This is a genomic window from Flavobacterium sp. RSP15 (assembly GCF_003968755.1).
GTDB lineage: Bacteria > Bacteroidota > Bacteroidia > Flavobacteriales > Flavobacteriaceae > Flavobacterium.
The window spans coordinates 68,269-125,939 of sequence record NZ_RYDL01000009.1; the positions used below are offsets into that span (position 1 = coordinate 68,269).

At 36.0% G+C, this 57,671-nt stretch carries 54 protein-coding genes, 5 pseudogenes and 1 riboswitch; of the genes and pseudogenes, 51 read left to right on the forward strand and 8 right to left on the reverse strand.

Annotation, left to right across the window (positions count from 1 at the left end; genetic code table 11):
• Nucleotides 1–9: 9 nt before the first annotated feature.
• From EKM00_RS10610 to metF, 22 genes and pseudogenes are all read left to right on the forward strand, one after another.
• A pseudogene (locus EKM00_RS10610) lies at nt 10–111 on the forward strand (PLP-dependent transferase); the annotation flags it as partial.
• A gap of 72 nt (nt 112–183) precedes the next feature.
• On the forward strand, nt 184–279 hold the full coding sequence (locus tag EKM00_RS10615; RefSeq protein WP_126516142.1) for a PLP-dependent transferase: 96 nt from the start codon (nt 184–186) through the stop codon (nt 277–279).
• A 72-nt stretch (nt 280–351) separates the two neighbouring features.
• Nucleotides 352–447, forward strand: coding sequence for a PLP-dependent transferase (locus EKM00_RS10620; RefSeq protein ID WP_126453017.1), 96 nt, complete (start codon nt 352–354; stop codon nt 445–447).
• 66 nt (nt 448–513) lie between these two features.
• A pseudogene (locus EKM00_RS10625) lies at nt 514–603 on the forward strand (PLP-dependent transferase); the annotation flags it as partial.
• 84 nt (nt 604–687) lie between these two features.
• Nucleotides 688–783 (forward strand): PLP-dependent transferase, encoded by a 96-nt coding sequence (locus EKM00_RS10630; RefSeq protein ID WP_126516143.1) that lies wholly within the window; start codon nt 688–690, stop codon nt 781–783.
• 66 nt (nt 784–849) lie between these two features.
• Nucleotides 850–951, forward strand: a pseudogene (locus tag EKM00_RS10635) (PLP-dependent transferase); the annotation flags it as partial.
• A gap of 72 nt (nt 952–1,023) precedes the next feature.
• Nucleotides 1,024–1,119 carry a PLP-dependent transferase gene (locus EKM00_RS10640; RefSeq protein WP_126516144.1) on the forward strand — a complete coding sequence of 32 codons (96 nt, stop codon included), beginning with the start codon at nt 1,024–1,026 and terminating at the stop codon, nt 1,117–1,119.
• A 78-nt stretch (nt 1,120–1,197) separates the two neighbouring features.
• The gene (locus EKM00_RS10645) at nt 1,198–1,287 is read left to right on the forward strand and encodes a PLP-dependent transferase (RefSeq protein WP_126457435.1); all 90 of its coding nucleotides are present in this window, start codon (nt 1,198–1,200) and stop codon (nt 1,285–1,287) included.
• A gap of 66 nt (nt 1,288–1,353) precedes the next feature.
• Nucleotides 1,354–1,455 (forward strand): annotated as a pseudogene (locus tag EKM00_RS10650) (PLP-dependent transferase); the annotation flags it as partial.
• A 72-nt stretch (nt 1,456–1,527) separates the two neighbouring features.
• The gene (locus EKM00_RS10655; protein WP_126516146.1) at nt 1,528–1,623 is read left to right on the forward strand and encodes a PLP-dependent transferase; all 96 of its coding nucleotides are present in this window, start codon (nt 1,528–1,530) and stop codon (nt 1,621–1,623) included.
• A 168-nt stretch (nt 1,624–1,791) separates the two neighbouring features.
• Nucleotides 1,792–2,202, forward strand: a complete 411-nt coding sequence (locus EKM00_RS10660) for an RrF2 family transcriptional regulator (protein WP_126516147.1) — start codon at nt 1,792–1,794, stop codon at nt 2,200–2,202.
• Between the two features lie 115 nt (nt 2,203–2,317).
• Nucleotides 2,318–3,223 carry a sulfite exporter TauE/SafE family protein gene (locus EKM00_RS10665; RefSeq protein WP_233592277.1) on the forward strand — a complete coding sequence of 302 codons (906 nt, stop codon included), beginning with the start codon at nt 2,318–2,320 and terminating at the stop codon, nt 3,221–3,223.
• Between the two features lie 15 nt (nt 3,224–3,238).
• Complete coding sequence (locus EKM00_RS10670) at nt 3,239–3,940, forward strand: phosphoadenylyl-sulfate reductase (RefSeq protein WP_126516148.1); 702 nt, start codon at nt 3,239–3,241, stop codon at nt 3,938–3,940.
• Between the two features lie 65 nt (nt 3,941–4,005).
• Nucleotides 4,006–4,905, forward strand: coding sequence for a sulfate adenylyltransferase subunit CysD (gene cysD / locus EKM00_RS10675; protein ID WP_126453028.1), 900 nt, complete (start codon nt 4,006–4,008; stop codon nt 4,903–4,905).
• 152 nt (nt 4,906–5,057) lie between these two features.
• Nucleotides 5,058–6,302, forward strand: a complete 1,245-nt coding sequence (locus EKM00_RS10680) for a sulfate adenylyltransferase subunit 1 (RefSeq protein ID WP_126516149.1) — start codon at nt 5,058–5,060, stop codon at nt 6,300–6,302.
• Nucleotides 6,303–6,489: 187 nt separating this feature from the next.
• Nucleotides 6,490–8,580 (forward strand): HEPN domain-containing protein, encoded by a 2,091-nt coding sequence (locus EKM00_RS10685; RefSeq protein ID WP_126516150.1) that lies wholly within the window; start codon nt 6,490–6,492, stop codon nt 8,578–8,580.
• Nucleotides 8,573–9,346: a uroporphyrinogen-III C-methyltransferase gene (gene cobA, locus EKM00_RS10690; RefSeq protein WP_126516151.1), complete on the forward strand. Its 774-nt coding sequence runs from the start codon at nt 8,573–8,575 to the stop codon at nt 9,344–9,346. The genes EKM00_RS10685 and cobA overlap by 8 nt, the downstream gene beginning before the upstream one ends.
• Nucleotides 9,347–9,421: 75 nt before the next feature.
• The gene (locus EKM00_RS10695; RefSeq protein ID WP_126516152.1) at nt 9,422–10,003 is read left to right on the forward strand and encodes a precorrin-2 dehydrogenase/sirohydrochlorin ferrochelatase family protein; all 582 of its coding nucleotides are present in this window, start codon (nt 9,422–9,424) and stop codon (nt 10,001–10,003) included.
• A gap of 107 nt (nt 10,004–10,110) precedes the next feature.
• Nucleotides 10,111–11,163 carry an NAD(P)/FAD-dependent oxidoreductase gene (locus EKM00_RS10700; protein WP_091204228.1) on the forward strand — a complete coding sequence of 351 codons (1,053 nt, stop codon included), beginning with the start codon at nt 10,111–10,113 and terminating at the stop codon, nt 11,161–11,163.
• A gap of 92 nt (nt 11,164–11,255) precedes the next feature.
• Nucleotides 11,256–11,375: riboswitch (SAM riboswitch) on the forward strand.
• A gap of 265 nt (nt 11,376–11,640) precedes the next feature.
• Entirely contained in the window at nt 11,641–12,642 is a 1,002-nt protein-coding gene (locus EKM00_RS10705; RefSeq protein WP_126516153.1) for a homocysteine S-methyltransferase family protein, read from the forward strand.
• 323 nt (nt 12,643–12,965) lie between these two features.
• The gene (gene metH / locus EKM00_RS10710) at nt 12,966–15,647 is read left to right on the forward strand and encodes a methionine synthase (RefSeq protein ID WP_126516154.1); all 2,682 of its coding nucleotides are present in this window, start codon (nt 12,966–12,968) and stop codon (nt 15,645–15,647) included.
• 81 nt (nt 15,648–15,728) lie between these two features.
• Nucleotides 15,729–16,685 carry a methylenetetrahydrofolate reductase [NAD(P)H] gene (gene metF / locus EKM00_RS10715; protein WP_126516155.1) on the forward strand — a complete coding sequence of 319 codons (957 nt, stop codon included), beginning with the start codon at nt 15,729–15,731 and terminating at the stop codon, nt 16,683–16,685.
• 551 nt (nt 16,686–17,236) lie between these two features.
• Here metF and gldA read toward each other — a convergent pair.
• Nucleotides 17,237–18,139: a gliding motility-associated ABC transporter ATP-binding subunit GldA gene (gene gldA / locus EKM00_RS10720; protein ID WP_126516156.1), complete on the reverse strand. Its 903-nt coding sequence runs from the start codon at nt 18,137–18,139 to the stop codon at nt 17,237–17,239.
• Nucleotides 18,140–18,284: 145 nt separating this feature from the next.
• On the opposite strand from gldA, the gene EKM00_RS10725 reads away from it, so the two are divergent.
• The 16 genes from EKM00_RS10725 to queA all read left to right on the forward strand — a co-directional run bounded on the left by EKM00_RS10725 (nt 18,285) and on the right by queA (nt 35,704).
• Nucleotides 18,285–19,538: a dicarboxylate/amino acid:cation symporter gene (locus EKM00_RS10725; protein WP_126516157.1), complete on the forward strand. Its 1,254-nt coding sequence runs from the start codon at nt 18,285–18,287 to the stop codon at nt 19,536–19,538.
• A gap of 373 nt (nt 19,539–19,911) precedes the next feature.
• Entirely contained in the window at nt 19,912–20,739 is an 828-nt protein-coding gene (locus EKM00_RS10730) for a prephenate dehydratase (protein ID WP_126453058.1), read from the forward strand.
• Between the two features lie 70 nt (nt 20,740–20,809).
• Nucleotides 20,810–21,958 carry a pyridoxal phosphate-dependent aminotransferase gene (locus tag EKM00_RS10735; protein ID WP_126516158.1) on the forward strand — a complete coding sequence of 383 codons (1,149 nt, stop codon included), beginning with the start codon at nt 20,810–20,812 and terminating at the stop codon, nt 21,956–21,958.
• A gap of 139 nt (nt 21,959–22,097) precedes the next feature.
• Entirely contained in the window at nt 22,098–22,955 is an 858-nt protein-coding gene (locus EKM00_RS10740; RefSeq protein ID WP_126516159.1) for a prephenate dehydrogenase, read from the forward strand.
• Nucleotides 22,956–23,042: 87 nt separating this feature from the next.
• The gene (locus tag EKM00_RS10745; RefSeq protein ID WP_126457419.1) at nt 23,043–24,125 is read left to right on the forward strand and encodes a bifunctional 3-deoxy-7-phosphoheptulonate synthase/chorismate mutase type II; all 1,083 of its coding nucleotides are present in this window, start codon (nt 23,043–23,045) and stop codon (nt 24,123–24,125) included.
• A gap of 96 nt (nt 24,126–24,221) precedes the next feature.
• Nucleotides 24,222–25,295 carry an NHL repeat-containing protein gene (locus EKM00_RS10750; RefSeq protein ID WP_126516160.1) on the forward strand — a complete coding sequence of 358 codons (1,074 nt, stop codon included), beginning with the start codon at nt 24,222–24,224 and terminating at the stop codon, nt 25,293–25,295.
• A gap of 194 nt (nt 25,296–25,489) precedes the next feature.
• On the forward strand, nt 25,490–26,140 hold the full coding sequence (locus EKM00_RS10755) for a hypothetical protein (protein ID WP_126516161.1): 651 nt from the start codon (nt 25,490–25,492) through the stop codon (nt 26,138–26,140).
• 216 nt (nt 26,141–26,356) lie between these two features.
• Complete coding sequence (rsgA, locus tag EKM00_RS10760) at nt 26,357–27,334, forward strand: ribosome small subunit-dependent GTPase A (protein ID WP_126516162.1); 978 nt, start codon at nt 26,357–26,359, stop codon at nt 27,332–27,334.
• A 45-nt stretch (nt 27,335–27,379) separates the two neighbouring features.
• On the forward strand, nt 27,380–27,832 hold the full coding sequence (dtd, locus tag EKM00_RS10765; protein WP_126453080.1) for a D-aminoacyl-tRNA deacylase: 453 nt from the start codon (nt 27,380–27,382) through the stop codon (nt 27,830–27,832).
• A 146-nt stretch (nt 27,833–27,978) separates the two neighbouring features.
• Nucleotides 27,979–29,892, forward strand: a complete 1,914-nt coding sequence (locus tag EKM00_RS10770) for a DUF3857 domain-containing protein (RefSeq protein ID WP_126516163.1) — start codon at nt 27,979–27,981, stop codon at nt 29,890–29,892.
• A 4-nt stretch (nt 29,893–29,896) separates the two neighbouring features.
• Entirely contained in the window at nt 29,897–31,912 is a 2,016-nt protein-coding gene (locus EKM00_RS10775) for a DUF3857 domain-containing protein (protein WP_126516164.1), read from the forward strand.
• A gap of 4 nt (nt 31,913–31,916) precedes the next feature.
• Entirely contained in the window at nt 31,917–32,468 is a 552-nt protein-coding gene (locus EKM00_RS14960) for a DUF3857 domain-containing protein (RefSeq protein ID WP_233592278.1), read from the forward strand.
• Nucleotides 32,435–32,794 carry a hypothetical protein gene (locus EKM00_RS14965; RefSeq protein ID WP_233592279.1) on the forward strand — a complete coding sequence of 120 codons (360 nt, stop codon included), beginning with the start codon at nt 32,435–32,437 and terminating at the stop codon, nt 32,792–32,794. The genes EKM00_RS14960 and EKM00_RS14965 overlap by 34 nt, the downstream gene beginning before the upstream one ends.
• Nucleotides 32,791–33,117, forward strand: a complete 327-nt coding sequence (locus EKM00_RS10785; RefSeq protein ID WP_126453086.1) for a nucleotide pyrophosphohydrolase — start codon at nt 32,791–32,793, stop codon at nt 33,115–33,117. The genes EKM00_RS14965 and EKM00_RS10785 overlap by 4 nt, the downstream gene beginning before the upstream one ends.
• A 120-nt stretch (nt 33,118–33,237) precedes the next feature.
• Nucleotides 33,238–34,455, forward strand: coding sequence for a 3-phosphoshikimate 1-carboxyvinyltransferase (gene aroA, locus EKM00_RS10790; RefSeq protein WP_126453088.1), 1,218 nt, complete (start codon nt 33,238–33,240; stop codon nt 34,453–34,455).
• Between the two features lie 199 nt (nt 34,456–34,654).
• Nucleotides 34,655–35,704, forward strand: coding sequence for a tRNA preQ1(34) S-adenosylmethionine ribosyltransferase-isomerase QueA (gene queA / locus EKM00_RS10795; protein ID WP_126453091.1), 1,050 nt, complete (start codon nt 34,655–34,657; stop codon nt 35,702–35,704).
• Nucleotides 35,705–36,227: 523 nt separating this feature from the next.
• On the opposite strand, the gene EKM00_RS10800 is transcribed toward queA, so the two are convergent.
• Nucleotides 36,228–36,440 (reverse strand): hypothetical protein, encoded by a 213-nt coding sequence (locus EKM00_RS10800; protein WP_126457414.1) that lies wholly within the window; start codon nt 36,438–36,440, stop codon nt 36,228–36,230.
• A gap of 67 nt (nt 36,441–36,507) precedes the next feature.
• Here EKM00_RS10800 and kynU point away from each other — a divergent pair, with 67 nt between their 5' ends.
• Complete coding sequence (kynU, locus tag EKM00_RS10805; protein WP_126516165.1) at nt 36,508–37,794, forward strand: kynureninase; 1,287 nt, start codon at nt 36,508–36,510, stop codon at nt 37,792–37,794.
• 101 nt (nt 37,795–37,895) lie between these two features.
• Nucleotides 37,896–38,303, forward strand: coding sequence for a glycine zipper family protein (locus EKM00_RS10810; RefSeq protein WP_126457412.1), 408 nt, complete (start codon nt 37,896–37,898; stop codon nt 38,301–38,303).
• Between the two features lie 78 nt (nt 38,304–38,381).
• Here the strand turns inward: EKM00_RS10810 and EKM00_RS10815 are convergent, their stop codons facing one another.
• Together EKM00_RS10815 and EKM00_RS10820 are read right to left on the reverse strand one after the other, a co-directional pair.
• Entirely contained in the window at nt 38,382–39,914 is a 1,533-nt protein-coding gene (locus EKM00_RS10815) for a cryptochrome/photolyase family protein (RefSeq protein WP_126516166.1), read from the reverse strand.
• Nucleotides 39,915–39,916: 2 nt separating this feature from the next.
• Nucleotides 39,917–40,558 (reverse strand): flavin reductase family protein, encoded by a 642-nt coding sequence (locus EKM00_RS10820; protein WP_126516167.1) that lies wholly within the window; start codon nt 40,556–40,558, stop codon nt 39,917–39,919.
• A 174-nt stretch (nt 40,559–40,732) separates the two neighbouring features.
• On the opposite strand from EKM00_RS10820, the gene EKM00_RS10825 reads away from it, so the two are divergent.
• Together EKM00_RS10825 and EKM00_RS10830 are read left to right on the forward strand one after the other, a co-directional pair.
• Nucleotides 40,733–43,123: a penicillin acylase family protein gene (locus tag EKM00_RS10825; RefSeq protein ID WP_126516168.1), complete on the forward strand. Its 2,391-nt coding sequence runs from the start codon at nt 40,733–40,735 to the stop codon at nt 43,121–43,123.
• 63 nt (nt 43,124–43,186) lie between these two features.
• Nucleotides 43,187–44,524, forward strand: a complete 1,338-nt coding sequence (locus tag EKM00_RS10830; protein WP_126516169.1) for an FAD-dependent oxidoreductase — start codon at nt 43,187–43,189, stop codon at nt 44,522–44,524.
• Nucleotides 44,525–44,556: 32 nt separating this feature from the next.
• On the opposite strand, the gene EKM00_RS10835 is transcribed toward EKM00_RS10830, so the two are convergent.
• Nucleotides 44,557–45,816 carry an NAD(P)/FAD-dependent oxidoreductase gene (locus EKM00_RS10835; protein ID WP_126516170.1) on the reverse strand — a complete coding sequence of 420 codons (1,260 nt, stop codon included), beginning with the start codon at nt 45,814–45,816 and terminating at the stop codon, nt 44,557–44,559.
• A gap of 213 nt (nt 45,817–46,029) precedes the next feature.
• Nucleotides 46,030–46,300 (reverse strand): annotated as a pseudogene (locus EKM00_RS14805) (helicase HerA-like domain-containing protein); the annotation flags it as partial.
• Nucleotides 46,301–46,672: 372 nt separating this feature from the next.
• Between EKM00_RS14805 and EKM00_RS10845 the strand changes: the two are divergent.
• The 7 genes from EKM00_RS10845 to EKM00_RS10880 all read left to right on the forward strand — a co-directional run bounded on the left by EKM00_RS10845 (nt 46,673) and on the right by EKM00_RS10880 (nt 53,251).
• The gene (locus EKM00_RS10845; protein WP_126516171.1) at nt 46,673–47,491 is read left to right on the forward strand and encodes a MotA/TolQ/ExbB proton channel family protein; all 819 of its coding nucleotides are present in this window, start codon (nt 46,673–46,675) and stop codon (nt 47,489–47,491) included.
• A 37-nt stretch (nt 47,492–47,528) separates the two neighbouring features.
• Nucleotides 47,529–48,140, forward strand: coding sequence for an ExbD/TolR family protein (locus tag EKM00_RS10850; protein WP_126516172.1), 612 nt, complete (start codon nt 47,529–47,531; stop codon nt 48,138–48,140).
• An 18-nt stretch (nt 48,141–48,158) separates the two neighbouring features.
• A complete protein-coding gene (locus tag EKM00_RS10855) occupies nt 48,159–48,722 on the forward strand; it encodes an ExbD/TolR family protein (protein WP_126516173.1) in 564 nt (187 codons plus the stop codon).
• 39 nt (nt 48,723–48,761) lie between these two features.
• The gene (locus tag EKM00_RS10860) at nt 48,762–49,559 is read left to right on the forward strand and encodes an energy transducer TonB (RefSeq protein ID WP_126516174.1); all 798 of its coding nucleotides are present in this window, start codon (nt 48,762–48,764) and stop codon (nt 49,557–49,559) included.
• Between the two features lie 230 nt (nt 49,560–49,789).
• Nucleotides 49,790–50,698: a PstS family phosphate ABC transporter substrate-binding protein gene (locus EKM00_RS10870; protein WP_126516176.1), complete on the forward strand. Its 909-nt coding sequence runs from the start codon at nt 49,790–49,792 to the stop codon at nt 50,696–50,698.
• 3 nt (nt 50,699–50,701) lie between these two features.
• Nucleotides 50,702–52,408 (forward strand): tetratricopeptide repeat protein, encoded by a 1,707-nt coding sequence (locus tag EKM00_RS10875; RefSeq protein WP_370453931.1) that lies wholly within the window; start codon nt 50,702–50,704, stop codon nt 52,406–52,408.
• A 210-nt stretch (nt 52,409–52,618) separates the two neighbouring features.
• Nucleotides 52,619–53,251, forward strand: a complete 633-nt coding sequence (locus EKM00_RS10880; protein ID WP_126453135.1) for a 7-carboxy-7-deazaguanine synthase QueE — start codon at nt 52,619–52,621, stop codon at nt 53,249–53,251.
• 389 nt (nt 53,252–53,640) lie between these two features.
• On the opposite strand, the gene EKM00_RS10885 is transcribed toward EKM00_RS10880, so the two are convergent.
• On the reverse strand, nt 53,641–54,348 hold the full coding sequence (locus EKM00_RS10885) for a class I SAM-dependent methyltransferase (RefSeq protein WP_126516177.1): 708 nt from the start codon (nt 54,346–54,348) through the stop codon (nt 53,641–53,643).
• Between the two features lie 74 nt (nt 54,349–54,422).
• On the opposite strand from EKM00_RS10885, the gene EKM00_RS10890 reads away from it, so the two are divergent.
• A complete protein-coding gene (locus EKM00_RS10890; RefSeq protein WP_126516178.1) occupies nt 54,423–54,917 on the forward strand; it encodes a YkgJ family cysteine cluster protein in 495 nt (164 codons plus the stop codon).
• A 76-nt stretch (nt 54,918–54,993) separates the two neighbouring features.
• Here EKM00_RS10890 and EKM00_RS10895 read toward each other — a convergent pair whose 3' ends face one another.
• A complete protein-coding gene (locus tag EKM00_RS10895; RefSeq protein WP_199734645.1) occupies nt 54,994–56,229 on the reverse strand; it encodes an exo-beta-N-acetylmuramidase NamZ family protein in 1,236 nt (411 codons plus the stop codon).
• A 78-nt stretch (nt 56,230–56,307) separates the two neighbouring features.
• Here EKM00_RS10895 and EKM00_RS10900 point away from each other — a divergent pair, with 78 nt between their 5' ends.
• Nucleotides 56,308–57,543, forward strand: a complete 1,236-nt coding sequence (locus EKM00_RS10900) for an ABC transporter permease (RefSeq protein WP_126516179.1) — start codon at nt 56,308–56,310, stop codon at nt 57,541–57,543.
• Nucleotides 57,544–57,671 lie beyond the last annotated feature (128 nt).

Below are 57,671 nucleotides of genomic sequence, written 5' to 3' on the forward strand. Positions count from 1 at the left end.
TTTATTTAAGAACGTTTGTCGGTTAGTATTACCGATGGTTTAGTGCGTGTTTCAGTAGGATTGGAAACGGTAAAAGATGTAATCGCTGATTTAGAGCAGGCACTTTCGTAAAGTTCATAATGCTTGAAGCCATACAATAGTCCACGGTTTAAACCGTGGGCAATGTGGTTTATTTAAGAACGTTTGTCGGTTAGTATTACCGATGGTTTAGTGCGTGTTTCAGTAGGATTGGAAACGGTAAAAGATGAGATTGCTGATTTGGGGCAGGCATTGTTGTAAAGTTCATGACGATTGAAGCCATACAATAGTTCAAGGTTTAAACTTTGGTCAATGTGGTTTATTTAAGAACGTTTGTCGGTTAGTATTACCGATGGTTTAGTACGTGTTTCAGTAGGATTGGAAACGGTAAAAGATGTAATCGCTGATTTGGAGCAGGCGCTTTCGTAAAGTTCATGACGATTGAAGCCATACAATAGTTCAAGGTTTAAACCGTGGTCAATGTGGTTTATTTAAGAACGTTTAGCAGTGAGTATTACCGATGGTTTAGTGCGTGTTTCAGTAGGATTGGAAACCGTAAAAGATGTGATTGCTGATTTGGAGTAGGCGCTTTCGTAAAGTTCATGACGATTGAAGCCATACAATAGTCCACGGTTTAAACCGTGGTCAATGTGGTTTATTTAAGAACGTTTGTCGGTTAGTATTACCGATGGTTTAGTGCGTGTTTCAGTAGGATTGGAAACCGTAAAAGATGAGATTGCTGATTTGGAGCAGGCGCTTTCGTAAAGTTCATGACGATTGAAGCCATACAATAGTTCAAGGTTTAAAACGTGGTCAATGTGGTTTATTTAAGAACGTTTAGCAGTGAGTATTACCGATGGTTTAGTGCGTGTTTCAGTAGGATTGGAAACCGTGAAGGATGTGATTGCTGATTTGGAGCAGGCGCTTTCGTAAAGTTCATGACGATTGAAGCCATACAATAGTTCAAGGTTTAAACCGTGGTCAATGTGGTTTATTTAAGAACGTTTGTCAGTTAGTATTACCGATGGTTTAGTGCGTGTTTCAGTAGGATTGGAAACCATAAAAGATGAGATTGCTGATTTGGAGCAGGCGCTTTCGTAAAGTTCATGACGATTGAAACCATACAATAGTCCACGGTTTAAACCGTGGGCAATGTGGTTTATTTAAGAACGTTTAGCAGTGAGTATTACCGATGGTTTAGTGCGTGTTTCAGTAGGATTGGAAACCGTAAAAGATGAGATTGCTGATTTGGAGCAGGCATTGTTGTAAAATTCATAATTATTGAAGCCATACAATAGTCCAGGGTTTAAACCGTGGTCAATGTGGTTTATTTAAGAACGTTTAGCAGTGAGTATTACCGATGGTTTAGTGCGTGTTTCAGTAGGATTGGAAACCGTGAAGGATGTGATTGCTGATTTGGAGCAGGCGCTTTCGTAAAGTTCATGACGATTAAAGCCATACAATAGTCCAGGGTTTAAACCGTGGTCAATGTGGTTTATTTAAGAACGTTTGTCGGTTAGTATTCCCGATGGTTTAGTTCGTGTTTCAGTAGGATTGGAAACCGTAAAAGATGAGATTGCTGATTTGGAGCAGGCATTGTTGTAAGGATTTTTGATTGTAGATTTACTACAAATTAAAAATCATCAATCTCCATTCACTATTCTTAAATCAAAAAGTATATTTTTGTTGTTTCAATATAAAAAGAATGTTGATTTCAGACAGCTTTGAAATCTACAATCAAAAATAATTAATCTTCAATTATATTTTTTTAAAATGCTTTCAAAAAAAACTAAATACGGAATAAAAGCACTTACTTTTTTGGCACGCCAAAAAAACAATTTTCCGGTGCAAATAGCGGAGATAGCCAAGAGCGAGACTATCTCGATCAAGTTTTTAGAAAGTATTTTATTATTACTGCGTCATTCTGGTTTTTTAGGAGCCAAAAAAGGAAAAGGCGGAGGCTATTATTTGATAAAAGATCCTAAGGAAATAAATATGGCCCATGTGTATCGTATTCTAGAGGGACCTATTGCATTACTTCCATGTGCCAGCCATAATTTTTATGAACCTTGTGAAGACTGTGCCGATGAAACCACTTGCGCCGTTCGGAAATTAATGACCGAAGTGCGAGACAATACCCTGATGATATTGGAAAACAATACCCTAGCGGATATCGCCTTTTAAAAAATAAACTTAAAAATTAGTGTTGTAGTTAAACAAAAATTACTATTTTTGCGCTTTAATCTACAATGCCGATAGGGTAATAGATAATAAATAAAATTTATTTTACCTTGCAAGCATGAATAAAGAAGTAGTAGAAGAAAATAAAGGGATGATAAAATCCCAAATTACATTTAAAGAACGCTTGTGGGTTGTTATTCCGGTTGTTTTATTAGTTGGATTAATTTCTACATTGGTGTACAACCATCATGCTGAATTTTCTTGGAATGGTTTTGTGGGAGGGTTCGATCAGGAGTTTTTAATCTTTTTTTGTATTGGCGTTTTTGCACAACTAGTCGATGGAACTTTAGGAATGGGCTACGGAGCAACCTCTACCTCTTTTTTATTGGCATATGGAATCCCGCCAGCAATCAGCAGTACAGGTGTTCACGTTGCTGAAATGTTTACCACCGGAGCTTCTGCAATTTCTCATCATCGTTTTGGGAATATCAATAAAAAACTAGTGCGGCATTTGTTGATACCCGGAATTTTGGGTTCGATTACCGGAGCTTATTTGTTATCGGATGTAATTTCTGGGGATGCAATAAAGCCTTTTATTGCCGTGTATATGATCGCTTTGGCGGTTATAATTATCAGAAAGGCAATGCAAAAAAATATTATTAAAAAGAAAACGAAACGATTGAATATTCTGGCTTCTTTTGGGGGATTCATGGATTCCGTTGGAGGTGGAGGCTGGGGGCCAATTGTAACTTCTACATTATTAGGACGCGGTAGAAATCCTAGATATACAATTGGTTCTGTGAATGCAGCCGAATTTGCGGTTTCTTTCGCTAGTGGTATTACATTTATGATTTTTGGAGGAATCCAAGGATGGCAGGTTATTATAGGTTTAATTTTAGGAGGCGTTATTGCTGCGCCAATTGCTGCTTTATTAGTTAATAAAATCAAAAGAAAACCAATGATGATTTTGGTAGGTATCTTAATTATTATTTTGAGTTTAAGAACCTTGTCAAAATTGTTGTAAAAGATAAACGGAATTATGAGCACAGATATAGTACAAGCGTTATTGCATAAAACCAAAGATTTTTCCATTGAGGAAACGCTTCGTTTTTTAGCCAACGAATATAAGGATAACGTAGTTTTTTCTACTTCTTTTGGTCAGGAAGATCAGGTGATTACGGCTTTAATTGCGAAAAATGATTTGCCAATTACCATTTTTACATTGGATACAGGACGATTATTTCAGGAAACGTATGATGTTTTTCATAAAACTTTAAGAAAATATAAAATTGACATTAAAACCTATTTTCCGGAAGCAATTGCGGTGGAAGAGTTGTTAAATCATAAAGGTCCAAACAGCTTCTATGAATCGGTGGAGAATAGAAAAGAGTGTTGTTTTATTCGAAAAGTGGCACCGTTGACTAAAGCATTAAAAGGGAATGACATCTGGATTACTGGTTTACGTGCGGAACAATCCGAAAACAGAAATGACTTAGACCTTTTTGAATACGATGAAAAGTTCGACATTATAAAATTCAATCCATTATTGAAATGGACTTTGATAGAAGTAGAAGCTTATTTAGAAAAAAATAATGTGCCACAAAATGTATTACACAAACAAGGGTTTGTAAGTATAGGATGTGCTCCATGTACGAGAGCCATAGCCGAAGGGGAAGATATCAGAGCAGGGAGATGGTCATGGGAATCGAGTCATAAAGAATGTGGGTTGCACCAAAAATAATTAAAAATTAATACAACAATCTTTCAATTTTTGAATTTTTCAATCCTTGAATAAATAAAAATATAATGAGTACCATATTAAAAACAAATGCTTTAGAAAGCGAAGCGATATACATATTTAGAGAAGTAATTTCTCAATTTGACAAACCGGTATTGCTTTTCTCTGGTGGAAAAGATTCGATTACTTTGGTACGTTTAGCTCAAAAAGCATTTTTTCCAGCGAAAATCCCTTTTCCATTGTTGCACGTAGATACGGGACATAACTTTCCTGAAACTATTGCTTTTAGAGATAAATTAGTTGCTGAATTGGGATTAGAATTAATCGTTCGTAATGTGCAAGATGCTATTGACGAAGGGAAAGTTGTAGAAGAAACAGGTAAGTACTCCAGTAGAAACAGTTTGCAAACGACTACACTTTTGGATGCTATCGAAGAATTCAAATTTGATGCTTGCATCGGTGGTGCGCGTAGAGATGAAGAAAAAGCGAGAGCGAAGGAGCGTATTTTTTCGGTTCGTGATGATTTTGGTCAATGGGACGAAAAAAATCAGCGTCCTGAATTATTTGATATTTTAAACGGAAAAATTGAAAACGGTCAAAACGTTCGTGTTTTTCCAATTTCGAATTGGACAGAGCTAGATGTTTGGAGTTATATCGAACAAGAGCAAATCGAAATTCCATCGATTTACTTTTCACACAAGCGTAAGGTATTCTTGAGAGACGGTATGATTTGGTCTCATTCTCCTTTTGTTTACCAAGAAGAAGATGAGCAAATTGAAGAAAGAATTGTTCGTTTTAGAACCGTTGGAGATATGAGTTGTACCGCAGCTGTTGATTCTTACGCAGCAACTATTCAGGAAGTGGTGGGTGAAATTAGATCTTCAACTATTTCTGAAAGAGGAGCCAGAATTGATGATAAACGTTCTGAAGCTGCAATGGAAAAAAGAAAACAACAAGGTTATTTTTAGAAAACAATTATAAGTTATGAATTATAAATTATGAATTGTTCCGAGATATTTAAAATTTATAATTCAACATTTAAAATAAAAAAATCAAATTTAGAAGTTTTTACAAGGTGTTTTTGAAAACCTTAAACTTTTAAACTTTAAACAAAATTCAGATGGAAGTTTTAAAAATAGCAACAGCAGGAAGTGTAGATGACGGAAAAAGTACATTAATCGGGAGATTATTGTACGATACAAAATCATTGACTACAGATAAGATTGAAGCAATAGAAAAAAGCAGTAAGCAAAAAGGATACGATTATTTAGATTTCTCATTGGCTACCGATGGTTTGGTTGCTGAAAGAGAACAAGGAATTACGATTGATGTGGCGCATATTTATTTTTCGACAGCCAAAAAAAGTTACATTATTGCCGATACTCCGGGTCACGTTGAATATACACGAAACATGGTTACCGGAGCTTCAACTTCACAAGTTTCAATCATTTTGATTGATGCGCGTAAAGGAGTTATTGAGCAAACCTACCGTCACTTTTTTATCAATAATTTATTGAGAGTAAAAGATGTGATTGTTGCGGTAAACAAAATGGATTTAGTTGATTATTCAGAAGAAGTATACAACAAAATCAAAGCAGACTTTCAGGCATTAAATGCAAAAAGCGCTTTTAAAGAACAAAATGTAAGTTACATTCCGCTAAGTGCAATCAATGGAGGGAATGTTGCCGATAAATCGGAGAACATGCCTTGGTATACCGGACAGACGGTTTTGGAACATTTGGAATCATTGGAACCAAATGATATCTACGAAAACGGGATCGCACGTTTTCCTGTTCAAACAGTAATCCGACCAAAAACGGAAGAGTATCACGACTTTAGAGGATATGCCGGAAAATTATACGGTAACACTATTAAAGTAGGAGATGCAGTAACGGTGCTTCCTTCTTTAACTGAATCTACAGTAACGAATATTCACTTTTTTGATAAACAATTTGATGAAGCTACGGCAGGTTCTTCGATCACTTTGGAACTGGAAAATGATATCAATGTAACCAGAGGGGATATGATTGTAAAATCGAATGAACTTCCTAAAATTGAAAAAGACATTACAACAACTGTTTGTTGGATGGACAGTAAAAAATTAGTGGCAGGCGCAAAATATTATGTACAACACAACAGCAATAGAGTTTTGGCAAAAATTGATAGTGTAAAAAACGTAATCGCAACCGATTATTCTGGAACAACACCAGCGACTCAATTAGCTATAAATGAAATTGGAGAAGTAACTATCAAATTGAGCAAAGCCATTTATTTTGATGCTTATACTGATAATAAATCTAACGGAGCTTTCATCTTAATAGATGCTGCAACCAACACAACAGCAGGAGTTGGGTTTATAAAATAGCCCCCACCCCAGCCCTCCCCGAAGGGGAGGGAGACATACTGGGTAAAAGTATGCCGGTAGTTAAGGCGTTTGCCTTTTACGATAAGAATATTATAATAATTGAGTTAAAAGAAAATGTAATAATATTTCCAATTTCGACTCCCTCCCCTTCGGGGAGGGTTGAGGAGGGGATAAAAATAACTAAAAGATGCAAAGTTTTAGAACAGAAATAGAAGATCCGATTGTCCAAAAAGAGATTATCGATTTAGAGAAAAAAATTCATTCCTTCCGAAGTGGACAAATTGACGATGAGCGTTTTCGCAGTCTTCGTTTGGCACGTGGTATTTACGGTCAACGTCAAGAAGGCGTGCAAATGATTCGTATTAAATTGCCATACGGAAAAGTGACTAGCGAGCAATTGAAGCGTATTACGGAAGTGTCCGATAAATATTCTACAGGACGTTTACACATTACAACCCGTCAGGATATTCAAATTCACTATGTGAGTTTAGACAGAACACCGGAGCTTTGGTCTGAGTTAGCTAAAGATGATATCACTTTGAGAGAAGCTTGTGGAAATACCGTGCGTAATATTACTGGAAGCGAATTAGCGGGTGTAGATGTTGACGAACCTTTTGACGTGTCGCCTTATGCGCATGGTTTGTTTCAATATTTATTGCGTAACCCAATTTGTCAGGAAATGGGACGTAAGTTCAAAATATCATTCTCCTCTTCTGATAAAGATACCGCTTTGAGTTATTTGCATGATTTAGGATTTATTCCAAAAATTGTAAATGGCGAAAAAGGGTTCAAAATAATGTTTGCGGGTGGTTTAGGTTCTCAACCAAGTCACGCTGAATTGCTTTCAGAATTTGTACCGGTGAACCAAATTATTCCAACTGCCGAAGGTATAATCAGAGTTTTTGACCGTTACGGAGAAAGAGCAAAACGTTTGAAAGCACGTATGAAATTCTTAATTAAAGATTTAGGTCGTGATGAGTTTTTGCGTTTGGTTGACGAAGAGAAAAAAGCATTGCCTTTTCATACATACGAGATAGATACTACAGCTTTTGAAGGGCCAATTACAGAACCTTTGTTAGCTGTACCATCAGTAACAATTGATAATGTTGAAGCTTTTGAAGCTTGGAAAAAATCAAATGTGATTGCACAAAAACAAGCAGGATATGTGGCTATTGGTATCAAAGTGCTTTTAGGAGATTTTTATACAGATAAAGCAAGATTGTTAGCCGATTTGATTAAAAATTACGGTGCGAATGAATTGCGTTTTTCATTACGACAAAATATCGTCTTACGTAATATCAAAGAAGAAAATCTAGCGTTCTTTTACCAAGAATTAGCCAAATTGGATTTTGTTGCTTTAGGGTATGATACTATCGGAGATATCACGGCTTGTCCGGGAACGGATACGTGTAATTTAGGTATTGCAAGTAGTACTGGTATTGCGGATGAATTAGAAAGAGTATTAAAAACAGAATACCCACAATACAGCAACAATCAACAAATCGCCATAAAAATTAGCGGTTGTATGAATGCTTGTGGACAACACAATATGTCCGAAATTGGTTTCCAAGGAATGTCCATTAATGCAGGAAAACTAGTGGCTCCAGCTCTTCAGGTGTTATTAGGCGGAGGGAATTTAGGAAACGGAAACGGAAGATTTTCGGATAAAGTGATTAAAATTCCAAGCAGAAGAGGACCCGATGCGTTGCGTTATATCTTAAATGATTTTGAAGCAAACGGAAACGGACAATCATTCTTGAATTATTACGATGCCAAAGGGGAGAAATATTTCTACGAGTTTTTGAAACCATTAGCAGATATAACAAACCTTACCGAGGCTGATTTTGTAGATTGGGGAAATGCTGATAACTACGTAAAAGCAGTTGGAGTAGGAGAATGTGCAGGTGTAGTAATTGATTTAGTGGCTACTTTAATATTAGAAGCCAAAGATAAAATGACTTTTGCACAAGAAGCTTTCGAAGAAGAAAAATGGGCAGATGCGATTTACTTGGCCTATGCAGGTTTTGTAAACGGTGCCAAAGCAATTTTATTGGCCGAAAACCAAAAAACAAATCACCACGCTGGAATTATCGATTTATTTGATACTGTTTTTATCGAAAGCAAAAAAATAGAATTGGATTCAAGCTTTAAAGATTTGGTTTATCAAATCAAAGCGAATGAGCCTTCTGCTGAATTTGCACAAAAATACATCCAACAAGGAGTTGCGTTTTTTGATACAATAGAGAAATACAGAGCCAAAGATTTAGCTGATGCATAATACAATACAACCCAAAGTAACTTTAGTAGGCGCTGGTCCTGGCGATCCGGATTTGCTTACTCTGAAAGGAGTAAAGGCGCTGGCAGAAGCGAATGTGGTTTTGTATGATGCACTAGCTAATGAGGAAATAATGATTCATGCACCCAAAGATGCCATAAAAATATTTGTAGGGAAACGAAAAGGCTGTCATGAATATACGCAAGACCAAATCAATCAGTTGATTGTTGATAATGCGCTTACCTATGGAAATGTCGTTCGGTTGAAGGGTGGAGATCCATTTATTTTTGGTCGTGGAAGCGAAGAAATTGAATTTGCAGAAAGTTTTGGAATCCCTACATTTGTAGTCCCCGGAATTTCATCTTCGATTGCAGTTCCGGCTTATCAAGGAATTTCTTTGACAAAAAGAGGTGTTTCAGAAAGTTTTTGGGTAATCACAGGCACTACTTCCGACAGGAATTTGTCGAATGATGTAGCACTTGCAGCGCAATCATCAGCAACAGTTGTGATTTTGATGGGAATGAGTAAACTATCACAAATTGTTTCTTTATTTCAGAAGGAATCTAAAGGAGAAACTCCAGTTGCCATTATTCAAAACGGAACTACTCCACAAGAAAAAATTGGAGTTGGAACGATAAATAGTATTCAAGCAGTCGTGGCCGAGAATAAATTAAGTTCGCCAGCAATAATTGTTATTGGAGAAGTGGTCAAAGAAAGCATCAAGTTAAAAGGATTTCACGAAGAATTCATTTTAAGTAACATTGCATAAAAAATAAGTATAAATTATTCAAGCTCTGGCTCCATCTCCTTCGGAGAGGGTTGGGGAGAGGAAAATAAGATAGTAATGGAAAGAAACGAACTATATCCTGTTTTTTTAAAACTACACAACCTCAATGTACTTATTGTAGGTGGAGGAAATGTGGGTTTAGAAAAGTTATCTTTCATGTTGAAATCCAGTCCAAATGCCAATGTTGAAGTGGTGGCACCAAGGTTTCTTCCAGAATTGGAAGGCCTGGCAGCAAAACATCCTTCGGTAATATTGACCTATAAAAAGTTCAATCGCTGGATGCTTCGCAAACGCCACATGGTAATTGCCTGTACCGATGATTTGAAAGTCAATAAACGGGTATTCGACTTGTCACGAAAAAGATTCCTGATTTGTAATATTGCTGATACACCACCATTATGTGATTATTACTTGGGCGGAATTGTAACCAAAGGAAATGTAAAAATTGCTATTTCAACCAACGGAAAATCACCGACAACAGCCAAAAGATTACGGGAGTTTTTCGAAGAAATAATTCCGGACGATATTAATAAAATGGTCGAAAACCTCAATGAATATCGCAAGACACTCAAAGGGAATTTCGGAGAAAAAGTACAAAAAATGAATGAAATAACCGAGACGTTAAAAAACAAAGAATAAAAGCATTACAAATTAACAAATGATATTTATCATTTAAAGTTGTAAAAATCAATCGTTAATTTGTACAAAATAGTTTACTACAATTACATTACATAAAGAATAAAAAAATGATTAAAACAGACATCCTTATAATAGGAGCCGGACCAACTGGTTTATTTGCCGTTTTTGAAGCAGGATTATTGAAATTAAAATGCCATATTCTGGATGCTTTGCCACAAGCGGGCGGACAGCTTTCAGAATTATATCCTAAAAAACCAATCTATGATATTCCAGGGTTTCCAGAAGTATTAGCGGGGGATTTAGTGGATAATTTAATGGAACAAATCAAGCAGTTCGAGCCAGGATTCACCCTTGGCGAGCGTGCAGAAACTATTGAAAAACAAGAAGACGGAAGTTTTATTGTCACCTCAAATAAAGGAAAAAAATTCCATGCACCAGTTGTAGCAATTGCTGGTGGATTAGGAAGTTTTGAACCCAGAAAACCATTGATTGAAGACATCGAATTTTACGAAGATAAAGGAATCAAGTATTTCATTAAAAATCCGGAAAAATTCAGAGACAAAAGAGTAGTAATTGCAGGAGGTGGTGATTCCGCTTTAGATTGGAGTATTTTCTTGTCGAATATTGCTTCCGAAGTGACTTTAATTCACCGTAGAAATGAATTCAGAGGAGCCTTGGATTCGGTCGAAAAAGTGCAGGAGTTAAAAGATTCCGGAAAAATAAAAATGATCACGCCGGCAGAAGTAGTTGGTTTAAATGGAGCCGAACATTTAGAATCAATTGATATTGAAGAAAATGGAGCCCACAGAACCATTCCTACAGATTATTTTATTCCGCTTTTTGGATTAACTCCAAAGTTAGGTCCTATTGGAGACTGGGGATTAGACATTGAAAAAAATGCCATCAAAGTAAATAATGCTTTGGATTACCAAACGAATATTCCTGGAATTTTTGCCATTGGTGACGTAAACACTTATCCAGGAAAACTGAAATTGATTCTTTGTGGATTCCACGAAGCAACTATGATGTGTCAGGCAGCCTACCAAATAATCAATCCGGGTAAGAAATATGTGCTGAAATATACTACAGTTTCTGGTGTTGACGGATTTGACGGAACTCGTAAAGAAGCTCCAAAAGCCGTGGTTAAAGCCATCGTTTAACAACTTAATACAAACTAGTTAAAAAATATAGCGCTAATACTTGCAAGTATAGGCGCTATGTCTTTACTTTGCACTGTTCCTATATTTATTGAAAGTTATCACGAAAGGCGGAGGGAAAGACCCAATGAAACCTTAGCAACCCTTTATCTTTAAAGAAGGTGCTACATTCTACTTTATACAGAACCAGTTTCAGTATTTAAGATAGATAACACACGAATACTCACTCAGTATTTCTCAAACCTTTTCTTGACAACATATATTTTTAGCCTGCTGAATTAATTCCGGTATCAGGAGCGAACAATTGGCGTTTTTTTGCCAATACCGTTCCCGCTTTACGCTATATCTTTTTTTCTGAACGCCAGAAAAATAGGATATCGCTTCAATCGGGGCTAAAAAGGTTATATAGTGAACTTTTGTAATTAGTAATTAAAAGTATAAATCCCGAAATGGATCGCGATTTAGAAGAAATAACAAGATATGTCAAGCATTCAAGAAGCCATTAAAAAAAATATACTCATACTCGATGGAGCTATGGGAACCATGTTGCAACGCTACAATTTCTCTGAAGAAGACTTTCGAGGAGAACGTTTCAAAGATTTCCCACATTCCTTAAAAGGGAACAATGATTTATTGTCACTTACGCAACCACAAGCGATTCGCGCGGTACACGCCGCCTATTTTGAAGCAGGAGCAGACATCGTTGAAACCAATACGTTCTCTGGAACCACCATCGGAATGGCAGATTACCATCTCGAAGATATTGTTTACGAACTCAACTACGAATCAGCACGAATTGCCCGTGAAGTAGCCGATGAATTTACAGCCAAAAATCCAGATAAACCTCGTTTTGTAGCCGGTTCAATAGGACCAACAAACCGTACGGCGAGTATGTCACCAGATGTAAATGATCCAGGTTATAGAGCGGTAACTTTTGATGATTTGCGCATTGCTTACAAACAACAAGTAGAAGCATTGATAGACGGAGGAAGTGATTTATTATTGGTGGAAACCATTTTCGACACTTTAAATGCTAAAGCGGCTCTTTTCGCTATTGAAGAAGTCAAAGACGAACGTAATATTGACATTCCAATCATGGTTTCCGGGACAATTACCGATGCATCAGGAAGAACACTTTCTGGTCAAACCGTGGAAGCTTTCTTAGTTTCGGTTTCACACATTCCGTTGTTGAGTGTAGGATTCAATTGCGCCTTAGGAGCTGATTTATTAAAACCATATTTGCAGACCTTATCACAAAACACTTCTTTCAACGTGTCGGCACATCCTAATGCAGGATTACCGAACGCTTTTGGAGAGTACGATGAAACGCCAGAACAGATGCAAGCCTTTATCAAAGAATATTTAGACGATAATTTAGTAAATATCATAGGCGGTTGTTGCGGAACAACGCCAGAACACATTAAGTTGATTGCTGATATTGCAAAGGAGTATAAACCTAGGGTTTCAACGGCGACAATGTAATTAAATTTCCTGCATGGTTTTTTTAAACTGTGTAGTGATGTTTGAAAATGGATTTTTTTAGTTGAATCCAAGTTAGTGCCAGCGCCCGCTCCGCAAAGTCTCCGACTTTGAGGAAGCGACAATCGGTTTTTAACCGATAAAACCAAGGTCAGAGACCTTGAAACACATCCTCAAAGTCGGGAGACTTCGCGGAGCAAGCAACATAAGAGTTCCGTAGGAACGACTCATTTTGTAGTCCCGAAGCTTCGGGAGAATTTATTCCGTTGAAAATAAAAGGCAACAACAACAAAATTTATTCCGTTGTTGAAAAAAACAAATAAAAAATGGCACAAGCAGAAACTAGAAGAAACCTTGTATTATCAGGATTAGAGCCTTTAATCATTACGCCCAACAGCGTATTTGTAAATATTGGTGAACGAACGAATGTTACCGGTTCTAGAAAGTTCCTTCGATTAATCAAGGAGGAAAAATACGAAGAAGCGCTCAGTATTGCCAAAGAGCAAGTGGAAGGTGGCGCGCAAATCATCGATATAAATATGGATGAAGGAATGCTTGATGGCGAATATGCCATGACGAAATTCCTGAATTTGATTGCTGCTGAACCGGATATTTCCAGAGTTCCAATCATGATTGATAGCTCAAAATGGGATATTATCGAAGCGGGCTTAAAAGTAGTCCAAGGAAAGAGTGTCGTAAACTCAATTTCGTTAAAAGAAGGCGAAGAACAATTTATTCATCATGCTAAATTGATTAAGCGTTACGGAGCCGCGGCAATTATTATGGCTTTTGATGAAACGGGTCAAGCAGATAATTACGAGCGTCGAATAGAAATATGCCAACGTTCGTATGATATATTAGTTACCAAAGTTGGTTTTCCTCCACAGGATATTATTTTCGATTTGAATATATTTCCAGTAGCGACAGGAATGGAAGAACACCGCTTGAATGCTTTGGATTTCTTTAGAGGAACAAAATGGGTTCGAGAAAATCTTCCTCATGCACACATTAGTGGAGGTGTAAGTAATGTTTCGTTCTCTTTTAGAGGAAATGATACGGTTCGGGAGGCGATGCACTCCGTGTTTTTGTACCACGCCATCCAACATGGAATGACGATGGGAATCGTGAATCCTGAAATGTTGTCTATTTATGACGAAATTCCAAAAGATCTTTTAGAACGCGTTGAAGATGTAATTCTGAACAGGCGAGAGGATGCCACAGAGCGATTGCTAGATTTTGCCGAAAATGTAAAAGGAGATGTAAAGAGCAATGAAAAAGCGATTCAGGAATGGCGTTCGGGAACGATTCAGGAACGATTGACACATTCCTTAGTGAAGGGAGTGGATGAATTTATTCTTTTGGATATTGAAGAAGCTCGACTGGCAGCAAAAAAACCAATTGAAGTTATTGAAATTAACTTAATGACAGGAATGAATGTGGTTGGGGATTTATTTGGTTCGGGTAAAATGTTTTTGCCGCAAGTGGTAAAATCGGCTCGGGTAATGAAAAAAGCAGTGGCTTATTTGTTGCCGTTTATTGAAGCCAGCAAACGAGCCGGAGACAAACAAGGGAATGGAAAAATCCTGATGGCAACCGTAAAAGGCGATGTACACGATATTGGTAAAAACATTGTAAGCGTGGTGCTGGCGTGTAATAATTATGAGATTGTAGATTTGGGCGTAATGGTGCCTCCCGAAAAAATTATCGCAGCAGCCATTGAGCATAACGTAGATATTATTGGATTGAGCGGATTGATCACGCCGTCACTGGACGAAATGGTTTTTCTTGCTAAAGAATTAGACAAAAGAGGACTTAAAATTCCAATAATGATTGGTGGGGCAACAACTTCACGAGCACATACAGCCGTAAAAATTGCACCACAATACAGAGAAACGGTTATTCATGTGAATGATGCTTCGAGAGCCGTGACGGTGGCGGGAAGTTTATTGAACAAAGATAAAAAAATATATGCAAGCGACATTAGAGCGGAGTATAATGCTTTTAGAGAGACGTTTTTGAATCGTTCCCGCGACAAAAATTTCTTGACTATTGAGCAAGCGCGTAAGAATAAATTGCAGTTGGATTGGGAGGATTTTACTACTGTAAAGCCAAAAATCATCGGCGAACAAGTGATCGAAGTGGAGCTAGATGTTTTGGTTCCGTATATTGACTGGACACCGTTTTTTAGAACCTGGGAATTGTTCGGGAAATATCCGGCAATTTTAACGGATGAGGTAGTGGGCGAACAAGCCACTTCGGTTTTTGCAGATGCGCAGGAAATGTTAGAAGTTATTTTGAGAGAAAAGAAACTAACCGCTAAAGGAATTTACGGAATTTTTCCTGCCAATCAAGTGAACGATGATGACATTGAGATAAGTGACGAAAACGGAAAACCATTGCAGACATTCTTGACGTTGCGTCAGCAATCGCAAAAGACAAAAGGTGCTCCAAACATTGCATTGGCTGATTTTATTGCTCCAAAAGACAGCGGTAAAACGGATTATATGGGTGCATTTTGTGTAACGACCGGTTTTGGTGTGGATGAATGGGCCGCTGAATTCGAAAGAGATTTAGACGATTATAATTCGATTATGGTAAAAGCATTAGCAGATCGTTTTGCGGAAGCTTTTGCCGAATATTTACACGAAAAAATTCGTAAAGAAATTTGGGGCTATTCATCAGATGAAAATATAAGTACCGAAGCAATGATTGCCGAAGAGTACAAAGGAATTCGTCCGGCACCAGGGTATCCCGCTTGTCCTGACCATTTAGAAAAACCTACGATTTGGAAATTACTAAATGTAGAACACGAAATTGGAGTGACCTTGACTGAAAGTATGGCAATGTGGCCCGCTTCATCGGTTTCTGGGTATTACTTTGGAAATCCGGAAAGCAAGTATTTCGGACTTGGAAAAATAAAAGAAGACCAAGTCATTGATTATGCGAAACGAAGAAGCGTTTCCACAGAAGTAGCCATGAAATGGTTGAACCCGAATATCGCTGATTAAAAACACAGTCATAAAGTCAAAAGTCATAAAGTCCAAAGGACGTGACATTCGACTTTCGACATTCAAACTTTAAGACTTAAGATGAAAGTAACACAACATATAGAAGCTGCGAAAGGAGAAACGTTATTCTCCTTCGAAATTATTCCGCCTCAAAAGGGCAAAAGTATTCAGGAATTATACGATAATATTGATCCGTTGATGGAGTTTAAACCGCCATTTATAGACGTAACCACCTCTCGCGAAGAATTTATCTATATGGATAAAGGTAATGGTTTATTGGAAAAAAAACTAACCAGAATGCGTCCGGGAACACTTGGGATTTGCGCTTCGATCAAGCATAAATACAATGTAGATACCGTTCCTCATGTGCTTTGTGGTGGTTTTACCAAAGAAGAAACAGAATATCTATTAGTTGATTGTCATTATCTGGGAATTGATAATGTGATGGCTTTGCGTGGCGATGCCATGAAAGATGAGCAGTCTTTTGTTCCTAAATTAGGAGGAAATGATTTTGCAGTTGATTTGGTCAAACAAATTAACCAATTAAATTGCGGGAAGTACTTGCATGACCTCATGGATGTTGATGATAAAGCTAATTTTTGTATTGGAGTTGCGGGATATCCGGAGAAACATTTAGAATCACCGTCTTTAATTTCAGATTTGAAAAGACTTAAAGAAAAAGTAGATGCCGGTGCGGATTATGTGGTGACGCAAATGTTTTTTGACAATGCAAAATACTTTGAATTTGTTGCCAAAGCCAGAGAAATGGGGATCACCGTTCCTATTATTCCGGGAATCAAACCAATCGCAGTGCAAAGACACCTGCAAGTATTACCTCAAATTTTCAGAATCGATTTGCCTGAAGATTTAATTCATGCCGTTTATCAGTGCAAAAACAACGCAGATATCAGACAAGTAGGAATCGAATGGGCTATCCAACAATCATTGGAGTTGAAAGCAGCCGGTGTTCCCGTGTTGCACTATTATTCTATGGGAAAATCAGAAAATATCCGACAAATAGCGAGTAAGGTTTTTTAAAGTCATTGCGAGGAACGAAGCAATCCTATTAAATTAATAATGTTATATTCTTAGACCTCAAAGGCTTTAAAAACCTTTGAGGTCTTTTTTTTATCTAGTTGTTAATTCCGCTTCTAAAAATATCCTCTTGCTTTTGATGGTTTGTAGGGAATATTTTATATTTTAGCAATAGAAATTTAGTAGCTTTTATTTGTAAAATATTAAAAATCTATGAGTGAAGGAGTTATGTTTTACAAAAATCCGAAAATTGATTATATGCTCATACTTTTTGGAGGACAAGCAATACCAACAAAGCAGGATAAATTTTAAGCCTATAAAAATTTATGAGATTCAAAAAAACGAGACAATAAAAGGATTTTTACTGCTATCTTGGCTAGGGATTTAACGGTTATAAATGTCGTTATTCATTCCAAATTCTCATAATTTTGTCATTCCGACGAAGGAGGAATTTCACCGCATGGGATTCCTCCTTCGTCGGAATGACAAATCAAACGGTATAAGTATTATAAATGGCTAGTATTTTTCATCTGCAAACTGCGACTGAACAATGATTACTGTTTTTTCGTAATCTCCCTAAACACGGCCTCTAAATTTTTATTCTTCTGATTCAGCTGAAGTGTCTTTAAACCATTGGCATTGGCAAAATCAAAAACAGCGGGGCGCATGTCTTTATCCGCTTTGAAAGTCAACTCCCAAATCATGTCATGTATATTTTTGTAAGAAATAAGATTTTCGATTTTAGCAATTAATTGTTCCTCAATTTTATAATCGAATTCTACTTCAATCACTTGTTCCTTATCTTCAGAAATTAAGTTGTCCAGTTTTTTATCGGCAACAATTTTTCCATTATTGATGATAATAACACGGTCACAAATCGCTTCTACTTCCTGCATAATGTGCGTCGAAAGGAAAACAGTTTTGTCTTTTCCCACATTTTTAATCACATTACGAATTTCGATTAATTGGTTTGGATCTAAACCAGTGGTTGGTTCATCCAAAATCAAAACATCGGGATTGTGCAATAACGCATTGGCAAGGCCCACACGTTGCCGATATCCTTTAGACAATTGGCCTATTTTTTTATGACTTTCGGTAGTTAAACCAGTAAGTTGAATTACTTCGTCGATACGGGATTTAGCTACTTTATACACATCAGCGTTAAAGGCTAAATATTCGCGTACATACAAATCCAAATACAGCGGATTGTGTTCCGGTAAATAACCAATTGAAAGTTGTACTGCCTTTTGGTTGGTGTTTACATCATTTCCGTTTACTATTGCGGATCCTTCATCAGCATTGATGTAAGTGGTCAATATTTTCATCAAAGTTGATTTTCCGGCTCCATTTGGACCTAAGAAACCAACTATTTCTCCTTTTTTGACAGAAAATGTAATGTTGTCTAAGGCTTTTTGAGTACCGTAACTTTTGGATATGTTATTTACTTCTATTGACATGGAATTTTATTTGTTGCAAAAGTAAACAGAAAAAGTATTGATTTATTGTTTTTGTAACTCAATAAATAAAAGACCTTCGTCAAAGTTTATTGAGCAAGAGGATATTCTCTTTTAGATTTATATATTTACCATAAACTATATGAACATGAATTTGAAAAACACACAATCAGGGAGTTTCTTGAAAAACTACAAAAGTATTTTATTGCTGCTTGGCGGAATTTTGGCAGGAAGTATATTGGGCTTAGTTTTTGGAAAGGAAGTAGAAGTGATTAAACCATTGGGCGATATATTTCTGAATTTATTGTTTACCGCCATTATCCCTTTGGTGTTTTTTACGATTGCATCTTCGATTGCCAATTTAGAAAAATCAGAGAAACTGGGAAGATTATTTGTAATTGTTATGGGAGTGTTTTTAAGCACCGTATTAATTTCTGCCATTTTGATGCTGGTTGGTGTCCTGTTATTTCCCATTCATCAAGACATCATTATTTCAAAAATACCGTTAGAAAGTATACAAAGTACAAATACAGGTTCACAAATTACCCAATTGCTTACAGCGGGGGATTTTTATGAGCTGCTTTCTCGAAAAAGCATGTTGGCCTTAATCATTTTTTCCTTTCTAATAGGGTTTGCCGCCCTGCGTTCCGGAGAAAAAGGAAAAGATTTCAGCAGGTTTTTGAATTCAGGCAATGAAGTGATGAAACAATTGTTACACATCATCATGAAAACGGCTCCAATAGGTTTGGGGGCTTATTTCGCGTATCAGGTTGGAATTTTTGGACCGCAATTATTTGGAGCTTATGCAAAACCTTTGGGGCTTTATTATGCGGTTTGTGCTTTCTACTTTATTGTGTTTTTTAGTTTGTACGCTTTTATCGCTGGAGGGAAATTAGGATTTAAAGTATTTTGGAAAAATAATATTACGCCTTCCTTAACCGCATTGGGAACTTGCAGCAGCATTGCCACTATTCCTGCCAATCTGGAAGGTGCCGAGAAAATGAATATTCCGGCTCACATCAGAAATGTAGTTATTCCACTGGGTGCGCCTTTGCATAAAGACGGATCCAGTATGTCATCTATTGTGAAAATTGCGGTAATTTTCGCCATGTTCGGAAAAGATTTAACGGACCCAAATACCTTATTAGTGGCGTTAGGAATTACAGTAATTGTTTCGGTAGTTGAAGGCGGAATTCCTAATGGAGGTTATATAGGAGAAATTTTGGCGATTACCGTTTATGGTTTCCCAATGGAACAAGCTCTTCCAGCTGCAATGATTGTGGGGACTTTAGTAGATCCAATGGCGACATTGCTAAATGCGAATGGTGATTTAGTGTCGGCGATGATGGTTGCCCGAATTTCGGAAGGAAAAAAATGGCTTGCTGAAAAAGTAGTTGTATAAAACCACTTTTTTTAGCCGGTTTCAATGGTATAGTTTTAAAAACAGTAAAATAGCAACGACTTATTGGTGTTTTAAAGGCCTTTTTTTAATTATTACATAATTAATAACCAGTTTTTTAGCGAATTCTTTTTTTGTTCAATAAAATCAGCCTTTTTTTTTGGATAGCTGGAAATTATGTATACATTCGCAGAGTAATTAATACAAAAAACAACAGCATGTTGAATAACCGATTTTATTTTAGCAACTCTTATTATTTCTTCTGGAAGGTCGAAAGGGATTGTTGTATGGTTATTTGATTATAAAATTAAATTGATACTATAAATATACAATCCCGATGTAAATCGGGATTTTTTTTTGCTTAAAAAGGTGTAAAATGAATGAAATAATTGGAATACAAGGCATAACGGGTTCTTTTCACCATCAGGTGGCGCAAGAATATTTTCATCAGGCGGTTGCTTTAGATGAATGTTTGTCCTTTGAAGAGTTAGTGGATAACCTGCTCTCCGGTAAATCAGATCAGGCAGTTATGGCTATAGAAAATTCTATTGCGGGCCCAATTATTCCGAATTACGCATTGATTGACAAGAATAATTTACACATAATAGGAGAACATTATTTAAGAATTCATCAAAATTTAATGGCCTTAAAAGAGCAGAAAATAGAAGATATTTTGGAAGTACATTCGCATCCTATGGCCATTTTGCAATGTATGGAATTCCTTAAAAAATATCCAAATATAAAATTAGTCGAAGATAAAGATACTGCCGAAACGGCTCGTAGAATTCAGGAAAATCAGTTGAAAGGAATTGCTGCAATCGCCAGTAAAACCGCATCTGAAATGTATGATTTAGAAATTTTAGCTCCTGAAATTCAAACGATTAAAAATAATATGACACGGTTTGTCATTATCAAAAAAGAGAATTCATTTGTTCCGGAAAACGAGATTAACAGAGCGTCTATCAAATTTGAATTGGATCATAAACGGGGAAGTTTAGCGGCAGTTTTAAATGTGATGAGCGATTGCAAATTGAATTTAACCAAAATACAATCGTTACCAAAAATAGAAACGCCTTGGAAATATTCGTTTTTTGTAGATGTCACTTTTGAAAAATACGAAGATTATGCGAAAGCAAAGTCGCTATTAATCATTATGGCAGAATATTTCAAAGTGTTAGGCGAATATAAAAACACAAAATTATAAAGCCCTTAACCCCAACCCCCGAAGTGGGAATTAGATTAAGATCGATTTACAAGAAATTTAAAATAGAAGAATGATTACTATAGCGAAACGTCTCGAAATAATTGAAGAATACTATTTCTCCTCAAAGTTGAGAGAAGTAAGGCAACTGGCTTCTGAAGGGAAACCCATTATCAATATGGGAATTGGAAGCCCGGATTTGCAGCCGTCACAAACGGTAATTGCGGCAATGGTCCTGGCAATGCAAGAGGAGAATGCGCATCAATACCAAAGTTATCAAGGGTTGCCGGAATTACGACAAGGTATGGCTGATTTTTACAAAAACAATTACGGAGTTGCGTTGAATCCGGCTAACGAAATTTTGCCTTTGATGGGGTCAAAAGAAGGGATTATGCATGTTTCCCTGGCTTTTTTGAATGAAGGCGATCAGGTGCTGATCCCAAATCCAGGATATCCAACCTATACTTCGGTGACAAATTTAGTGGGAGCTGTGCCGATTTATTATGACTTAAAAGAAAACAATAACTGGGAGCCGGATTTTGAAGCTTTGGAAAAATTGGATTTGTCGAAAGTGAAAATCATGTGGATTGGTTATCCTCACATGCCAACTGGAGCCAGAGGAAGTCTGGCATTGTTTGAAAAATTAGTGACTTTTGCCAAAAAGCATAACATTTTATTAGTGAACGACAATCCGTATAGTTTTGTTTTAAACGACAATCCGATGAGTTTGTTGCAAGTAGCAGGTGCAAAAGACGTGGTTTTAGAATTGAACTCTTTGAGTAAGACTTTTAACATGGCGGGCTGGAGAGTGGGAATGCTTCTGGGAAATGCAGCTTGCATTGATGCCGTTTTGAAAGTGAAAAGCAACATGGATAGCGGTATGTTTTACGGGATTCAAAAAGGAGCGATTGCAGCTTTAAAAAGTGACAAAACTTGGTTTGATTCGATGAATGTGATTTATAGAAAACGCAGAATTCTTACCGAACAACTGGCTGAGAAATTAGGCTGTAAAGTTTATAAAGAGGGAGTTGGATTATTTGTTTGGGCAAAATTGCCGGACGGAATCACATCGGCGGAGAAATTCATAGATAAAATTTTATATGACAAATCTATTTTTATTACGCCGGGAACTATTTTTGGTTCTAATGGAGAAGGTTACATCCGATTTGCATTGTGTGTAAAAGAAGAAAAAGTACAGGAAGCAATTGACAGGTTTGCATAAAAAATATTCGTTTTAAAAAAATAAATGTATTAAAAAACGAAATGCCCTAGCCCTGATAACAGTGGAAATCCTTTTCCTTTTTGCTGTCAAAAAGGAAAAGATTGAAACGAATAGCAGGATTAGCTACAAAAAATAAGAAATGAAAGTATTTGTAATAGGAATAGGATTGATAGGCGGTTCAATGGTGTTGGACATTAAAGCACTGCATCCGGAAGCCAAAATTTATGGAATCGATACTGATGAAAATCATTTGCAGGAAGCAATAACTTTGGGAGTTGTTGATGCTGGTGCGACATTTGATGATTTAGTTGATGCAGATTTTGTAATCGTTTCCGTTCCGGTTGACGTTGCATTGCTAGTTTTGCCAAAAGTATTGGATGTTATTGGCGACAATAGTATAGTTTTTGAAGTGGGTTCTACCAAAATACCTATTTGTGAAGCGGTTGCCAATCATCCTAGAAGAAGGAATTTTATAGCAACGCACCCTATTGCGGGGACGGAATTTTCAGGACCATCGGCAGCGATAAAAGGATTGTTTCAAGGGAAAACGAATATCATTTGTGAGGTCGAAAAAACAACGTTTAAATTACAGGAAAAAGCGTTGGATTTGTTTAAGGCTATGGGAATGCGGATTCGGTATATGGACCCAAAATCACATGACAAGCACATTGCTTATGTGTCACATTTATCTCACATTAGTGCCTTTATGTTGGGGAAAACGGTAATTGATAAAGAGAAAGACGAACAGGATATTTTTGATATGGCGGGTTCTGGTTTTGAAAGTACGGTTCGTTTGGCCAAGAGTTCACCAGCCATGTGGACACCAATTTTTAAACAAAATAGGAAGCAGGTTGTGAAAACATTGGATGAATACATTTCGAATTTGTCAAAATTCAAAGAATTGTTAGAAAAGGAAGATTATGATGCGATTTATAATGAAATGCAAAGTGTCAATAAAATAAAGGAAATATTAAACGGAATTAATATAAAAAAGTAAGCTGTTTTCATCTTGAATCTTCGGGAACAGTTACTGTAATAAGAACAACACAAAAACTAAAAAACTAAAAAAATAAAATTAGAAAAGATGGAAAACAAGAAAGAAATGAGAAATTGGTTGAATGAATTTAATTTGACTCATCCATTTGTGATCGCAGGACCTTGTAGTGCTGAAACAGAAGAACAAGTATTGAAAATTGCACATGAATTGAAAGATTCAGATGTGAGTGTTTTTAGAGCTGGAATTTGGAAACCAAGAACGCGTCCGGGAGGATTTGAAGGAGTAGGAGCAATAGGGCTTAAATGGCTGCAAAAAGCAAAGGCAGAAACCGGCTTGCTTATGGGAACCGAAGTAGCGACTGCAGCGCATTGTAAATTGGCTTTAGAGCATGATATTGATGTATTATGGGTTGGAGCCCGTACAACTGCAAATCCGTTTGCGGTGCAAGAAATTGCTGATACATTAAAAGGAACCGATAAAATTGTATTGGTCAAGAATCCGGTAAATCCAGATATGGCTTTGTGGCTGGGTGGTGTGGAACGTTTGCATGCGGCAGGAATTAAGAATTTAGGCGTTATTCACAGAGGTTTTTCTACGTATGAAAAAACGAAATACAGAAACATTCCTGAATGGCAGATAGCTATTGAATTGCAAAATAAATTCCCTGATTTGCCTTTGATCATTGATCCCTCCCATATTACAGGAAACCGTGAGATGATTCTTGAAGTGACTCAAGAAGCATTAGATCTGAATTACGACGGTATGATTATCGAGACGCATACTGATCCGGATAATGCATGGAGTGATGCAGCGCAACAAGTGACACCAGATGCTTTGAAACAGATTTTCAAAGATTTGAAAGTGAGAAAAGTAAGTGGTGATACGGACGAGTTTGCTAATAAAATGACAAAATTGAGAGCGAATATTGATGTTCTGGATTCGAATTTATTGGAATTGTTAGGCAAACGCATGAAAGTGGCTGACGAAATTGGTCAAGTGAAAAAAGACGCTAACGTTGCTGTATTGCAAAACAATCGTTGGAACGAAATTTTAGGAAAAATGATTTTGGAAGGCGAGAAGAAAGGGTTGACAGAAGAGTTTGTACTAAAAATGTTCAAAGCGATTCACCAGGAAAGTATTGGTCACCAAGAAAAAGTATTGAATGCTTAAGTAACCAAGTAAATAATTATTTATTTATTTATTAAAACCTACAACTTGATTGTAGGTTTTTTTTGTATTATTGCGTAGTTTTAATGATCAAAATTTATGAGAAAATTATCGTTTGCAGTATTAAATATGATTTTTTTAGGGTTTCTCTTTATCTCATGTAATTCTAATGAGGATGTAACTCCACCTTCTAACAAGAGTTATGATATGGTGACTACTTTCGCAGGATCTGGTTTACCTAACGCTAGTGAAGATGGAGTAGGAACTCAAGCTACTTTTTGGAGACCAGAAGATCTTGTGGCAGACGCAGGAGGTAATTTGTATGTGGTAGAAGTAGGTGCTAGCAAGATTCGGAAAATTAGTCCTGCAGGAGTAGTAACTACTTTTGCAGGTAATATCATTCCTGGAAGCATTGATGCTATAGGTATAGAAGCAAGTTTTGCAGGACCTTCAGGGCTCACAATTGATGCTTCTGGTAATCTATATATAGCTGATACGGGTAATAATAAGATTCGCAAAATTTCTCCAACGGGTGTGGTAACTACTGTAGCAGGAACAGGAGTTGGCGGTAGTGTTGATGGAGATAGAAGTCAAGCAAGTTTTCTTGCCCCTACTGATGTTGTTGCAGATGCTGCAGGAAATCTATATGTAGCTGATATTTCAAATAATAAGATTCGCAAAATAACCCCATCAGGCGTAGTCAGTACGTTTGCCGGCAGTGGAGCCGAAGGTAGCAAAGATGGCATTGGTATTTTAGCTAGTTTACATTATCCTCGCTTTATAACTATCGATGCTTCAGGAAATTTATTTGTATCAGAATGGGGTAGTCATAAAATCCGTAAAATTAGCCCTACAAGGGTAGTGACTACTTTAGCCGGAGGCGGCATATACGGTGTTGATGGTACTGGTAGTAATGCAGGTTTTGGTCTTCCTAGTGGCCTAACAATTGATGCTTCAGGAAATCTATATGTTGCGGATGTTCATTCTAATAAAATTCGTAAAATAACTCCTGCTGGAGTTGTAACTACGTTTGCTGGTACAGGAATAGCAGGTAGTCTTGATGGATTACTTGCTACTGCGACATTTGATAGACCTTTTGGTGTTGCAATAGATAATAATGGGAATGTATATATTGCTGGAAATGGGAAAATAAGAAAAATTGCTTACGAATAGATAGTGTAATTACGAATGCCACTCTAAAATTCTTTAAGACAATTCACCAGGAAAGTATTGGACACCAAGAAAAAGTATTGAATGCTTAAGTAACCAAGTAGATAATTATTTATTTATTAAAACCTACAACTTGATTGTAGGTTTTTTTGTAGTATTGCGCTCTTAATTATTTAAACTTAAACTATTTTATTATTATGAGAAAATTTATCTTTTTGGTTATTGGCCTATTATCTACAACTTTTATGTTGGCCCAATTCGAAAGTTCAAAACAAATTTTTGAGTCGCCTAAATTACAGCAACTTGTTGCATCGCACAAAACAGTTGCTATATTACCCTTTAAAGCATCTATTTCTTATAAAAGATTGCCTAAAAATTTTGATGCACAAACAAATAGAGACGAAGAAAAAAAATTGGGTTCTAGCTTACAATCAGGGATGTATACGTATCTTTTGAGAAAATCTAATGATTATACAGTTACCGTTCAGTATGTGGAAAGAACAAATATTTTACTGAAACAAAATGAGGTCTTCGATAAAATTGACGAAATGAATCCCGATGCGCTTGCTAAAATTCTAGGTGTTGACGCAGTAATCAAATGTGCTTATGCTTATGAAAAAACCAGCAGTGAAGGTTTAGCGATTGCTAAAACGTTACTAATTGGTTTTGGAACAGGAAAAGTTGCTAGTGGAGAAATCACTATGAATGTATATAACGGAACAGATGGTGATTTACTTTGGAGATTTTACAAAGAGATGAATGAAGATGTAATGAGTTCAGCAAATGCCGTGATGGAAAGAATGATGAGAAAAGTAGGCCGTAATTTTCCATACCAAATAAAAAAATAAAGAATCGAGTATTGAGAACAGTTGTACTGAAAATCCCCATAACTTTTTGACAAAAAAATTATGGGGATTTTCTATTTTTAATTGTATGTAAAGTTGCTCAAAGTGAAAAACTTTAAACTTTTAAACTTTAAACCTAAAACAAAGAATTATCTTTGCAAAGTCTTAGATTTTAAATCAGAAATCTAAAATAGTTAATCTTCAATCAAATAATCCTTTATGACAGGACTCGTTTACAAATCTACAGGAAGTTGGTACACCGTAAAATCCGAACAAGGCGATTTTATAGAATGCCGTATGAAAGGGAAATTCCGAATTAAAGGAATCAAAAGTACCAATCCTATTGCTGTAGGCGATGTAGTGGATTATGAACTAGAAGAATCATCCGATACTGTTACGGGAACCATTCATAATATTCATGACCGGAAGAATTATATCGTTCGGAAATCAGTGAATTTATCACATCAGATGCATATTATTGCGTCTAATATTGACAGGGTTTTCTTGTTGGTTACCATCAATAATCCGCCAACGACTTTTAATTTCATCGACCGTTTTCTGGTTACTGCCGAAGCGTATGGAATTGAAACTATACTGGTTTTTAATAAAATAGATACACTAGACGATGCCACGCTGGATGAACAATTGTACATGCAGCATGTGTATCAGGAAATTGGATATAAATGTTTGCGCGTTTCTTCGACTGAAATGAAAGGAATAGAGGAATTGAAAAAAATGATGATTGGTAAAGTGAGTATGTTCTCTGGGCATTCTGGTGTGGGGAAATCGACTCTGGTAAATGCGATGGAGCCTTCTTTACATTTAAAAACAAAGACAATTTCTGAAGCAAGCAAGCAAGGGCAACACACGACGACTTTTGCCGAAATGTATGATTTGTCTTTTGATGCCAGAATTATCGATACGCCCGGGATCAAAGGTTTTGGAATCGTAGACATGGATGCAGCAGAAATCAGTGGTTATTTTCCTGAATTTTTTAAGTTGAAAGAGCAATGTAAATTCAATAATTGCTTGCATAAAGATGAGCCGCATTGCGCTATTAAAGGGGCTTTAGAAAAAGATGAAATCGCTTGGTCCCGTTATAGAAGTTACCTTAAAATTCTCGAAGGTGACGATGAAAATTACCGTACGGATATTCATAATGAGGATCGAATAATCAGTGACAAAACTAGGGAATAGTAGAGACGCGATTTATCGCGTCTATTTTACATAGAATATAAAAGAATGAAAATCGTCCTCCAAAGAGTTTCCCAAGCCTCCGTAACCATCGATACTAAAGTCGTAGCCGATATCCAGAAAGGATTGTTGGTTTTGGTTGGGATTGAAGATTTAGACAATCAAGAAGATATCAATTGGTTAGCTTCAAAAACAGTCAATATCCGTATTTTTGGTGATGAAAATGATGTTATGAACTTATCGGTCAAAGATACAGATGGCGATGTTATTGTGGTAAGTCAATTTACTTTGCACGCCGCTACTAAAAAAGGCAATCGTCCTTCCTATATCAAAGCTTCAAAACCAGAAATAGCTATTCCATTATACGAGAATTTTGTGCTTCAGCTGGAGAAAGAATTGGGTAAAAAAGTACAAACTGGCGTTTTTGGTGCAGATATGAAAGTACTTTTGCTGAATGATGGTCCTGTAACGATAGTAATTGACAGTAAAAATAGAGAGTAAAACACTTGTTTATTGTAAGATTTAGTATATTTTTGAAAACCACGAATACTATAAATTTCCAAAATAAAAATAAAGGTGCTTTCCCAGATAAAAATGGTAAGTGCTGCTAATAGTTGGTTAATTATTCACACTTTTCACACGCCTAAATGAAAATCAAAAACGTACTAATAGTTTTTTTTGCAGCGATAGCGTGTTCCTTACAAGCGCAAAAAAAGGAATTTTTCGAGACTGCTATTGCGGATAGCTTAAAAGAAAATGCAAATGCAGTGGTTCGCTTGAACCAAGTAGATATTCGTATTGAATCCCAAAGAAATATGACTGTAAGCACTAAAAGAATAATTACAGTTTTAAACGAAAAAGGACTTGATGTAATAGACGCAGTAGAAAGTTATAACAAAAGGACTACTATTAGAAACATAGAAGCCACTGTATATGATGCTGCAGGAAAAGAAATTAAAAAAATTAAACGAAAGGATTTTAGAGATCAAAGTGCAGTTGGTGGCGGTACGCTCTTTTCAGATAATAGATACCTTTATTTAGATTATACACCTGTTCAATATCCTTTTACCGTAATTTTTGATAGCGAAATAGAAACGGCTACAACTGCTTTTATTCCGCAATGGTATCCGTTGAACAATTATTTTGTCAGTGTCGAAAAAAGTATTTTGAATGTAAGTTTTCCCGATAATTTGGGTTTTAAAAAAATGGAATTTAACTTTTCTGATTTCAAAATAAATAAAACAATAGATACAGCAACACAACTTTCATATACTGCAACTCTTATTCTGGCTCAAAAACAAGAAGAGTACAGTCCGGTTATTAATACTGTTTTTCCAAAAGTGATGATGGGTTTAGAGTTGTTTCACCTAGAAGGGGTAGATGGAAATGCAAAGACATGGAAGGAGTTTGGACAATGGTATTCTGATAAAATTTTATTTGGAACTGCTAATTTGTCAGACGAAACCAAAGAAAAAGTAAAAGCAATCGTAGGAGAGGAAAAAGACCCAATCAAGAAGGCTAGATTAATATACAATTTTGTGCAACAAAAAGTACGGTATATTAGTATTCAAGTTGGGATTGGCGGATGGAAACCCATGCTAGCCTCTGATGTAGATCATCTGGGATATGGAGATTGCAAGGCATTAACTAATTATACAAAAGCATTGCTGGAAGTTGTAAACGTACCATCTTATTATACTATTTTGTATGGTGACAGAAAAAAAATAAACATTCAGTCTGATTTTGTGTCCATGCAAGGGAATCATGTTATTTTATCGATTCCAAACGGAGATAATTATACTTGGCTTGAATGTACGAGTCAGGATGATCCTTTTGGGTACCAAGGAACTTTTACAGACGATAGAGAAGTATTGGTTATAAAGCCTGAGGGTGGCGAAATCGTTAGAACAAAAGTTTATGACGATAACGGAAATACACAAATTAGTAAAGGAACATATAGTTTATCGGCAAATGGAGATTTTTCCGGTAAAATAACTATTGTTTCACAAGGGTCACAGTACAGTCAAAAAGCAGCTATCGAAAACAGACAACCAACGGAAAAAGAAGCGCATTATAAAGAATATTGGGATAATATTAATAATTTGAAAATTGATAAAATATCATTTACTAACGATAAGGAAAAGGTCACATTTACTGAAAATGTTGAAATTAGTACCATTAATTATGGAAGTATTTCGGGAAATAAGATAATGTTCGTGGTCAATGGGTATAACCAAATTAGAGGAACTATAAAACGAATCCGAAACCGGAAGAACCCATTTGAAATTCAGAGAGGATATGTTGATGGAGATGAAATTGAGATTAGTTTGCCTGTAGGGTTTTCTATTGAATTTCTGCCGAGTAATTTTGAATTGAAAACGAAGTTTGGAGAATACAAAACTGAAATTATCAAAAAAGACGCTACAAGTATAGTGTATAAGCGTACCATGGTCTTGAAAAAAGGGTTATACACTAACAAAGAGTACGATGAATACCGCCTTTTTATAGAACAAATTTCAAAAAGTGATAATGCCAAAATTATTTTAACCAAAAATCAATAAAATCATGAAATGTAACCAACTCTTCATTATTCTTTTTTTTACTTTAATTTTTTTTAAAGGCAATGCACAAGAATTTAAATTAGGAAAAGTTTCAGTTGCGGAACTGCAGCAAGAAAATCATCCTACAGATGCTGCTGCCGTTGCAGCTATTCTTTTCGAAAAGGGAGTGATTGATTTTGAATACAATCAAAATGAAGGTTTTATTATGACTACAGAAGTCACCACCCGAATTAAAATTTATAAAAAAGAAGGATACGATTGGGCAAATAAAGCAGTTCGATATTATAATGGCACAAATGCAAAAGAATCGGTGTTCTTCTCAGATGCCATTACTTACAATCTGATAAATGGCAAGATTGAGAAGACAAAGCTAAAAAGTGATGGTGAATTTGATGAAAAAGTTAATAAATATTGGGGACAAAAAAAAATTACGATGCCCAATGTAAAAGTAGGGTCTGTTGTTGAACTTAAGTATAGAATCCGTTCCTCTCGTTATAGTGAATTAACAGAATGGAATTTTCAATCGAGTATTCCTGTAAATTATTCTGAATTCAAAACATTTATACCGGAGTATTTTGTATATAATCCAAACATAAAAGGCTTTATTCAGCTGAGTATAACCAAAGAGAATAACGGCAAATCATTGAATTATTTGTATCGAGCAACTGCCAAAGCCGGCGAGAGTATGGTTTCTTCATCCTCGCAAGAGAAGTTAGAATTTTTAGAAACTCGAACAGTTTATCTTGCAGAAAATCTTCCGGCAATGAAAGAGGAAGCGTATGTGAATACTATAGCAAATTATACGACTAGCGTTTCCCATGAACTTTCTGTCGTGAAATTCCCCAATCAGCCCTATCGGACACTATCAACCGATTGGCAGTCCGTTACCAAAACCATTTATGATTATGAAGATTTTGGCCCTGAATTGAACAAAACAGGTTATTTTGAGGAAGATTTAAAACCTTTACTGTTGGGGACTACGACATCAGAGGAGAAAATAGCAACCGTTTTTAGCTTTGTAAAAAACGCCGTCAAATGGAACGATTACTATGGGTATTCCTGTAATGACGGAGTAAAAAAAGCTTACAAAGACAAAACGGGTAATGTTGCCGAAATTAACTTGATGCTTACTGCTATGTTGCGGTATGCCGGAATAACTGCGAATCCCGTTCTTGTTAGTACGCGCTCAAACGGAATTGCACTGTTTCCTAATAGAACCGCTTTTAATTATGTTATTGCTGCAGTTGAAACTCCTAATGGATTGGTGTTGCTAGATGCCACGGATCGATTTTCGGTACCTAATGTTTTGCCTTTGAGGGTTTTGAATTGGGAGGGAAGATTGATTCGTAAAGACGGGACATCTGTGGAAGTAGATTTGATGCCCAAAGTTCCTTCTAATGATATTGTAATGATGAACTATACTATTGATACTAATGGACAGGTTTCAGGTAAGTTGAAACGACAAAGAACGGACTATAATGCGATTGTTTTCAGGAGAAATGTCAATGATGTGAAAGAAGAGGCTTACCTTGAAAAGGTAGAAAATGATAACAACAAAATAGAAATAAGTGACTACTCAAGAACAAATGAAAAGGATGTAAAGCTGCCTATTGTAGAGAATTTTTCGTTTTCAGGGTCAAATTTTAGTGAACTCATTGGCGGCGCTATTTACATAAATCCAATGTTATTTTTTGCTGTAGCCGAAAATCCTTTTAAACAAGAAAACAGGGCTTATCCTGTAGATTACGGATTTCCTTTTATGGATAAATACAGTATAAGCATACAAATTCCGGAAGGCTATAAAGTGGAGACAATGCCTACTTCGATACAGTTAAATATGTTGGAGAATTTGGGAAGTTTTAAATTCATGATAAACAGAACGGGGAATTTGATTCAGTTAGTAATAACGCATCAAATTAACAGCCCAATTATTGTAACAGATGATTACCTGATGTTAAAAGAGTTTTATCAAAAAATGATTGAGAAGCAAAATGAAAAAATAGTGCTAAGAAAAGTATAAGCAAATGAAAATCATCAAAGTTGTACTTGCAGTATTCCTAGTTATGGTTATATCTGAAATGAAAGCTCAGGATTTTGAAATCGGAAAAGTATCAATCAAAGAGCTTTCAGAAAACTTTCATCCCCAAGATACTACTGCTACCGCTACCATTTTGACTAAAAAGGCAAGGACTTTTTATAGTTATAATTTAAAAAATGGGTTTACGGTAAATCATGAATATTGGTATCGCATCAAAATATATAAGAAAGAAGGCTTGGGTTGGGCAAATTTTCAAGTGCCTTATTATGTAGGATATGAAGATTTGAATAATGAATCTGTAAAACTTTCTAATGCCGTAACTTATAATCTGGAGAATGGTACTGTAGTAAAAACGAAGCTCAATAATGAAGGCAGTTTCAAGGAAAATGTAAACGAATATTGGAGCCAAGCCACGATAGCTATGCCAAATGTAAAAGTAGGGTCGGTCATAGAGTTTAAATATATACTGAAATCTGAAAACATTGTGAAATTATTGGGGGGCAAATGTTTATTGATCCACTGCTGTTTTTTACAGTAAAGAAAAATCCATTTGTTCAGGAGAAAAGGGAAATGCCTATTTATTTTGGGTATCCAAAACAGGAAAAATACATTATAAACCTAGAAATTCCTGAGGGATATATGGTAGATTCCTTCCCCAAAGTGATGAAGATAATCTCTGAAGATAAGGTACTCTCATTTGGTATTAACACTCAGGCAGATGGAAATAAAATTCAAATTAGTATTACAAAGGAAATAAATGCAGCAATTTTGTCAGTAGATTATTATGATGATTTAAAAAGTTTTTTTCAAAAAATTATTGATAAACAAAACGAGAAAATTGTACTTAAAAAACTAAAAAAATGAACCTAAAAAATTCCCAACTCGACGTAGATACTTGGATCAAAGAACACGGCGTTCGTTACTTTAACGAATTGACCAATATGGCGCAGCTTACCGAAGAAGTAGGGGAAGTGGCCCGAATCATCGCCCGTCGTTACGGCGAACAATCCGAAAAAGAAAGCGATAAAGACAAAGACCTTGGCGAGGAATTAGCCGATGTAGTTTTTGTGGTATTGTGTTTAGCCAACCAAACCGGAATTGATTTACAAGCCGCTTTTGATAAAAAAATGGATCTAAAATCCATTCGAGACAAAGACCGTCACAAAAACAATGAAAAACTCAAATAATTTGTGAAGTATAAATTATGAATTATAAATGCGGAGTGGTAAATTGCGACTCAAAAATTATTTGAGTTAAAAATGAAAGTATAATTCATATCTCATAACTCACAACCCATAATTACAAAAATGAATTTACTGTTACAAACTTCCCAATCCAATTTACAAGCTCAAATTGCAGTTACTGGCTCAAAAAGCGAAACAAACCGCTTGTTATTGTTACAGGCCTTATTCCCAAACATTACTTTGGCAAATACTTCGAACTCTGATGATAGTGAAGTCATGCAAAAAGCATTGCTAGGAAACGAGGAAATAGTTGATATTCATCATGCAGGAACAGCCATGCGTTTCCTGACCGCTTATTTTGCTGTGAACGAAAGCCGCGAAGTAGTTTTGACTGGTTCTCAAAGAATGACGGAGCGCCCGATAAAAGTTTTGGTGGAAGCCTTGGAACAATTAGGTGCGAAAATAACGTACGAGAAAGAACCAGGATATCCGCCCATTCGTATCAAAGGACAAAAAATAACAGCTTCTAAAGTGAACATTCCTGCCAATGTGAGCAGTCAATACATATCGGCCTTATTATTAGTGGCGCCAAAACTGGAAAACGGTATTGAAATCACTTTGGTTGGTGAAATCACTTCAGTTCCTTATATCAAAATGACCCTGGCTTTGTTGAATGATTTGGACATTAAAACCAGTTTTGAAGGGAATGTAATTACTATTTATCCAAAACAAGCAGTAGCATCAAAAGTAATGACTGTTGAATCCGATTGGAGTTCGGCTTCTTACTTTTTTAGTTTGGTTGCTTTGGCTGAAAATGCTACTGTTTCATTGACCAGTTATACAGAAACCAGTTTACAAGGCGATTCGGCTTTGGTAGAAATCTATAAGCTAATGGGAGTTGAAACGCATTTTGAAGGAAATAAAATGACGCTTACCAAACAAGGGAATTTTATTCCTCAAACTCTAAATCTTGAACTAAATAATACGCCGGATATTGCCCAAACCATTGTTGTTACCTGCCTTGGATTAGGAATTGGTTGCCATCTAACAGGCTTACATACCTTGAAAATTAAAGAAACAGACCGACTGGAAGCACTACGAATTGAGCTAACAAAACTCGGAGCGAGCATATCCGTTACCAATGATAGCTTGACGCTTTTGACTTCAAGTGAAATCAATCACAACATTAAAATTGCAACCTACAACGACCACAGAATGGCAATGGCATTTGCACCATTAGCGTTGAAAGTACCCATAATCATCGAAAATGCCGAAGTCGTTTCAAAATCATATCCGGATTTTTGGGAAGATTTAAAAAGTTTAGGTTTCGAAATTTCGTAAAAAAACCTCAATTCATTGGGCGAAAAGATGTTTCCCTTTTCCCTCTCCTTTGGAGAGGGCTGGTGTGAGGAAAAATAAATTGCAAAACACTTGACAACGCCTATCTCACAATCGTATATTTGCACACTCGAATTAAGATTGTCATCCTGAGCGCAGACGAAGGACATAACTCATAATTCATAACTTATAACTTTTTAAGATGAAACTATCACATTTTCAATTCGATTTGCCAAAAGAACTTCTTGCTGAATATCCAGCTGAAAACAGAGACGAAGCACGTCTAATGGTTATAGATCGTAAGAAAGGGACTATAGAGCATAAAATGTTCAAAGATGTTATTGATTATTTTGACGAAGGCGATGTTTTAATTCTCAATAATACTAAAGTTTTTCCGGCACGTTTGTATGGTAACAAGGAAAAAACAGGCGCAAGAATCGAAGTTTTTTTACTTAGAGAATTAAATGCAGAGCAAAGACTTTGGGACGTTTTAGTAGATCCGGCCCGAAAAATCAGAATTGGTAACAAATTGTATTTTGGAGATGATGATTCATTAGTCGCTGAGGTGATAGATAATACTACGTCTCGTGGAAGAACATTGCGTTTTCTTTACGACGGTTCTTATGAAGAATTCAGAAATAAATTAACGGAACTTGGAGAAACTCCAATCCCAAAATACATTTCTAGAGACGTAACTCCGGAAGATGCGGAACGTTACCAAACTATTTATGCCAAAGAAGAAGGATCTGTTGCAGCGCCAACTGCAGGATTGCATTTCTCTAAACATTTAATGAAAAAACTGGAAATCAAAGGAATCAAATTTGCCGAAGTAACCCTTCACGTAGGTTTGGGAACTTTTAATCCGGTTGAGGTTGAGGATTTATCAAAACACAAAATGGATTCCGAGGAATTAAAAATCACTCAAGAAGCATGTGATATTGTAAATAACGCAAAAGTTCATAAAAAAAGAATCTGTACCGTAGGAACAACATCTATGCGTGCCGTAGAAAGTTCAGTTTCGTCACATAATACACTGAATCCTTTTGACGGATGGACAAATAAATTTGTGTTTCCACCTCATGAATTTACGATTCCCACCTGTATGATTACTAATTTTCACACGCCAAAATCAACTTTATTAATGATGGTTTCCGCTTTTTGTGGCCACGATTTAATGAAAAAAGCATACGCAGAAGCAATCGAAAAAGAATACAAATTCTATTCTTACGGTGATGCAATGATGATCATCTAATCTGAATTCATTTCAGTCTAAATAACAAAATCTCGTCAGCAATGGCGAGATTTTTTGGTTTATTCCGAGCACAGTTTTATAAGAGTGTGCCCCAAGGGTCGCGCTGTACGCTGTATCTTTATTTTCTTAAAGAAAGAAAATAAAGGATGCCGCTTCCATCCCTCACACAAAACGTTTGGAATATGTGAGGACTTTTTGTGTAAAAAGAAATTTAAAACGGCATCTCAATTTTGTGTCTGAATAAATTTGTTACAGCTATTTTTTTGTCAAGTCGAGCGCAGTCGAGATACCGCGTTGAGTTTTGACTGCGCTCGACTTAATATATATTCTGAAGCCTTAAATTGTAATTTGAAAACACCGATACCTGCTTTTTTTTAGATTTCGTAAGTCAGAGTCTGCATTCTCAGCAATACTCGTGGCTCGTATACTTGCATCTTTAGTTGCCTGAGCAATCATTTATTTTTAGTTCGGCCAGTTTGATGTACTAATATTCCACGTCAGAATTAATCAATTCACGGGATTGTCACGATAATTTTTCAATTTTGTTTACTTCCTTAGATTGGATACTCACACTTTGAGTTAACGTGAATCCAGTAAAAATTTGCTGTCTCGTAGTTCCGTTTTTGTTATAAGTAGTTTCAAAATCTTTATTGAAATTTCCCGCAGAGAATATCATTTCATAGGCAATAACTCTTTTGCCGGATAAATAGTTTTTTTCTTTTCTCTCTGTCCTCATCCAATGCGACGTTGGCCTTTTTCAAAGTGGTGCTTTTTCACTACTTTTACAAAACAAAATACAAATCATGATTTTCGAAAACACCCTTGAATTTGCAAAACACCTCGATTTACAAGATCCTTTACACAAATACCAAGACGAATTTATTTTCCCGAAGGTACAAGGAAAAAAAGTAATTTATTTTACTGGAAATTCTTTAGGATTGCAGCCGAAACGCACCAAAGCGTATGTAGATGAAGTCATGAATGATTGGGCAAATCTAGCTGTTGAAGGACATTTTTACAGTGAAAAACCATGGTGGGATTACCACGAACGATTCGCAGATGCGTTGAGTAAAATTGTTGGTGCTTTACCAAGCGAAGTTACCGTGATGAATACATTAACGGTAAATCTTCATTTACTGATGGTTTCCTTTTACCAACCTACACAAACCAGATATAAAATTATTTGCGAAGAAAAAGCATTTCCTTCGGATCAATATATGTTTCAAAGTCAGGTCGATTTTCACTCCCAAAACCTGGGGATACAACTCGAGGATGCAATTGTTGAGATTAAGCGTCGCGATGGCGAACACAACATTCGCTTAGAAGATGTGTTGGCAAAAATTGAGGAAGTAGGTGATGAGTTGGCTTTGGTCTTAATTGGGGGGGTCAATTATTACACAGGACAGGTATTTGATATGAAAACTATTACCGCTGCAGGTCATAAAGTGGGAGCCTACGTAGGCTGGGATTTAGCGCACGCCGCAGGAAATATTAAGCTGGAATTGCACGATTGGAATGCGGATTTTGCCGCTTGGTGCAGTTATAAATACATGAATTCAGGGCCAGGAAATGCTTCTGGATGTTTTATTCATAAAAAGCACCACAACAATGCAGCGTTACCCAGATTTGCCGGATGGTGGGGACATAATAAAGAACGTCGTTTCAAGATGGAACAAACCTTTGATCCTATTCAAGGCGCTGATGGCTGGCAAATTAGTAATCTTTCAATACTTTCTCTGGCGCCTTATTTAGCATCTGTAGACATGTTTGATGAAATTGGGATGGATGCTTTGATCCAAAAAAGAGATGCGATCACTTCTTATTTAGAATTCATTCTGCATGAAATAGACAAAGAAGTGGATAGTAGTTTCGAAATTATAACACCGTCAAATCCCACAGAAAGAGCGTCACAATTGTCCGTCTTGCTTCATGGGGAAGGCCGCAGTTTGTTTGATTATTTAATGCAAAATGGAGTAATCACGGATTGGCGTGAACCTAATGTTATCCGCTTAGCGCCAGTGCCTCTGTATACTTCTTTTGAGGATATATATCAATTTGGGCAAATTTTGAAAGCAGGAATTCAGTCTTAAAACGGGCATTAAATAACACAAAAAATAGTTTTAATTTTATAAACGTAATTAACAGGGTTAAGCCTTTCTTTGTATTGGTACTAATTATGAAAATTAAAATTATGAAAGCATTATATTTTATACTAATAGCTGCAGGTATTGTTTCTTGTCAAAATCAAGGAAAAATGGACATTCAAAAAGCCAAACAGGCTACTGTAGACTCCATGAAAGTTGAAATCGAAAAACAAAGAGTGATCGACTCCATGCAGGTAGAAATGGTTAAAATCCAGGAAGCTAAAGTAGAAACTCAAAAAGAAGTAGTTGTTGTGGATCAACAAACAGCGGGGACTACTACAAAAAATAAAGGTTGGAGTGGTGCTGCAAAAGGAGCCGTAATTGGTGCCGGCGTTGGTGCTGCCACAGGGGCAATCATCAGTAAGAAAAAAGGACAAGGTGCTATAATAGGTGGTTTAGCCGGTGCGGGAGTAGGGGCAGGTACAGGCGCTATTTTAGATAGTAAAAAACAGTAAATAGATTTTTCAATATAGCTTGGAGTGTTTAAGTTCAAAAAGAATTTAAACACCCCTTTTTATTTAGCGCTAGCTAGTTTAATAGGAATCCATATTAGTGATAATTTCATTCGCCTTAACTTTGATTTTATACATTTCTTCCGGATTCATTTTGTTCAATAAATTCATCATCATTGCCATGCGTTGGTTCCCTTTGAAATACTCTTTTTTCTCATCTAGGAAATTCCAATACAGCGTATTGAAGGGACAGGCTTTGTCGCCAAATTTCTCTTTGACATTGTAGTGGCATTTAGAGCAATTATTACTCATTTTGTTGATGTAACTTCCAGAGGAAACATAGGGTTTTGTGGCAATTATTCCGCCATCGGCATATTGTGACATCCCGCGTGTGTTGGGCATTTCAACCCATTCAATCGCATCAATATACACGCCCAAATACCAAGCGTCTACTTCGTCAGGATGAATTTGTGTCAGTAGTGTAAAATTCCCAATAATCATAAGTCTCTGGATGTGGTGCGCGTAGGCTTCATCTAAACTTTGATTAATCGCGTGACTCATGCAATTCATTTTGGTTTTACCTGTCCAGAAAAAATCAGGAAGCTTGTTTTTGTTTTGCAAGACATTCATTTTAGCATAATCAGGCATTTCTTTCCAGTATATTCCTCTTATATATTCGCGCCAGCCTAAAATTTGACGCACAAAACCTTCTACTTGTGAGATAGTTATTTCTATTTCATTGTCATGATAAAAAGCAATCACGGTCTCGAGGACTTCCTTTGGAGAAAGCATTTTGCTATTCATGGCAAAAGACAAACGAGAATGGAAAAGGAATTTTTCATCGGTATGCATTGCATCTTCGTAATCACCGAAATGTTTCAACAGATTTTTACAGAAATAATCTAAAACCTCGAACGATTGCTCGCGCGAAGTAGGCCAACTGAAATTATCTAAATCGATGTTTCCAAAAGTGATGATCCCAGCTTCTTTAATTTGGGCAACAACTTTAGAAACATTGGTGTGAAAATTCTTTTCAGAAGGCACAGGAACTTCTCCTTTGTATTTTTTGCGATTATCGGCATCAAAATTCCATTGATTTCCCACAGGAGTTGACCCATTCATTAACAAATGATGTTTTTTACGCATGCTGCGATAAAAATTTTCCATCAGCAACAGCTTTTTACCCTCAAAAAAATCGGAAAGTTCATGACGCGTAGTGTAAAAATGCTCGGAGTCAAAAGCTTCTGATTCTATTTTTAGATTGGAACAAATTGTTTTTAGTTGTTGGTCCAATCGGTATTCATCAGGGAATTGATATTCAAATTTTTCGATTTTATATTTTTCGATACAGAAAGTAATAATTTTTTCTAGATCCTGAGGATTATCGCCATCAGTAATTTGAAAATATAAGGCTTGATGTCCTCGTGATTGTAGGGCTGTGTAAAAATTTCTCATCGCCATAAAAAAGGCCACCACTTTTTGGATGTGATGTTTTACATACGCTGTTTCCTGACGCATTTCGGCCAGCACATAAATAGTGTTATGATCTTTCTCCTGCAACCAGGAGTGTTTTAAATTGAGTTGATCTCCAAGGATTAATCGTAGTTTTTTCATTTTTATTTTTTGTAAAAGGAAACAGTAGAAACTTCTTTTCGGGCATATTCAAAACGGTCGATAAGTTTGGGTAAACAATAGCCATCAAGGCCGTTTAGCGCCACAACATTGCCTTTATCAATTTGTAACCACCCATCTTTATGTATTAATTTCTCCTCAAAAAATAAATTTTCGATAGCTGCAATTACATGAATTGTATTGTTTTCCTGGATGTAATATTCATTTAGATATTTACAATGCAACTGCACAGGGCTTCCTTTTACAAAAGGAGTTTCAATGTTGGTCTTGTATTCTTCTTCCAGGCTTGTTTTATCAAATTCAGAAACGCCTAAATCATAATTTGCGGAGGTATGATGCGCATCGGCAATCATGTCAGCAGTGATGTGATTTACCGTAAAATAACCAGTCTCTTTTATATTTTTGTAGGTGTCTCTGGGAACGGTTGTGGGTCGCATAATGAATCCAATTATGGCAGGATTACTACCTAAATGTGTGATACTGCTAAAAATTGCTACGTTAGTGTTTCCGTCCAATGATTTTGTAGCAAGAAGATTCGCTGATTTATAACCCGTGCACGAATTGATTAAATTCAGTCTTTCAATTTTTTCCATTTTGGAAATAGCTTCTTTAGAAATATGTTTCATATTTTTACTTTTGAACAAATATACTTTTTGTTTAATTAAAATGGAAATAAATCAAACAAAATAATAAATAAGGCTCAATTATTTATTTTGAATTAGTTTTGAACAAACACATTATAAGTAAATTGTTATAATTGACTTCTAAATCTTATATATTTGTTGCCAATTTATGTAAAGATGCAAACACTTAAAAAAGTCCTTCTGGTTTTACTTTCTTTATTGTTTCTTTCAGCAATAGTTGTGCTGATTTATGGGTTTTATTTAAAGCCAACCTATGAAGGGGAACTAAAACTTAAAAATATTGGAAAGGAAACGACAGTTTATTTTGATGAATTTGGAGTGCCTCATATTTATGCGGCAAGTTCAAGGGACGCTATGGTTGTGTTGGGTTACGTACATGCGCAAGAACGATTGTGGCAAATGGAATTGATGCGGCGTATTGCTCCGGGACGATTGTCAGAAATTTTTGGACCAGTTGGATTGAAAAGTGATCTGTTTTTTGCCGGATTAGGAATCGAAGAAGCTTCCGCAAAAGCAATCGCAGCTTTAGATAAGAAAAGTTCCAGTTATCTATTGACAATGGACTATTTAGACGGGATAAACCAATATATGGCAGAGGGAACTACGCCAATAGAATTCAGTGTAGTTGGTGTCAAAAAAGAAAAGTTTACCATAAAAGACGTCTACAATATTTTTGGATACATGTCTTTTAGTTTTGCTATGGCCCATAAGTCAGATCCTTTGTTGACGGATATTCGGAACAAGTACGGAATGGACTATCTCAAGGATTTTGGCATTGACGGTTCATTTAATACCACAAAAATAAAAAATGCAAAACATAAGCCACAGGAATATGCTGCTATTTCAAAATCAGTAGCCTCACTTTTAGACCAATCCCCTATCCCACCCTTTATAGGAAGCAACAGCTGGGTTCTTTCTCCAAAGAAAACTAAAAAAGGAAAAGTGATTTTTGCCAATGATCCACATATTGGGTTTTCGCAACCCGGAACTTGGTATGAAGCGCACTTAGTAACTCCGGATTTTGAATTGTACGGTTGCTATTTAGCAGGTACTCCATTCCCATTATTGGGACATAACCGTAACTATGCGTACGGATTAACCATGTTTGAAAATGATGATATTGATTTGTACCAAGAAGAAAATAGTCCTGGAAATGCGACCGCTTACAAAACGCCAACGGGGTATAGGAATTATGAAATTCGCCAAAAAATTATAAAAATAAAAGATTCTACTGATGTGGTTTTGAATGTAAAAGTGAGTCGTCACGGGCCTATCATGAATGATTTAATTGTTGGGCTGGATAAGGATAAACCAGTGGCAATGTCTTGGATTTATACCCAACAACCCATACGAATTCTGGAAGCAGTATATAGGCTTTCGCACGCTGAAAACAAGGAAGATTTTCTAAAAGGAGTGGCTCTGATAGCCGCGCCGGGACTGAATGTTATGTATGGTGACTCCAAAGGAAATATTGCATGGTGGGCAACAGGAAAATTATACAAGCATAATGAAGGCGTGAATCCGAATTTTATTTTGGATGGGGCGAGCGGGAAAGACGATATCAAGGAATATTTGGATTTCTCCAAAAATCCTTCAGCGATGAATCCAAAATGGAATTACGTGTATTCAGCCAATAATCAACCAGAGGCAATAGACGGATTTTTGTATCCGGGCTATTACCTTCCTGAAGACAGAGCCAAACGAATCACGCAATTATTGAATAAAAAAACAAAATGGAATGAGGCAACTGTGGGCAGCATGATTTTTGATAATACATCACCAGTTGCGCCTGACGTTGTAGCACGTTTAATTTCGAATCTGGATTACACTACGCTTTCAAATAATGAAAAAGAAGCCTTTGCTGTTTTGAAAAAATGGAAAGGTTCTAATAATCTGGATGATGTAGCACCCACAATCTATAATAAATGGATTTTTAATTATTTAAAAAATACTTTTGAGGACGAACTGGGAGCTGCTAATTTCAAGCAGTTTTTAGGCACGCATATCATGAAGCAAATGATCGCCAGACAACTTGAAAACAAAAACTCACTGTGGTGGGATAATATCAATACAAAAAACCATTCGGAAACAAGGCAAGAAATCGTGTCGCTATCGTTCAAGGAATCGATTGCTGCTTTAGAAAAACAATTGGGCAATTCCGTATCAGCTTGGACCTGGAACAAAGTACATACTCTGGAACATCAGCATCCGTTGGGTAAAATTGCAGCTTTAAGAACTATATTTAATGTTGGTCCATTTGAGGTTTCAGGTTCAACGGAAGTGATTAATAATTTGTTTTTTGATTATACCGAAACGGGTCAGTATCAAGTAAAAGGCGGCCCTTCAACACGAAGAATTATTGATTTCTCAGACATTGAAAATAGCTGGGCCATTTTGCCAACGGGACAATCCGGAAATCCATTCAGTGCACATTATAACGATCAGGCGGAATTGTATAATTCAGGAAAATTCAGAAGAATGAAACTGAACGAAAAGGAGATTATAAGGACTTCGACAAAATTGGTGTTTATTCCCAATAAAAAATGATTGTTTTTTAAAGTTATTAAAATATTAAATCAGTAATTTTGCCTAACTTTTTATAAAAAATTAATGCAAACTCCCCGAAAAATAGCAGTTGTAGGCTCTGGACTAGTCGGATCCTTATTAGCTATTTACCTTCGCAAAGCAGGCCATACTGTTCATATTTACGATAGAAGTCCAGATATCAGGAAGATACAGTTTTCAGGACGTTCTATCAATTTGGCGATGTCTAATCGCGGCTGGAAAGCCTTAGACGGAGTTGGAGTAGGTGATGCTGTTCGAGCGATCGCAATCCCCATGAAAAAACGGGCAATTCATTTAGCGGATAAGCTTAATTTTCAAAATTATGGTCAGGAAGGCGAATCCATTGATTCAATTTCGAGAGGAATTTTAAACCGAAAAATGATCGATTTGGCGGAAGCCGCAGGAGCAGAGTTCTTTTTTGAGCACAAAATTTGGGATGTAACTCTAGAAAATGCAACACTTCATATAGGCGAAACCGAAAGAGGCGCATGGGAAGATAAAAAATACGATATGGTTTTTGGCGCTGATGGTGCTTTTTCAAGAATTCGTCACCGCATGCAGCGCCAGAGTATGTTTGATTATTCGCAAGAATTTCTGCCTATTGGATATAAAGAATTAAATATTCCGGCAAACGGGGATGGATCACATAAATTGGATAAAAATTCGTTTCATATCTGGCCACGAGGCGAATATATGTTGATTGCCTTGCCCAATTTAGACGGAAGCTTTACCTGTACTTTATTTATGCCTTTTGAAGGAGAAAATTCCTTTGATTCCTTAAAAGACAGGAAGTCAGTAGAAGCTTTTTTTGAAAAAAATTTACCGGATACGATTGATGTTATTCCAAAATTAGCGGAAGATTTTTTCCGGAACCCAACCAGTACATTAGTAACCATGAAGTGTTTTCCGTGGACGTATGAGGATAAGGTTGCCTTGATAGGGGATGCGAGTCATGCCATTGTCCCTTTTTATGGACAAGGAATGAATGCCGGTTTTGAAGATATTTCAGTGCTGTATGAAATGATTGAAAAGTACGGGGATGATTGGAAATCTATTTTTTCCGAATATCAAAAATCCCGTAAACCAAATGCCGATGCTATTGCAGAGCTTTCCTATCGAAATTTTTTAGAAATGAGCTCTAAGACTGCAGATGAAAACTTCCTTTTGCAAAAGAAAATTGAAAAATCATTTTCAGACAAGCACCCTGAAAAATGGATTCCGCTATACAGTCGTGTAACATTTAGTGATCGGCCTTATACAGAGGCGTTGGCTATAGGGGATTATCAAAATGCAATTATGGAAGAAATTTTAAAAATGGAAAATATCAAAGAAATCTGGGATTCAGAAGCAGTTGAAAATACCATTTTAGAATTATTAAAATAAAAAAAGGACTCTAATCAGGGTCCTTTTTGGTGTTATTTATCTTTTGTTGCCGGTTTCAGTAGGACTCGTAAGGTGCTGTCATTATTGAAATAGCTGAACATCCAATTAACAAAAATAGAGAGTTTGTTTTTGACGCTTAAAATCAACATTAGGTGGATAAACATCCAGGTAAACCAAGCCAATCTTCCTTGGAAACTAAATTTTGGTAAATCGACCACCGCTTTTCGTTTTCCTACTGTAGCCATAGAACCTTTATCATGATACTCGTATTCGATTTGAGGTTTGTTTTTTAGACTTAGTTTGAAGTTCGTGGCTAATACTTTTCCTTGTTCTATAGCAACACTGGCTACTTGCGGATGACCATTGGGATATTTAGGAGTAGCCATGAATGAAATATCACCAAGGGCATACACGTCTTCGAGATTTTCTATTTTATTAAATCGGTCAACAAGATAGCGATTTCCTCTGGTAATACTTTCTTTGGGAATGCCTTCCAGGGTGTTTCCTGTAATTCCTGCTGCCCAGATCACATTTCTGGATGCAATCTTGTCTCCGTTTTGCAGGCTTACGGTCTTACCGTTGTAATGGCTTACAATAGTATCCGTTTTTACAATGACACCTAGTTCCTCCAGATATTTGCGAGACGTTTTTTGGGAATCTTCACTCATTGGGTTCAATACGTTCGGAGATCCTTCAAGAATATAAATGGTGAGTTTCGAAAAATCTTTGTCCGGATAATCTTTTGGCAAAATATTTTTTTTCATTTCTGCCAAAGCTCCTGCAAGTTCTACTCCGGTAGGGCCTCCGCCAACAATCACAAAGTTCATTAGCGATTGTAGCTCTTCTGGTGAAGCAATTAAGGCATCTTCAAAAGTTTGTAGAATTTGGTTGCGAAGTTGGATCGCTTCCGGCACCGATTTCATGGGAAATGCAAATTTTTCTATTTCAGCATTTCCAAAATAATTAGTCGTGCATCCAAAGGCAATTATCAAATGGTCGTACTCAAAATCAGCAATAGAGGTTTGTACTATTTTGTGGTCCGGATTAATACGAAGTACATCGGCTATTCGAATGCGGACATTTTTCGAATGCTGAAATACTTTTCGTAACGGAAATGAGATACTGGCAGGTTCAAGCCTTGCTGTGGCTACCTGGTACATCAAGGGTTGAAATTGATGGTAGTTGTTTTTGTCAATCAGTAAAACATCAAAATCTGTATTTTCTAAATCTTGAGCCAAACGCAATCCAGCAAAGCCAGCGCCAACGATTATAATTTTTTTTTGAATTTTCATACTTTTTTAATGGAAAATATAAAGATACAAATTATATAAGGGTTAGTCTGCTTTATTAACTTTTTCTAAAGAAAATGCAGGTTTGCAAATAGCTAAATATTCGCAGACTTCATCAAAAAGATCGGAAAAGTGCACGCGGGGATTCTTCTCTATTTTTATGGACTATCCTGCTGTAAGAACCATGATCTCGCCTTCAATTATAAATTGTTTTTATTTCCCTTCTTTAGCAATACCACTAAAATCGCCTTTTATGTCCATTATTAAAACAGGAATCGTTGTTATGAAAGAACTTGGATCGTTTTGGTTTTCCCCGTTCCAGTAGCTCCGGCAATTAACCCATGACGGTTTAAGGTTTTTAAGGGAATTTTTATGGGTGCATTTGCTAGAGCTTCTCCGCCTAATAGTACTCCTCCAAAGTCATACTCTTTCCTTTTGAAAGGGACCCACGCGTTATGTCTTGTATAAAATCTTCTTTTCTGGTCATGATAAGTTTGAATTAAAAGGATTTGTAAGCTACTATTAGTGTTCTCAAATGGGAAATTATGGGGTATAATGCAGTTTTCCTGCTTTTTTACTCTTAATAACAAAAATTTTTTTTTTCGACTACTTTTAAACGGTTATTGAAAATTTATGTTAATATTTCATAAAAATTTATGTTTTTTTTTGTAAAACGAATGATTTCTTTGTAGATTTTGATATATATGCAATGAGTAAATTGCTAAATGTTTGTTTGAAATAAAATTAATGACAATAAAATTAAAAAAAGTTTTTTTATTTGAACTAAAAATATAAATTTGCTCCACTACAAGTTTAATATAACTAAAATAAATTATTTAAAACTATTAAAATTAAAAAAATGGCAAACGTTAAAAAAGAAAAAGCGGCAAACGGAGGAGGAATGGTTTCAGGATTGATTATTGCTGCCTGTATTGGTGTTGGTGTATTGATTTGGAAATTTGTTATGGGTAATCCTTCAAACTTTGAAGGAGGAAACACAGAAACAGGTAATCCATTAAATACTTTAGGGCAGGTTTATCATGGAGGAGCAGTTGTTCCAGTATTACTAGGGATGTTGTTAATGGTTCTTGTTTTTTCTATAGAAAGATTTTTTGTGATATCTAAAGCAGCTGGTAATACTAAATTAGATGTCTTTATGACAAAGATACAAGGAAGTATCAAAGCAGGAGAAATTGATGAAGCTATTGTTTCGTGTGATAAGCAGCAAGGTTCTGTTGCAAATGCAATTAAATCAGCGTTAGTAAAATATCAAGCAGTTAAAAAAGAAGGGTTTAATAGTGAGGAAGCTGCAGAGACTATACACAAAGAAATTGAAGAGGCAACATCACTTGAAATGCCAATGTTGCAAAAAAACATGACTATTATTTCTTCATTAGTTTCCTTAGGTACTCTGGTTGGATTGTTAGGGACTGTAGCAGGTATGATTAAAGCGTTTGGTGCATTAGCAGCGGCTGGTACTCCTGATCAAGCAGCATTAGCAGCTGGTATTTCTGAAGCGTTGATTAATACTGCAACTGGTATTGGAACTTCAGCGGTAGCAATTATTTCTTATAATTTCTTCACATCTAAAATAGATGATTTGACTTACTCAATCGATGAGGCTGCGGTTTCAATTGTAAACTCTTACAGAAGATTTAGAGGAAGTTTGAAGCAGTAATCTTGTTGATATTATTATCAAATAAAAAACAAAAAGAATGGCTAAAATAAAAATAAATAAAAATCCGGGCTCTACAGACATGACCGCTATGTGTGATGTCGCATTCCTTTTGCTTACTTTCTTTGTGATGACTTCAACAGCCAAGATACCGGAAGCACTGCCTGTGGATACTCCTGCATCAACAGTTCAGACTAAATTGCCTGAAACTGATTTAGCTACTTTAACAGTGGGTGAGGGCAAAGTGTTTTTTGATTTGAAAGGTAGAGAAGTTCGTATGAGAACGTTAGAGTTAATGGCAGAGAAGTACAATGTGTCTTTCTCAGACGGTGATAAGGCGATTTTTTCAATGATGGATGATTTTGGTGTACCACTTCTTAATCTGAAACAAATTATAGATATGAAAGCGGCTGATAGGAGTAAAGCACAGCAGCCTGGTATTCCAATCGATTCGCTTGATAATCAGTTAAAAGAGTGGGTCTACAATGCTCGAAAAGCAAATATAGAGGTAAATGACAAGGAATTGCAAATCGCTATTAAAGGGGATGCAAAAGAAGAGTACCCAGCTATCAGAAAAGTGATGGATATTTTACAAGAGCAAAAAATCAATAGCTTTAGCTTAGTTACTGGTTTAAGAGGAAAAGATTTTTAATTAATAAAATACACTAAAATGGCTGAATTAAATACCGGTGACGGTGGAGGCAAAAAAAGTGGGAAGGTAAGAAGTAAAAAATCGAATGCAAAGGTGGATTTAACTGCTATGGTTGATTTGGCTTTCTTATTAATTACATTTTTCATGCTAACCACGACGTTGTCTAAACCACAATCGATGAGTTTGGGGTTGCCAGATAAAGATCCTACCAAAGATAATATCGACATGAAAGTTGACGAAAATCGTACCATGACAGTTTTGTTAGGTGATGATAATAAGTTAATTTATTACGTGGGTTTATTGGCTACGCCCATAGCTGCGCCAAAAGATGTAGCTTTTGGAAAAGACGGTATCCGTAAAGAGTTATTGACTAGACAGAGATCAGTTTTGGCTTACTCCGCAGCGAAGGGTAAACCTAAAAACGGACTAATTGTTATTATCAAACCAAGTAAGAAATCAAATTACAAAAATTTAATTGATATACTTGATGAGATGGCAATAGTTGGGATAGGAGATTTTGGTAATTACGCTATCGTTCCTGAATTTTCTCCTGAAGAACAAAAATTGTTAGAAGGAAAATAAGTGTATTCTTATTCCCCAATAACCTAATAATTAAGAAAAATGAAATTAGACATATTAAAAAACCAATGGCTTGAAATCGTATTCGAAGGGCGTAACAAAGTTTATGGTGCTTATGAATTAAGGCAATCAAACAGAAAGACGACGATAAAGGCGCTGATAATTGGTGCTATATTTTTTAGTATTGCTGTAGCCGCTCCGCTTATCATAAACTTATTACCTGAAGGTAATGAACAAGAGGTTGATAGGGATATAAAAATCACTGCTATTAAATTGCCACCTAAGAAAGAAGAGCCAATTAAAAACCTTCCACCACCACCACCACCACCTCCAAAAGTGGATCAGGTTAAATTTGTGAAACCTGTTGTAGCAAAAGCGGAAGAAGTTACAGAAGAACCACCAAAAATTGTTGAAATTAAAGACAAAAAATTAGGTGCTGTAACAATAAAGGGTGATCCTGATGCAGTATTGACTGTAGAGCCAGTGGGAACTGGTACTGCTGCAGTAGTGGAAGAAGTGGACAACCAAATTTACAACACTGCCGGGATTGAGGTTAAACCTGATTTTCCAGGTGGTATCAATAAGTTTTATAAGTACGTGGGGGATAATTATCAAACTCCTGAAGAAGACGGGTTGAATGGTAAAGTATATGTTACTTTCGTAGTAGAGAAAGATGGTTCCTTAACCGATATTAAAGTAATTAGAGATATTGGTTATGGTACAGGGAAAGAGGCGATTCGTGTTTTGAAAAAGTCTCCTAGATGGTCTCCGGGTGAACAAAATGGTAAAAAAGTCAGAGTGCTTTATTCCTTACCAATTACAATCCAAACAGCAAATTAATGTTAAAGAGCATACGTAATAGTATTCAGAAAAAATCGCTCAAAGAGCGATTTTTTCTTGTTTTAGGAATTTTGTTTTTTTTGGTTTATCTTGTTTTGGGTTTATTTATTATCTTTATGAAAGAATTTCCGATAGAAATGGATACCAAATATAGAATAGTATTTGGTCTACTTCTTATTGTGTATTCATTTTTTAGATTTATCCGACTTATTAATAGTAACAATTAGATTATGAAAAAAACAGCTATAATTCCGTATTTTATTATTTTTTCTTTGTTTGCATTTCTTTTTGCATGTAAAAAAGCGGAAGGATCTAAGGAAAATAAAGAAACTATTTTAAAAGGTTCTACAACGATACTAGTTGATGAAACATTGAAACCTGTTATTGAGGATCAGATAGCAGTTTTTGAAAGTGTTTATCCAGCAAAAATCGCATTGAACGCTAAATCTGAAAAAGAAGTAGTTCGTTCATTGCTAAACGACTCATTAAGTATTGCAATTTTGTCTAGAAAATTAACCGCTGAGGAAAATAATTTTTTTAAAATAAAAAAGATTATTCCAAAAGTGACCCCTTTTGCCACTGACGGAATTGCACTAATAGCTAATGAGAAAATTAAGGATACCTTAGTCGCTTTAAATGATATTATAGCCTTTCTGCAAGGGAAGTCTCAAACGGCAATAAAGGGATTGGTTTTTGACAATCCAAATTCGAGTACGGTGCGCTATATGAATGAATTAGCGGGTGTGTCTAAACTTCCGGAAAAGGGGATTTTTTCTTTTAAAACCAATGAAGAGGTAATAAAGTACGTTTCTGAAAATGAAGGAATGATTGGTATAGTGGGGCTAAACTGGCTTTACCAACCTTCTGGAATTATGAAGGATATTGTAAAAAAAATTAAAGTGCTTAGTGTTAAAAGTACTACTGGAAATCAATTTTATGCGCCATCGCAAAATAATATTGCTGAGGGTACCTATCCTTTGGCACGTGATTTGTATATAATAAATTGTCAGGGGTCTTCTGGACTAGGAATGGGTTTTGCCTCTTTTGTAGCAGGCGATCGAGGACAGCGGATAATACTTAAATCTGGTTTGTTACCGGTCAGAACTCCGAGTAGACTTCTTCAGATTAAAAAAAATTAGAGAATGATAAAAATTAAATTAACTACAATGAAAATGAATAAATTAAAAACGTTTAGTGTTGCATTATTAGCATCGGCATTTGCAAGTCAAGCGCAAGATATTGATCAAGCAAAAAAAGCGATCGATGCAGAACAGTTCGAAAGTGCAAAATCAATTTTAAAATCAATTATTAAGGAGAATCCATCTAATGGAGCTGCTTTTTTTACTTTAGGGAATGTATATCTTACTCAAAATGTAGAAGATTCCGCCAAAATTTATTTTCAAAAAGGATTAACAGCTTCTGATGAAGCTAATTTGAATTACATTGGCTTAGGTCAAATAGATTTAGATAACAATGATGTTGCGGCAGCTCAAGCAAAATTTGTATTGGCCACCAAAGACATGAGAAGAAAGGATTTTGCAGAGTACGTTTACCAAGCAAGAGCCTATATGAATGCTGAAAAGCCCGATTATAAAAATGCAATCGCTATTTTGAATCGCGCTGCCATAAAAAATGCCGATGATGCACAGTTACAGCTTGCCCTTGGTGATGCTTACTATGGTGATAGCAAACAAAATGAAGCTTATGTCGCTTATAGAAGTGCTTTTCAAGCAGATAATTCTTTGCTAAGAGCAAAAATGCAACTGGGTGTTTTGCTTAAAGGAGCAAAATCGTATGACGAAGCTTTAAAAGCCTATGAAGAGGTTATTGCCATTAATCCTAACTATGGACCAGTGTATAGAGAGTTAGCGGAGACATACTATAAAATGGCACGTAACAAACCTTCTCAAGCGGCTGTAAGTTATAAAAAAGCAATTGGCTATTATGACAAATATATGTCTGTAACGGATTATTCGATTAACTCTAGAATGCGTCGAGCTGATTTTCTAATTTTGATAGAGGATTATGTTGCACTAGAAGCGGAAGCTAACAAAATGATCGAATTGGACAAAGTTAATCCAAGAATCTATCGTTATTTAGGATATGCGGCTTATGAAAATGGAAATGTTGATTTAGCATTGAAATCGTTGGAAAGTTTTATCGCTTCCCCAACTAATAAAGTAATCGCTAAAGATTATTTGTATTTAGGTTTGACTAAAATTAAAAAAGGGACTAGTGTCGATGGATTAGCTATAGACTCCGTTGCTTTTGATTCAGGAATGAAAGGTCTTAAAAAAGCAATCGAAATGGAGCCATTAGCGGTTCAAGATTTGAGTGATATTGGTAAAAAATTATTTTCTCAAAAACTATACAAAGAATCTGCAGCTGTATTTGAATCTGGAGCCAGTTCTCCTGAGTCTACTAATTATCTGGATGACAACGTCTATTTTGGTCTAGCGAATTACTATGCCAATATTAACAAAAAGGAAGGCGAAAAAGTAGATGCAATTGCTTTGCAAAAAGCAGATGCTGCTTTTGATAAAGTATTAGTCGCTTCCCCTACCTATTTAGAAGCATACTTGTATAAAGCAAGAACCAATAGATTACTTGAAAAAGATGACTTGATGGTGAAAAATTATGAAGATTATCTTTTAAAAACAATGGAATTAGGTGCTGAGGAAATAGCAAAACCTGCAGTAAAAACTAAGTTTATTGAATGTTACAATAATATGGCAGCCAGTTTTGCTAATACAGACAAGCCTAAAGCTATTGAATATTTCAAAAAAACATTAGCATTAGACCCTGCTAATAATTATGCAACAGAATCAATAAAAATTTTGAAACAATAAGAATTTGTCTCAATATCAAAAACCGATAGTCTTTGGCTATCGGTTTTTTTGTGCTCCTATTTTAGGATCGTTGTATTCAGAGTTGGATTAATTATTTCAAAACGGTTTAATACACGCCTTTTTTGGCTTATTGAAAGTTTATCATTTTAGTCTGTGTTTGCAAATGGACTCCTTTTCTAATTAACTATCTTTGCACTTTAAAATTAAAGAATGTTATCAAAAGAAATACAGTTAGAAGTTAATAAAGGTGCAATGCTTCCTTTAATGGAAGAATTTTACACCATTCAAGGGGAAGGTTTTCATACTGGAACAGCTGCCTACTTTATTAGAATAGGCGGATGTGATGTAGGTTGTCATTGGTGTGATGTTAAAGAAAGCTGGAATGCGGAGCTACACCCTCCAACTAGTATTGATCAAATTGTAGCCAATGCAGGTAAATATTCAGAAACTGTTGTGGTTACTGGTGGTGAACCACTGATGTGGGACATGAGCTTGCTAACACAAAAGCTAAAAGATAGTGATAGAAAAGTGCACATAGAAACTTCTGGGGCTTATCCGCTTACGGGAACTTGGGATTGGATTTGTTTGTCGCCAAAGAAAAACAAATTACCAACTCAAACGGTGTATGATAACGCACAGGAATTAAAAGTGATTATTTACAATAAACATGATTTTATTTTTGCCGAAGAGCAAGCTGATAAGGTAAATGAGAATGCTATTTTATTTCTTCAACCGGAATGGAGTAAAAAAGAAGAAATGACTCCGTTAATTGTTGATTATGTAATGAACAACCCAAAATGGCGTGTCTCGTTGCAAACACATAAATATTTGAATATTCCTTAATACTTAAAAACCTCATATAGCAAGTGCTGTTTGGGGTTTTGAATTAAAACAGATACTGATTAATTTTCGGAAGGCTTACTTCTTGTTAGCAGATTCCCTAGCCCAGTTAGTAGCGACATCCTTTTTTTCTCATTTTTTTAATGAGAAAAAAAGATATAGCGAATAGCTGGAAATAGCTCCTAAAACAACTTTTCTTTGTTGTTTTTATTTCTTCGGGTATGTCCGTTAAGTGATGGCTTTCCGAATCTCTACTTTAATCGGTTTGGAGAACTTTCTATTTTGGTAATTTTAGTTGGGAGCCATTTACAGGAATAGATTTTAGGAGGGTAATTTTCAATAGGATGCCATTATTTTTCTAATGCTGTGTTTTCTATACTATAATTTGTTTTCTAGATGGAAAGTTTTGCTAAATAATCAAAATGTTCGCCTTCAAGAATCAACTCGCATTTTAGTCCATTATCTAAAGCTGCATTTTGCAAAGTGTTGTAATCAATGAACATCCAGTCAAATGGTTTTTCTTTCTCGCCTTTGTAGGAGATATTAAAAACGATTTCTCCATAATATTCCTTTTGGGAAGGAATCCACTTTCCGCCATCTTCATCATCATCAAACATATAAATTATATCAGAACTGTCCAACAGAATTTGTCCGCCAGGATTCAATAACGATTTTAGTTTTAAAAGGAAATTCGGGATGTTTTTAAGTTTACCGCACATTCCCGCACCATTCATCAATAGGAGTATGGTGTCGTATTTCTCGTTTTCTAATGTCAGCACATCCTGAACTTTCGCTTTTTTAAGTCCGCGAAGGGTACACGCTTGAATAGCATTCGAAGAAATATCGATAGAAGTAACGTCTAGATTGCGTTCGTTTTGCAAAGATAAACTATGGCTTCCTGCGCCACAGCCAACATCCAGGATTTTACCTTTGGCAAGTTGTAACGCTTTTTGTTCCATTTGGGGCATTTCATCATAAGAACGAAACAAGTAGGCAACGCTCATTTCATCTTCTTCAGATATTGTAGTTTCCGTAATTAAATCTTCGGGTGAATTATTGGTTTGAAAATCAAGTATGGCTTTGCCAAAAAGGTCTTTCATCTTTTTTTGTTTAAAGTTTAAGGTTAAAGGATTCAAGTTTGTTACTTTTGTGGTTCCAACTTTAAACTTTAAATTTGAAACATATTTTAAACAATCTCCCTAAGGAAGCCAAAGATAAGCATATCGAAAACAAAAAGTATTTTGATAAGCTGAAAAAAAAGACACCAAAGAATTTGGATTACGTGATGCAAGATTTGCATGATGCTGAATTCAAGAAAACGGATTGTTTAAAGTGTGCTAATTGTTGTAAAACTACGGGACCTTTATTTAAGGATGCCGACATTGAGCGTGTTTCAAAATACCTACGCCAAAAGCCACAACAGTTTATCCAGCAATACCTTCAAATCGATGAAGACCGAGATTATGTTTTGCAAAGTGTACCCTGTACTTTTCTCGATGATGAAAATGCGTGCATGATATATGACGTACGTCCAAAAGCGTGTAGAGAATTCCCGCATACGGATCGAAAAAAATTCCAACAAATTACAGACTTAACCCTGAAAAACGTAGCGATATGCCCGGCAGCGTTTAATATTGTAGAGGAAATGAAAAAGAAAATGCCGCTTTAAAAATTTTCTATTTTGTCTCCCTCTGCTTTGTAGAGTCCCGTCCCGAAACTTCGGGATCGGAAGGGGGGGGTGAGAATTAGTATATCAAATATTTCATTCTCATTGCTTTAAACTCGATAAGTCCTTTCTGCCAGCTTTTTCTGATTTCATTTTCGGAAATTCCATTTTCTATTTGCTGTTGCAGTTTTTTAGTTCCTGCAAGTTTGGTAAAAAAAGGATTGAAGAATTTCGATTTTTCCGTTGTGCTTTGATAGGCTTGAATCAACCATTTTAATTCTAGTTTACTGACCTTTGTATGTGTTGATAAATCTTCCCCATAACATTTCACGCCATTGTAAACTGGATTTTGTGCGCCAAAATTTGGTTTGGGTATAAAACTAAAATCACTTTTTGGTAGATACGGAGAGCCATAAATCTGAAATTGTTTTTCAGTTCCACGACCCACACTTACATTTGTGCCTTCAAACAGACACAAACTTGCATAAAGATTCACGGCTTGATCATTTGGAAGATTCGGTGATGGTTTTACAGGTAAACTATAATTCATTTTTCGGTTGTAATTAATACACGGAATAACGGTCAATTTGCATTGAATGCCATTTTTCAGCCATTTCTTCCCATTAATCATTTGTGCATATTCGCCAATTGTCATTCCATGAAACAAAGGAATTGGATGCATGCCTACAAAACTGGTAAATTCTGGCTCAAGAATTGGACCGTCGACTATACTTCCATTCGGATTTGGTCTGTCAAGAACTAAAAGCGGAATGTTGTTTTCAGCGCAAGCTTCCATGATGTAATGTAACGAGGAGATGTAAGTATAAAATCGTGCGCCTACATCTTGCAAGTCGAAAATCATGATATCGATTCCAGCGAGGTGTTCTTGTTTTGGTTTTTTATTATCACCGTATAGAGAAATAATTGGCAGCCCGGTTTTAGAATCTTTTCCATCAACCACATGTTCTCCCGCATCAGCAGTGCCACGAAAACCATGTTCTGGAGCAAAAATAGTTTGCACATTGATATTTTTGGAAAGTAAAAAATCAACAAAATGGGTTTTGTCAGATAGAATTCCCGTTTGATTGGTTACAATTCCTGTTGTTTTATTTTCTAACAGAGAAATATATTTTTCGTAATTATCGGCTCCCGTTTTAAATATTGGTATTTGATGTGGTCTAAAAAATGGTTGGAAATGGATTTTTGGCAAGCTATCCATACTGCTGCTATACTGATTGTTTTTTGTAGAACTTCCACAAGAAGATTGTACAACTAATGTCAATAATAAGAGGTAAGTATAGCTAAAATATTTCATAGTACTATTTTTGATCTGTTTAAATCTGTTTAATCTGTGGCAAAAAACTTTATGTATCTTTGTCGCAAACTATAAATTTTGAATTTAGAATATTTCATAGCCAAAAGACTCATAACTGCTAAAGATTATAAAAGTAGCATATCTGCTCCAATTATAAAAATTGCTATTTCAGCAATTGCAATTGGTATGATTATGATGATTGTTTCAGTAGCGACAGGAATTGGACTGCAACAAAAAATCCGAGAGAAGGTTGCGGCTTTCAACGGACACATCGTTATTTCCAATTATGACAACAATCAATCCGAAGTCACGGTAGTTCCAATTTCTAAAAAACAAGATTTTTATCCAAAATTTACTGCTGTTCCTGAAGTGGAGCATATTCAAGCCATTGCCAGTAAAGCAGGAATTATTAGAACTGAAACCGCTTTCGAAGGAATTATTTTCAAGGGAGTGGGGAATGATTACAAATGGGATAATATAAAAGAGTATCTGGTTTCAGGCAAATTACCTGATTATTCAAAAAATGTGAATCAAGAAGTGTTATTGTCTCAATTCCTTGCCAATAGGTTGAATTTGAAAGTAGGAGATCTGTTCAATACATTCTTCATCAAAGAAAATCAAAATCAGTTGCCCAATATTCGGAGATTTAAAATTACAGGTATCTTCAATTCCGGTTTTCAGGAATTCGATGCAACGTATATAATAGGAGATATTCGTCACATGCAGCGTATCAATAAATGGACTCCAGATCAAATTGGTGCTTTCGAAGTTTTTGTTGACGATTTTAATACTATCGAAGCTACCGGAGAACAAGTCTATGCACAAACAGCCTCTACATTAGATAGTAAAACCATACTAGAAAAATACAGCTATATATTTGAATGGCTTCAGCTATTCGATTTTAATATCATCGTTATATTAGTAGTTATGATTCTTGTGGCCACAATCAACATGGTGGTTGCACTATTAGTATTAATTCTCGAACGAACCCAAATGATAGGAATCCTAAAAGCGTTAGGAGCCAATAATTGGTCCGTCCGGAAAATATTTCTATATAATGCCTTTTATCTTATCGTAAGAGGGCTTTTCTGGGGAAACTTAATCGGAATAGCACTATTGTTACTCCAGCAACAATTTGGCGTGATCCAGTTGAATCCAGAAAACTATTATGTAAACCAAGCACCAGTTTATTTAAATTGGGGATATATCTTAGTGCTAAACCTACTTACTGTGACCGTTTGTTTTTTTGTATTATTAATTCCGTCCTATATAATAACTAAAATTTCTCCAGTCAAAGCCATACGTTTCGATTAGATTATCATTAGTGCGTTCCCATTTATAAAAAAGAGAGGCTATTATCAATATCGATAGTAGCCTCTCTTTTTTTATAAATGGTCGGGCTATCCGCTACAAGTCCTCATAAAGTTGCGTTGCACTCCACT

What these genes read in the sequence shown, in the direction of transcription:
- cobA (WP_126516151.1), top strand. Translation starts at nt 8,573, where the DNA reads ATGCATAATACAATACAACCCAAAGTAACTTTAGTAGGCGCTGGTCCT.
- EKM00_RS10670 (WP_126516148.1), top strand. Translation starts at nt 3,239, where the DNA reads ATGAGCACAGATATAGTACAAGCGTTATTGCATAAAACCAAAGATTTT.
- EKM00_RS10685 (WP_126516150.1), top strand. Translation starts at nt 6,490, where the DNA reads ATGCAAAGTTTTAGAACAGAAATAGAAGATCCGATTGTCCAAAAAGAG.
- EKM00_RS10730 (WP_126453058.1), top strand. Translation starts at nt 19,912, where the DNA reads ATGAATGAAATAATTGGAATACAAGGCATAACGGGTTCTTTTCACCAT.
- EKM00_RS10815 (WP_126516166.1), bottom strand. Translation starts at nt 39,914, where the DNA reads ATGAAAAAACTACGATTAATCCTTGGAGATCAACTCAATTTAAAACAC.
- EKM00_RS10785 (WP_126453086.1), top strand. Translation starts at nt 32,791, where the DNA reads ATGAACCTAAAAAATTCCCAACTCGACGTAGATACTTGGATCAAAGAA.
- dtd (WP_126453080.1), top strand. Translation starts at nt 27,380, where the DNA reads ATGAAAATCGTCCTCCAAAGAGTTTCCCAAGCCTCCGTAACCATCGAT.
- metH (WP_126516154.1), top strand. Translation starts at nt 12,966, where the DNA reads ATGGCACAAGCAGAAACTAGAAGAAACCTTGTATTATCAGGATTAGAG.
- aroA (WP_126453088.1), top strand. Translation starts at nt 33,238, where the DNA reads ATGAATTTACTGTTACAAACTTCCCAATCCAATTTACAAGCTCAAATT.
- EKM00_RS10855 (WP_126516173.1), top strand. Translation starts at nt 48,159, where the DNA reads ATGGCTGAATTAAATACCGGTGACGGTGGAGGCAAAAAAAGTGGGAAG.
- EKM00_RS10880 (WP_126453135.1), top strand. Translation starts at nt 52,619, where the DNA reads ATGTTATCAAAAGAAATACAGTTAGAAGTTAATAAAGGTGCAATGCTT.
- EKM00_RS10820 (WP_126516167.1), bottom strand. Translation starts at nt 40,558, where the DNA reads ATGAAACATATTTCTAAAGAAGCTATTTCCAAAATGGAAAAAATTGAA.
- EKM00_RS10725 (WP_126516157.1), top strand. Translation starts at nt 18,285, where the DNA reads ATGAATTTGAAAAACACACAATCAGGGAGTTTCTTGAAAAACTACAAA.
- cysD (WP_126453028.1), top strand. Translation starts at nt 4,006, where the DNA reads ATGAGTACCATATTAAAAACAAATGCTTTAGAAAGCGAAGCGATATAC.
- EKM00_RS10700 (WP_091204228.1), top strand. Translation starts at nt 10,111, where the DNA reads ATGATTAAAACAGACATCCTTATAATAGGAGCCGGACCAACTGGTTTA.
- EKM00_RS14960 (WP_233592278.1), top strand. Translation starts at nt 31,917, where the DNA reads ATGAAAATCATCAAAGTTGTACTTGCAGTATTCCTAGTTATGGTTATA.
- EKM00_RS10845 (WP_126516171.1), top strand. Translation starts at nt 46,673, where the DNA reads ATGGCAAACGTTAAAAAAGAAAAAGCGGCAAACGGAGGAGGAATGGTT.
- EKM00_RS10755 (WP_126516161.1), top strand. Translation starts at nt 25,490, where the DNA reads ATGAGAAAATTTATCTTTTTGGTTATTGGCCTATTATCTACAACTTTT.
- EKM00_RS10830 (WP_126516169.1), top strand. Translation starts at nt 43,187, where the DNA reads ATGCAAACTCCCCGAAAAATAGCAGTTGTAGGCTCTGGACTAGTCGGA.
- gldA (WP_126516156.1), bottom strand. Translation starts at nt 18,139, where the DNA reads ATGTCAATAGAAGTAAATAACATATCCAAAAGTTACGGTACTCAAAAA.
- EKM00_RS10695 (WP_126516152.1), top strand. Translation starts at nt 9,422, where the DNA reads ATGGAAAGAAACGAACTATATCCTGTTTTTTTAAAACTACACAACCTC.
- EKM00_RS10800 (WP_126457414.1), bottom strand. Translation starts at nt 36,440, where the DNA reads ATGAGGACAGAGAGAAAAGAAAAAAACTATTTATCCGGCAAAAGAGTT.
- rsgA (WP_126516162.1), top strand. Translation starts at nt 26,357, where the DNA reads ATGACAGGACTCGTTTACAAATCTACAGGAAGTTGGTACACCGTAAAA.
- EKM00_RS10870 (WP_126516176.1), top strand. Translation starts at nt 49,790, where the DNA reads ATGAAAAAAACAGCTATAATTCCGTATTTTATTATTTTTTCTTTGTTT.
- EKM00_RS10740 (WP_126516159.1), top strand. Translation starts at nt 22,098, where the DNA reads ATGAAAGTATTTGTAATAGGAATAGGATTGATAGGCGGTTCAATGGTG.
- EKM00_RS10745 (WP_126457419.1), top strand. Translation starts at nt 23,043, where the DNA reads ATGGAAAACAAGAAAGAAATGAGAAATTGGTTGAATGAATTTAATTTG.
- EKM00_RS10885 (WP_126516177.1), bottom strand. Translation starts at nt 54,348, where the DNA reads ATGAAAGACCTTTTTGGCAAAGCCATACTTGATTTTCAAACCAATAAT.
- metF (WP_126516155.1), top strand. Translation starts at nt 15,729, where the DNA reads ATGAAAGTAACACAACATATAGAAGCTGCGAAAGGAGAAACGTTATTC.
- EKM00_RS10835 (WP_126516170.1), bottom strand. Translation starts at nt 45,816, where the DNA reads ATGAAAATTCAAAAAAAAATTATAATCGTTGGCGCTGGCTTTGCTGGA.
- EKM00_RS10825 (WP_126516168.1), top strand. Translation starts at nt 40,733, where the DNA reads ATGCAAACACTTAAAAAAGTCCTTCTGGTTTTACTTTCTTTATTGTTT.
- EKM00_RS10705 (WP_126516153.1), top strand. Translation starts at nt 11,641, where the DNA reads ATGTCAAGCATTCAAGAAGCCATTAAAAAAAATATACTCATACTCGAT.
- kynU (WP_126516165.1), top strand. Translation starts at nt 36,508, where the DNA reads ATGATTTTCGAAAACACCCTTGAATTTGCAAAACACCTCGATTTACAA.
- EKM00_RS10850 (WP_126516172.1), top strand. Translation starts at nt 47,529, where the DNA reads ATGGCTAAAATAAAAATAAATAAAAATCCGGGCTCTACAGACATGACC.
- EKM00_RS10775 (WP_126516164.1), top strand. Translation starts at nt 29,897, where the DNA reads ATGAAATGTAACCAACTCTTCATTATTCTTTTTTTTACTTTAATTTTT.
- EKM00_RS10770 (WP_126516163.1), top strand. Translation starts at nt 27,979, where the DNA reads ATGAAAATCAAAAACGTACTAATAGTTTTTTTTGCAGCGATAGCGTGT.
- EKM00_RS10680 (WP_126516149.1), top strand. Translation starts at nt 5,058, where the DNA reads ATGGAAGTTTTAAAAATAGCAACAGCAGGAAGTGTAGATGACGGAAAA.
- EKM00_RS10735 (WP_126516158.1), top strand. Translation starts at nt 20,810, where the DNA reads ATGATTACTATAGCGAAACGTCTCGAAATAATTGAAGAATACTATTTC.
- EKM00_RS14965 (WP_233592279.1), top strand. Translation starts at nt 32,435, where the DNA reads ATGTTTATTGATCCACTGCTGTTTTTTACAGTAAAGAAAAATCCATTT.
- EKM00_RS10665 (WP_233592277.1), top strand. Translation starts at nt 2,318, where the DNA reads ATGAATAAAGAAGTAGTAGAAGAAAATAAAGGGATGATAAAATCCCAA.
- EKM00_RS10860 (WP_126516174.1), top strand. Translation starts at nt 48,762, where the DNA reads ATGAAATTAGACATATTAAAAAACCAATGGCTTGAAATCGTATTCGAA.
- queA (WP_126453091.1), top strand. Translation starts at nt 34,655, where the DNA reads ATGAAACTATCACATTTTCAATTCGATTTGCCAAAAGAACTTCTTGCT.
- EKM00_RS10810 (WP_126457412.1), top strand. Translation starts at nt 37,896, where the DNA reads ATGAAAGCATTATATTTTATACTAATAGCTGCAGGTATTGTTTCTTGT.
- EKM00_RS10895 (WP_199734645.1), bottom strand. Translation starts at nt 56,229, where the DNA reads ATGAAATATTTTAGCTATACTTACCTCTTATTATTGACATTAGTTGTA.
- EKM00_RS10660 (WP_126516147.1), top strand. Translation starts at nt 1,792, where the DNA reads ATGCTTTCAAAAAAAACTAAATACGGAATAAAAGCACTTACTTTTTTG.
- EKM00_RS10750 (WP_126516160.1), top strand. Translation starts at nt 24,222, where the DNA reads ATGAGAAAATTATCGTTTGCAGTATTAAATATGATTTTTTTAGGGTTT.
- EKM00_RS10875 (WP_370453931.1), top strand. Translation starts at nt 50,702, where the DNA reads ATGATAAAAATTAAATTAACTACAATGAAAATGAATAAATTAAAAACG.